This window comes from Methylobacterium sp. 10 (assembly GCF_000519085.1).
In the GTDB taxonomy this organism is placed as follows: Bacteria; Pseudomonadota; Alphaproteobacteria; order Rhizobiales; family Beijerinckiaceae; genus Methylobacterium.
Genome location: NZ_KI912577.1, coordinates 2,770,303 through 2,826,440, shown reverse-complemented (window position 1 = coordinate 2,826,440; position 56,138 = coordinate 2,770,303). Strand labels below are relative to the sequence as shown.

The 56,138-nt window shown below is 66.2% G+C and carries 53 protein-coding genes and 4 tRNA genes (2 of these 57 only partly in view); 20 read left to right on the top strand and 37 right to left on the bottom strand.

Annotated elements, in window-relative coordinates; genetic code table 11:
• The 9 genes from K368_RS0113075 to K368_RS0113035 form a co-directional block, all read right to left on the bottom strand.
• On the bottom strand, positions 1-676 hold the 5' portion of the coding sequence (locus K368_RS0113075; protein ID WP_027172796.1) for an Hsp70 family protein. The gene continues 572 nt to the left of window position 1, outside the view; the window shows 676 of its 1,248 coding nt (coding positions 1-676); its start codon is at positions 674-676; its stop codon lies beyond the left edge, outside the window.
• 78 nt (positions 677-754) lie between these two features.
• Positions 755-1,312, bottom strand: a complete 558-nt coding sequence (locus K368_RS0113070; RefSeq protein WP_027172795.1) for a TerB family tellurite resistance protein — start codon at positions 1,310-1,312, stop codon at positions 755-757.
• A gap of 150 nt (positions 1,313-1,462) precedes the next feature.
• Complete coding sequence (locus K368_RS0113065) at positions 1,463-2,959, bottom strand: carboxypeptidase M32 (protein WP_027172794.1); 1,497 nt, start codon at positions 2,957-2,959, stop codon at positions 1,463-1,465.
• A 71-nt stretch (positions 2,960-3,030) separates the two neighbouring features.
• Positions 3,031-4,347: a replication-associated recombination protein A gene (locus K368_RS0113060; RefSeq protein ID WP_027172793.1), complete on the bottom strand. Its 1,317-nt coding sequence runs from the start codon at positions 4,345-4,347 to the stop codon at positions 3,031-3,033.
• A 108-nt stretch (positions 4,348-4,455) separates the two neighbouring features.
• Positions 4,456-7,581, bottom strand: coding sequence for an acetoacetate--CoA ligase (locus K368_RS24625; RefSeq protein WP_197031015.1), 3,126 nt, complete (start codon positions 7,579-7,581; stop codon positions 4,456-4,458).
• A gap of 328 nt (positions 7,582-7,909) precedes the next feature.
• Entirely contained in the window at positions 7,910-9,361 is a 1,452-nt protein-coding gene (locus tag K368_RS0113050) for a DegQ family serine endoprotease (RefSeq protein WP_027172792.1), read from the bottom strand.
• An 88-nt stretch (positions 9,362-9,449) separates the two neighbouring features.
• A complete protein-coding gene (locus K368_RS25595; RefSeq protein WP_155935128.1) occupies positions 9,450-10,208 on the bottom strand; it encodes a hypothetical protein in 759 nt (252 codons plus the stop codon).
• 93 nt (positions 10,209-10,301) lie between these two features.
• A complete protein-coding gene (locus K368_RS0113040; RefSeq protein WP_027172791.1) occupies positions 10,302-10,661 on the bottom strand; it encodes a phasin in 360 nt (119 codons plus the stop codon).
• A 321-nt stretch (positions 10,662-10,982) separates the two neighbouring features.
• Positions 10,983-12,227 carry a glycosyltransferase gene (locus K368_RS0113035; protein WP_027172790.1) on the bottom strand — a complete coding sequence of 415 codons (1,245 nt, stop codon included), beginning with the start codon at positions 12,225-12,227 and terminating at the stop codon, positions 10,983-10,985.
• A gap of 215 nt (positions 12,228-12,442) precedes the next feature.
• Between K368_RS0113035 and K368_RS0113030 the strand changes: the two genes are divergently transcribed.
• Positions 12,443-12,625: a hypothetical protein gene (locus K368_RS0113030; protein ID WP_027172789.1), complete on the top strand. Its 183-nt coding sequence runs from the start codon at positions 12,443-12,445 to the stop codon at positions 12,623-12,625.
• Positions 12,626-12,709: 84 nt separating this feature from the next.
• On the opposite strand, the gene K368_RS0113025 is transcribed toward K368_RS0113030, so the two are convergent.
• The 19 genes from K368_RS0113025 to K368_RS0112935 form a co-directional block, all read right to left on the bottom strand.
• A complete protein-coding gene (locus tag K368_RS0113025) occupies positions 12,710-13,513 on the bottom strand; it encodes a succinate dehydrogenase iron-sulfur subunit (protein WP_018044517.1) in 804 nt (267 codons plus the stop codon).
• A 62-nt stretch (positions 13,514-13,575) separates the two neighbouring features.
• A complete protein-coding gene (sdhA, locus tag K368_RS0113020; RefSeq protein ID WP_027172788.1) occupies positions 13,576-15,396 on the bottom strand; it encodes a succinate dehydrogenase flavoprotein subunit in 1,821 nt (606 codons plus the stop codon).
• 28 nt (positions 15,397-15,424) lie between these two features.
• On the bottom strand, positions 15,425-15,838 hold the full coding sequence (sdhD, locus tag K368_RS0113015) for a succinate dehydrogenase, hydrophobic membrane anchor protein (protein WP_036266280.1): 414 nt from the start codon (positions 15,836-15,838) through the stop codon (positions 15,425-15,427).
• Positions 15,839-15,850: 12 nt separating this feature from the next.
• Positions 15,851-16,252 carry a succinate dehydrogenase, cytochrome b556 subunit gene (gene sdhC, locus K368_RS0113010; RefSeq protein WP_027172786.1) on the bottom strand — a complete coding sequence of 134 codons (402 nt, stop codon included), beginning with the start codon at positions 16,250-16,252 and terminating at the stop codon, positions 15,851-15,853.
• Positions 16,253-16,408: 156 nt separating this feature from the next.
• Positions 16,409-17,731, bottom strand: coding sequence for an SLC13 family permease (locus K368_RS0113005; protein WP_036266277.1), 1,323 nt, complete (start codon positions 17,729-17,731; stop codon positions 16,409-16,411).
• A 161-nt stretch (positions 17,732-17,892) separates the two neighbouring features.
• Entirely contained in the window at positions 17,893-18,528 is a 636-nt protein-coding gene (locus tag K368_RS0113000) for a response regulator transcription factor (RefSeq protein WP_027172784.1), read from the bottom strand.
• Positions 18,529-18,571: 43 nt separating this feature from the next.
• On the bottom strand, positions 18,572-19,102 hold the full coding sequence (locus K368_RS0112995; protein ID WP_027172783.1) for a hypothetical protein: 531 nt from the start codon (positions 19,100-19,102) through the stop codon (positions 18,572-18,574).
• Positions 19,099-20,052: a YncE family protein gene (locus K368_RS0112990; protein WP_027172782.1), complete on the bottom strand. Its 954-nt coding sequence runs from the start codon at positions 20,050-20,052 to the stop codon at positions 19,099-19,101. The genes K368_RS0112995 and K368_RS0112990 overlap by 4 nt, the downstream gene beginning before the upstream one ends.
• The gene (locus tag K368_RS0112985) at positions 20,049-20,600 is read right to left on the bottom strand and encodes an SRPBCC family protein (RefSeq protein ID WP_027172781.1); all 552 of its coding nucleotides are present in this window, start codon (positions 20,598-20,600) and stop codon (positions 20,049-20,051) included. The genes K368_RS0112990 and K368_RS0112985 overlap by 4 nt, the downstream gene beginning before the upstream one ends.
• 3 nt (positions 20,601-20,603) lie before the next feature.
• Entirely contained in the window at positions 20,604-21,593 is a 990-nt protein-coding gene (locus tag K368_RS0112980) for a VWA domain-containing protein (RefSeq protein WP_027172780.1), read from the bottom strand.
• Entirely contained in the window at positions 21,590-22,207 is a 618-nt protein-coding gene (locus tag K368_RS0112975) for a hypothetical protein (RefSeq protein WP_027172779.1), read from the bottom strand. The genes K368_RS0112980 and K368_RS0112975 overlap by 4 nt, the downstream gene beginning before the upstream one ends.
• Before the next feature lie 56 nt (positions 22,208-22,263).
• A complete protein-coding gene (locus K368_RS0112970; protein ID WP_027172778.1) occupies positions 22,264-23,304 on the bottom strand; it encodes a vWA domain-containing protein in 1,041 nt (346 codons plus the stop codon).
• A gap of 57 nt (positions 23,305-23,361) precedes the next feature.
• Positions 23,362-24,282, bottom strand: coding sequence for a hypothetical protein (locus K368_RS0112965; protein ID WP_027172777.1), 921 nt, complete (start codon positions 24,280-24,282; stop codon positions 23,362-23,364).
• 8 nt (positions 24,283-24,290) lie between these two features.
• Entirely contained in the window at positions 24,291-25,130 is an 840-nt protein-coding gene (locus K368_RS0112960; RefSeq protein ID WP_027172776.1) for a DUF58 domain-containing protein, read from the bottom strand.
• Positions 25,131-25,159: 29 nt separating this feature from the next.
• Positions 25,160-26,191: a MoxR family ATPase gene (locus K368_RS0112955; protein ID WP_027172775.1), complete on the bottom strand. Its 1,032-nt coding sequence runs from the start codon at positions 26,189-26,191 to the stop codon at positions 25,160-25,162.
• A gap of 108 nt (positions 26,192-26,299) precedes the next feature.
• A complete protein-coding gene (locus K368_RS0112950) occupies positions 26,300-26,590 on the bottom strand; it encodes a methanol dehydrogenase [cytochrome c] subunit (RefSeq protein ID WP_027172774.1) in 291 nt (96 codons plus the stop codon).
• Between the two features lie 91 nt (positions 26,591-26,681).
• A complete protein-coding gene (gene moxG, locus K368_RS0112945; RefSeq protein ID WP_027172773.1) occupies positions 26,682-27,272 on the bottom strand; it encodes a cytochrome c(L), periplasmic in 591 nt (196 codons plus the stop codon).
• Between the two features lie 86 nt (positions 27,273-27,358).
• Positions 27,359-28,243: a methanol oxidation system protein MoxJ gene (moxJ, locus tag K368_RS0112940; RefSeq protein ID WP_027172772.1), complete on the bottom strand. Its 885-nt coding sequence runs from the start codon at positions 28,241-28,243 to the stop codon at positions 27,359-27,361.
• 235 nt (positions 28,244-28,478) lie between these two features.
• Positions 28,479-30,359: a methanol/ethanol family PQQ-dependent dehydrogenase gene (locus K368_RS0112935; RefSeq protein WP_027172771.1), complete on the bottom strand. Its 1,881-nt coding sequence runs from the start codon at positions 30,357-30,359 to the stop codon at positions 28,479-28,481.
• Positions 30,360-30,908: 549 nt separating this feature from the next.
• Here K368_RS0112935 and K368_RS0112930 point away from each other — a divergent pair.
• Both K368_RS0112930 and K368_RS0112925 read left to right on the top strand, forming a co-directional pair.
• Positions 30,909-31,211 (top strand): hypothetical protein, encoded by a 303-nt coding sequence (locus K368_RS0112930; RefSeq protein WP_227437372.1) that lies wholly within the window; start codon positions 30,909-30,911, stop codon positions 31,209-31,211.
• Between the two features lie 195 nt (positions 31,212-31,406).
• Positions 31,407-32,183: a serine protease gene (locus tag K368_RS0112925; RefSeq protein ID WP_245259684.1), complete on the top strand. Its 777-nt coding sequence runs from the start codon at positions 31,407-31,409 to the stop codon at positions 32,181-32,183.
• Positions 32,184-32,197: 14 nt separating this feature from the next.
• Here K368_RS0112925 and K368_RS0112920 read toward each other — a convergent pair whose 3' ends face one another.
• Positions 32,198-32,458: a hypothetical protein gene (locus K368_RS0112920; protein WP_027172768.1), complete on the bottom strand. Its 261-nt coding sequence runs from the start codon at positions 32,456-32,458 to the stop codon at positions 32,198-32,200.
• A gap of 110 nt (positions 32,459-32,568) precedes the next feature.
• Positions 32,569-34,005 carry an amino acid permease gene (locus K368_RS0112915; protein WP_027172767.1) on the bottom strand — a complete coding sequence of 479 codons (1,437 nt, stop codon included), beginning with the start codon at positions 34,003-34,005 and terminating at the stop codon, positions 32,569-32,571.
• Between the two features lie 139 nt (positions 34,006-34,144).
• Here K368_RS0112915 and K368_RS0112910 point away from each other — a divergent pair, with 139 nt between their 5' ends.
• Together K368_RS0112910 and rocF are read left to right on the top strand one after the other, a co-directional pair.
• A complete protein-coding gene (locus K368_RS0112910; protein ID WP_027172766.1) occupies positions 34,145-35,212 on the top strand; it encodes an ornithine cyclodeaminase in 1,068 nt (355 codons plus the stop codon).
• 72 nt (positions 35,213-35,284) lie between these two features.
• Complete coding sequence (gene rocF / locus K368_RS0112905; RefSeq protein WP_027172765.1) at positions 35,285-36,214, top strand: arginase; 930 nt, start codon at positions 35,285-35,287, stop codon at positions 36,212-36,214.
• A gap of 472 nt (positions 36,215-36,686) precedes the next feature.
• Here rocF and glnA read toward each other — a convergent pair whose 3' ends face one another.
• Together glnA and K368_RS0112895 are read right to left on the bottom strand one after the other, a co-directional pair.
• On the bottom strand, positions 36,687-38,099 hold the full coding sequence (gene glnA / locus K368_RS0112900; RefSeq protein WP_027172764.1) for a type I glutamate--ammonia ligase: 1,413 nt from the start codon (positions 38,097-38,099) through the stop codon (positions 36,687-36,689).
• 228 nt (positions 38,100-38,327) lie between these two features.
• Entirely contained in the window at positions 38,328-38,666 is a 339-nt protein-coding gene (locus K368_RS0112895; RefSeq protein WP_003600526.1) for a P-II family nitrogen regulator, read from the bottom strand.
• Positions 38,667-38,882: 216 nt separating this feature from the next.
• On the opposite strand from K368_RS0112895, the gene K368_RS0112890 reads away from it, so the two are divergent.
• Together K368_RS0112890 and K368_RS24615 are read left to right on the top strand one after the other, a co-directional pair.
• Complete coding sequence (locus K368_RS0112890; protein ID WP_027172763.1) at positions 38,883-40,373, top strand: NAD(P)H-hydrate dehydratase; 1,491 nt, start codon at positions 38,883-38,885, stop codon at positions 40,371-40,373.
• 312 nt (positions 40,374-40,685) lie between these two features.
• On the top strand, positions 40,686-41,723 hold the full coding sequence (locus tag K368_RS24615) for a calcium-binding protein (RefSeq protein ID WP_245259572.1): 1,038 nt from the start codon (positions 40,686-40,688) through the stop codon (positions 41,721-41,723).
• A 253-nt stretch (positions 41,724-41,976) separates the two neighbouring features.
• Here the strand turns inward: K368_RS24615 and K368_RS0112880 are convergent, their stop codons facing one another.
• Positions 41,977-43,476 carry a multicopper oxidase family protein gene (locus K368_RS0112880; protein ID WP_027172761.1) on the bottom strand — a complete coding sequence of 500 codons (1,500 nt, stop codon included), beginning with the start codon at positions 43,474-43,476 and terminating at the stop codon, positions 41,977-41,979.
• 196 nt (positions 43,477-43,672) lie between these two features.
• Here K368_RS0112880 and K368_RS0112875 point away from each other — a divergent pair.
• The 7 genes from K368_RS0112875 to K368_RS0112845 all read left to right on the top strand — a co-directional run bounded on the left by K368_RS0112875 (position 43,673) and on the right by K368_RS0112845 (position 50,794).
• Positions 43,673-43,757 (top strand) — tRNA-Leu (locus K368_RS0112875).
• A gap of 174 nt (positions 43,758-43,931) precedes the next feature.
• Positions 43,932-45,368, top strand: coding sequence for a trigger factor (gene tig / locus K368_RS0112870; protein ID WP_027172760.1), 1,437 nt, complete (start codon positions 43,932-43,934; stop codon positions 45,366-45,368).
• 131 nt (positions 45,369-45,499) lie between these two features.
• Positions 45,500-46,126, top strand: coding sequence for an ATP-dependent Clp protease proteolytic subunit (locus K368_RS0112865; protein ID WP_026176059.1), 627 nt, complete (start codon positions 45,500-45,502; stop codon positions 46,124-46,126).
• Between the two features lie 223 nt (positions 46,127-46,349).
• The gene (gene clpX, locus K368_RS0112860; RefSeq protein ID WP_027172759.1) at positions 46,350-47,621 is read left to right on the top strand and encodes an ATP-dependent Clp protease ATP-binding subunit ClpX; all 1,272 of its coding nucleotides are present in this window, start codon (positions 46,350-46,352) and stop codon (positions 47,619-47,621) included.
• 251 nt (positions 47,622-47,872) lie between these two features.
• Positions 47,873-50,302 carry an endopeptidase La gene (lon, locus tag K368_RS0112855; RefSeq protein ID WP_027172758.1) on the top strand — a complete coding sequence of 810 codons (2,430 nt, stop codon included), beginning with the start codon at positions 47,873-47,875 and terminating at the stop codon, positions 50,300-50,302.
• Positions 50,303-50,417: 115 nt separating this feature from the next.
• Positions 50,418-50,493 (top strand) — tRNA-Val (locus K368_RS0112850).
• 46 nt (positions 50,494-50,539) lie between these two features.
• Positions 50,540-50,794: a hypothetical protein gene (locus K368_RS0112845; protein WP_027172757.1), complete on the top strand. Its 255-nt coding sequence runs from the start codon at positions 50,540-50,542 to the stop codon at positions 50,792-50,794.
• Between the two features lie 41 nt (positions 50,795-50,835).
• On the opposite strand, the gene K368_RS0112840 is transcribed toward K368_RS0112845, so the two are convergent.
• From K368_RS0112840 to K368_RS0112825, 4 genes are all read right to left on the bottom strand, one after another.
• Positions 50,836-51,351, bottom strand: a complete 516-nt coding sequence (locus K368_RS0112840) for a CAP domain-containing protein (RefSeq protein WP_027172756.1) — start codon at positions 51,349-51,351, stop codon at positions 50,836-50,838.
• Positions 51,352-51,544: 193 nt separating this feature from the next.
• Positions 51,545-51,760 (bottom strand): hypothetical protein, encoded by a 216-nt coding sequence (locus K368_RS0112835; protein WP_027172755.1) that lies wholly within the window; start codon positions 51,758-51,760, stop codon positions 51,545-51,547.
• A 126-nt stretch (positions 51,761-51,886) separates the two neighbouring features.
• Positions 51,887-51,963 (bottom strand) — tRNA-Asp (locus tag K368_RS0112830).
• 57 nt (positions 51,964-52,020) lie between these two features.
• Positions 52,021-52,097: transfer RNA gene (locus tag K368_RS0112825), tRNA-Asp, on the bottom strand.
• 316 nt (positions 52,098-52,413) lie between these two features.
• On the opposite strand from K368_RS0112825, the gene rpmI reads away from it, so the two are divergent.
• The 6 genes from rpmI to pheT all read left to right on the top strand — a co-directional run.
• Complete coding sequence (rpmI, locus tag K368_RS0112820; protein ID WP_018044555.1) at positions 52,414-52,617, top strand: 50S ribosomal protein L35; 204 nt, start codon at positions 52,414-52,416, stop codon at positions 52,615-52,617.
• 46 nt (positions 52,618-52,663) lie between these two features.
• Positions 52,664-53,038, top strand: a complete 375-nt coding sequence (rplT, locus tag K368_RS0112815) for a 50S ribosomal protein L20 (protein WP_018044556.1) — start codon at positions 52,664-52,666, stop codon at positions 53,036-53,038.
• A 217-nt stretch (positions 53,039-53,255) separates the two neighbouring features.
• Positions 53,256-54,338, top strand: coding sequence for a phenylalanine--tRNA ligase subunit alpha (gene pheS / locus K368_RS0112810; RefSeq protein WP_027172754.1), 1,083 nt, complete (start codon positions 53,256-53,258; stop codon positions 54,336-54,338).
• Between the two features lie 17 nt (positions 54,339-54,355).
• Positions 54,356-54,640 (top strand): hypothetical protein, encoded by a 285-nt coding sequence (locus K368_RS0112805; protein ID WP_155935126.1) that lies wholly within the window; start codon positions 54,356-54,358, stop codon positions 54,638-54,640.
• Positions 54,641-54,643: 3 nt separating this feature from the next.
• On the top strand, positions 54,644-55,114 hold the full coding sequence (locus K368_RS25590) for a hypothetical protein (protein WP_155935124.1): 471 nt from the start codon (positions 54,644-54,646) through the stop codon (positions 55,112-55,114).
• Positions 55,111-56,138, top strand: partial view of a phenylalanine--tRNA ligase subunit beta gene (pheT, locus tag K368_RS0112795; RefSeq protein ID WP_027172752.1) — the 5' end (the start) only. 1,396 nt of this gene lie beyond the right edge of the window; the window shows 1,028 of its 2,424 coding nt (coding positions 1-1,028); its start codon is at positions 55,111-55,113; its stop codon lies beyond the right edge, outside the window. The genes K368_RS25590 and pheT overlap by 4 nt, the downstream gene beginning before the upstream one ends.

Sequence of the window (56,138 nt, the reverse complement as noted above, 5' to 3'; positions counted from 1 at the left end):
CGAGGCTGAGGCGCCGGTCGAAATCGGTGCCACCGATCCGCACGCCGTCATTGGCGAGGATGTCACCGGACCGGTCCACCTTGGCATGGCGCTCCGGCGAAAGCCGCACGATGGAGAAGTCTGAGGTGCCGCCGCCGATATCTGCGATGAGCGCGATCTCCTCTCCCCTTACCTGCTGCTCGTAATCGAGCGCCGCGGCGATAGGCTCGTACTGGAACGAGACGTGACGGAAGCCGATGCTCCGGGCGATCTCGCGCAGGGCATCCTCGGCGCGGGCGTCGCCCTCCGGATCGCCATCGACGAAATGGACCGGGCGGCCGTGGACTACGGTGTCGATGTCGGTTCCCGCCTGCGCCTCGGCCCGCGTCTTAACGGCAGAGAGGTAGCGGGCGATGACGTCGCGGAAGCGGATACGCTCACGCCCCACCGGCGTCGTCTCTTCGAGCAGGGAGGAGCCAAGCACCGATTTGAGACTGCGCATCAACCGGCCCGGCGTGCCCTCCACATACTCGGCCATTGCCGCGCGGCCGACGAGGGGTGTCCCGCCCGGTGGGAAAAAGATCGCGCTGGGAATCGTGACGTGGTCGCCCTCAAGCCGTAGCAGGGCGGGCCGCCCCTCGGTCACGAGGCCGAGCGTGGTGTTGGACGTGCCGAAATCGAGGCCGCAGGCCGCCATGTAGGATCTCCGGACAGTCTGTCCGCTGGAAAGGGGGGCAGCCGACCTACAGGCTGCGCTCCGCCGGGTCCACCGGTCTCAACGCCCGAAATCGCCGGCCCGGCTCGCCTTCAGCGCAGGGCTCCCACCGGTGAGCCGGCGCTTGAGCCGCACGATCGCCTCACGCTGCAACTCACTGGCGGTGGAATGGGCACCGGCGACCTGCGAGAGCATGTCGATGAAGTGCAGGCGCTCGGCTTCGGTGAGGTTGTCCCGCAGCAGAGGCAGCAAGTCGTCGGCCACGAGGGAGAACGGCCGCCGCGCCTCGGTGTAGGTCCAGGCGCGCTCGAACGTGGCCGAGATGGAATCGATCTGGAGCGGAGAGTCCATAAATTCCAGGATCTTGGTCTTCTCGGCGGCGGTGACGGGGCTGCCCGTGCGCACCATCTGGATCATCAGGATCACCGCCGCGAGCCTCACGTCCCGCACTCGCTTCAGCGGCGTGCCAATGATGTCCTCCAGGGTCGATTTCGCCCGACGCTGAAGCCCCTTCGTGTCACGGTTGACCTCCCTCAGTGCCGTCGCGGTGCCGTGCGCGCGGATGATCCAGAACAGGACGGCACCCACGATCCCGATCACTGCGACGATGACGACCATGTAAATGAGCCTTTCCCAGAAGCCGGACCGGTCGGACGGTCGGATCGACTGTCAGCATAGCCTCGCAGTTGGGGGCAAAACCCGAAGCGGGCGCGACCCTGCAAGGGATCGCTCCGGCGCCATCGATTCGCAACCGTCTGATATGAGCGTTCAGCCTTCCCCGAGATAGCGGTGGCGCAGGTGGCGCATGTAATCCTCAGCGCAAAGGGGCTTGCCGGTGGCGGCGACGAGCAGCTCGTCGGTCTCCATGAGACTGCCGCGTCCATGCACGTTCTCGCGCAGCCAACCCCGCAAGGCGGTGAAATCGCCCTCTGCCAGATCAGTGGGGATGCCGGGCCGGCTCTCGCGTGCAGCACGGAAGAGCTGCGCTGACGCCATGGCGCCGAGGGTATAGGTCGGAAAATAGCCGAAGCTGCCGCCGGGCCAGTGGATGTCCTGTAGGCAGCCGAGCCGATCGTTCGGCACGCGGAGACCGAGCAAGCCGCGCATGCCCTCGTCGAACGCGCCGGGCAGATCTGCCACCGCGAGGTCCCCGGCGATCATCGCCGTTTCGAGGTCGTAGCGCAGGAGGATGTGCGCCGGATAGGTCACCTCGTCGGCATCGACCCGTATCAGGCCCGGCTCCACCCGCGTGTAGAGGCGGTGCAGGTTGTCGGCATCCCAGGCGCTCCCCTCCCCACCGAAGCTTTCACGCAGGCGAGGCGCAAGGTAGGCGCAGAACTCGGCGGAGCGGCAGGCCTGCATCTCGATCAGCAGGGACTGGCTCTCGTGCAGGCTCATCCCTCGGGCATTTCCCACGGGCTGATAGAGCCATGCGGCCGGGCGACCCTGTTCGTAGAGGGCGTGGCCGGTCTCGTGCAGCACCCCCATCAGGGCGCGGGTGGCGTCGGCCTCGTCGTAGCGCGTGGTGATGCGAACGTCGTCGCTGGCTCCGCCGCAGAACGGGTGCAGGCTGGAATCGAGCCGCCCGCGCTCGAAGTCGAACCCGGCGGCGCGCATCAGCGTCAGCCCAAGGGCTTTCTGCGCTGCCACCGGGAACCGTCCCGGCAGCGGAATCGGCGCCGGCATCGCCGCCTGCCGGTCCCGGATCGCTCCGATCAGCCCCGGCAGGGTTTCACGAAGCGCGGAAAAGAGCGGATCGATCGCAGCCCGGCGCATGCCGGGATCGTAGCCGTCGAGGAGCGCGTCGTAGGGGGCGAGGCCGAGTGCCGCGCCCTTGGCCTCGCCGACCTCTCGTTGCAAGCGCAGGGTCTCGGCGAGAAGAGGCGTCAGCATCGCGAAGTCGGATGTCTCCCGCGCCTCCCGCCAGGCCATCTCGGAACGGGACGAGGCCTTGGAACTCGCGGCGACGAGATCGCCCGGCACGGCCGAGGCGTGACGATAGGCACGGCGCATCTCACGCAGATTGGCCCGTTCCCACGGTCCGAGGGCAGCTTCATCGTCCGAGGCCTGCGCAATCAGGTTCCCGGTCTCGGCGGCGGTGAGGATCTCGTGGGTGATGACCCGCAACTGGGCGAGCTGCTCGGCCCGGCCCTCCGCAGCGCCATTGGGCATCAACGTCTGGGCGTCCCAACCGAGGATGCCCGCGGCATCCTCGACGGCGCCGATGCGGGCAAAGCGGGTGGCGAGGCTACGATAGGCGTGCATGGTCGAGGCTGGCCTTCCTGCATGTCGGAGCGCCGCCCTATCACGGGATTGAGGCGCGGCGGACGAAGAGATCAGCGCTCCTCGTCACGGCGTTGCTTTCGCAAGGCTTCCCAATGGGCGAGACGGTCGCCGTAGCGGGTTTCCATGCCCCGGTCGGTGGGCTCGTAGAAACGCTGACGGCCGAGCGCCTCGGGCCAGTAATCCTGGCCCGAGAACGCATCCGGCTCGTCGTGATCGTAGCGGTAGCCCTCGCCGTAGCCGATCTTGCGCATCAGCTTGGTGGAGCCGTTGAGGATCGTGCGGGGCGGCGGCAGCGAGCCGTGCTCCTTGGCGACCCGCGTCGCCGCCTTATAGGCGTTGTAGACAGCGTTCGATTTCGGCGCGCAGGCGAGATAGACGGTGACCTGCGCCAGAGCGAGTTCACCCTCCGGCGAGCCGAGGAAATCGAACGCCTCCTTGGCGGCGGTGGCGACGACGAGGGCCTGCGGGTCGGCGAGGCCGATATCCTCCACCGCCATGCGCACGAGGCGCCGGGCGATGAACAGCCTGTCCTCCCCGCCGTCGAGCATGCGGCAGAGGTAATAAAGCGCCGCATCGGGGTCTGAACCGCGCACGGTCTTATGTAGCGCGCTGATGAGATTGTAGTGGCCTTCCTGGCTCTTGTCGTAGATTGGTGCGCGGCGCTGAACGATATCCTGCAGGGTAGCGGCATCGAAAATCTCGTCGCGCTTGGCCGAGCGCCACACCTCTTCCGCGAGGGTCAGGCAGGCACGCCCATCGCCATCGGCCATGCGGACCAGGACGCCGCGCGCTTCTTCGTCCAGCGGCAGCGGCCGTTCGGTCAAAGCCTCGGCGCGGACCAGCAACTTGGCGATGGCCATATCGTCGAGGGAGCGAAACAGCAGGACGCGGGCGCGCGAAAGGAGCGCGGCATTGAGCTCGAAGGATGGATTCTCCGTGGTGGCACCCACGAGCGTCACCGTCCCATCCTCCATGACGGGAAGGAACGCGTCGAGCTGCGCACGGTTGAAGCGGTGGATCTCGTCCACGAAAAGCAACGTCCCCTGCCCCATTGTCCGGCGCTGGCGGGCCGACTCGAAGACCTTCTTCAAGTCGGCGATGCCGGAAAAGATCGCCGAGATTTGCTCGAACTTGAGATCGGTCTCGTGGGCCAGGAGGCGCGCCACCGTGGTCTTGCCGGTGCCTGGCGGACCCCAGAATACCAGTGAGCCGAAGGATTTCCCGCTGAGGAGACGGGTCAGCGACCCGTCCGGCCCGGTTAGGTGCTCTTGTCCCACAACCTCGGCGAGGGAACGCGGGCGCAGGCGGTCGGCGAGCGGGCGCGGCGCGTCGTTCTGCAGGCCGGCGGAAGCAAAGAGATCGGACATCGACGCATAGAAGACGTGGCCCGCGTCATCCTGCAATCCGCAAAAGGCCTCGTCCCCGCGTTTCGGTGGGCCTGCCCCGTGCTCGCCGGTCCCGTTGCCCGGTCGCGATCAGATCGGAAGCAACACGAGTTCCGAATAGAGCAGGTCAAGATTGGACGACGCCATGTCGTGAGAGGAACGGTAACGTCCGGACCGGGCTTCTCGAACCGCCGGCACGCCGGCGGGAACGAAGCCCTCATGAGCGGCGAGAATCACGGTGCGTTGCCGTGTGAGGATGCCGAGCTTGATGCGCTCGAAATGCCGCGCCAGGATATCCGGCCGACTGCAATAGAGCAGTTCGGAGGTAGGAATCCTCATCCGCGGGTTCGTGCCGAGGCGGCGCCGCTTCACGATGAGATACGTGCTGCCCGCTCCCTCCCGGACGAGGAGATGCAGGAGATCGAACGGGGCGTGATCGTCGAGGATGCGCCGGTCCTCGTCGCCAAGATGGCTACGGATGATCGCCAGATCGCATTCGATCTGGATCGGCCGGACATTTAAGCTGCCGAGATTCGAGAACGGCAGGAAGAAGCGCCTCTTTTCCATGCGCGGCAAGGCCATGCTAGCCATGATGGCCTGCGTCTCCGGCCCCGGAGTGAGGCTCGTGAAAACGGTATCCTTGGCCCGCATGGCCTCGGCGAGGAGGATCGATCCCCAGCCGCGATACGCGTCCTGCACGTACCAAGACGAGAGATTGCATGCGAGGCTCGCGCCCTCTTCCGGCTGCAAACGGTGCGAATAGACCGTGCCGATGAAGCCGACGATGGTTGTGCCGACGGTGAGCACGTAGCCGAGATCGGGCTTCTCCTCGATCCAGCCGTATTCGAACAGGCGCCGCCATTCCGCGACGGACAGGGTGTCGACGGTAAAGCCCGATTTGAGCAGCAGGCAGATCGCCTCAATGTCCTCCTCCCTGACGGGCCGCACGCGCGGCTGGTCGGACTCGTCCGGCGTCTCCGCTACGGGGCCGTCCCAGACTAACCGGGTGAGGAGACTCACGGTCGGCGCTGCGAGGAGTGCGCCGAAGGAGAGGTCCCGGTCGGCGAAGCGTTGGATCTCCGTCAGGAGCGAGAACATCGCCAGGGAGCTCGCGCCGACCTCGAAGAAGTTGTCGTCGACGCTGATCGGGATTCCGATTTCGCGCGCGACCATGGCTTGGAGGGCCGCCTCCAGCGCCGCCTCACTCGTCACGTCGCCGCGCGATACCGCCCTGGCCACCTCCTCTGCCTGAAGAGCGACAGATGCGGCCAAGGCCTCGCGGAGCTCGTCGAGGCTCTCTGGATTTCGTAGGGCGCTGCGGTTGTGGGCCGCCTGACCGTTCACGATGTCCCGCGCCGCCGCCTCGGAGCGCTTGCCACTGAAAGTCGTGGGTAGGTCGGTCACCTGAAGGCAACGTGCGGGGACCATCGCCATCGAGCCCTGACTGGACAGCCGTCCGTTGATCGTCTTCATGAGGTCGGGCGTGAGGGTGAGCCCCTCGCGCAGGACGACGGCGAGAATCAGGCGGGCACCGCTGGGATCCTGTTGCTCGACCGCGAGAGCGTCCACCACCGCATCGATTGATTGCAAGATCGCGTATATCTCGGCGGGGCCGACACGGATGCCTCTGATGTTGAGGATGCCGTCGGATCGGCCGTGGATACGCGCGCCGCCATCGGGCGTCAGCTCAATGAGATCGCCGTGGGTCCAGAAGGACGGGTTCTGCGCGAAATAGCTCGTATGGAAGCGGCTGCCGTCCTTGTCGCCGTAGAAACCCAGCGGTGTCGATGGGAACGGGTTGGCGCAGACGAGCTCACCGATGGGACTCGTCGCCCCCGGCACGATGAGTGCGCGGACATCAAGGGCAAGGCTGCGGCACTGTGCTTCTCCCCGGCGCACGGGCAAGAGCGGGTTTCCAAGAACAAAGCAGCCAAGGATATCGGTTCCGCCGGATATCGTTTGCAGAGGCACGTCCTTGACCGCCTCGCGTACCCAGTCGAACTGATGATCGTACAGGACTGAGCCAGTGGAGAGGATGCTGCGAAGGTGCAGGAGGGAGTGCCGCGCGCGCGGGGCGTAGGCGGCGGTCTCGCAGAGTTGCAGATAGGCCGGGCTCGTCCCGAAGACCGTCACGCCGCGACGCTCCACCACCTGCCACAGAGTATTCGGACCCTGGACCGGGCTGTCAAACAGCACGATCCCAGCGCCGCTCGCCAGGGCCGAGATCTGCCAGTTCCACATCATCCAGGCACAGCTGGTGTGGAAGAACAGCGTGTCGCCCGGCTTGAGATCGCCGTGCAACCGATGCTCCTTGACGTGTTCGAGGAGCGTTCCGCCCACCCCGTGGATGATGCCTTTGGGCGGTCCCGTGGTTCCCGATGAAAACAGGATGAATAGGGGGTGGTCGAAGGGTAGACGCGGCCACGCGACGTCCCCATCATCGTCCCTCTTTGCCAGGAGTTCGGCGTAGGCCAGGATCGGTACCGTGCCGCGCGGCTCGCTCGCGAGCACGTCCAGGGATACCACATGGGTCAGCGTTGGGAGGCCGGCGGCCACCGCCATCACCCGGTCTGCGACGGGCGCGCCGGTGTCCCAAGGTTCCGGGCTCAGATGAGCCACGAGAAGCTTCGGCCCTAGGGAACCGAAACGCGACAGGATGGCCGGAGCGCCCATGTCGGGGGCGCAACTGGAAAAGACGGCGCCCAGGGCGGCGGTCGCCAGGGCGGCGATCATCGCTTCCGGTCGGTTGCGGGCGACGGCGACGATGCGGTCGCCTGGTGCGATGCCGAGGCGTCGGAAGGCCACTGCCAATCGCGCGACCCGTAGATGCAGCTCCGCGCGGGTGATTGCCTCGTCAGGAGCATCGAAACGACAGCCCGTGACGGCAATCGCAGTCTCGTCCCAGGCGGTGAGAAGGGCCTCGGCGTAGTTCAAAGTGGTGTTGGGGAAAAACCGAGCTGTTTCGCAGTCCAAGCCTTCGCAGGCCGGGGTGATCGACCCAGAGACCGGCAATCCGGACCATCGCAGTAGGAGAGACCAGAAGGTCTCGTAGTCGTCGATCGCGAAGCGCTCGAAAGTGAAGTAATCAGCGAAGGTCTGTTCGGTTTCTGTCTGGCAAAAGCGGATGAAGCCACTCAGTTGGGAGTGTGACCCCAGGTCGGCCTCGTCGCGCCTTGGCACGGCAAGCTCTTCTCCCACATGTGTTGGCGTCCCCATTATCTGCATCCTCACGACCAATGCTACGAAATGGTGAACAAGTTTTGTAAAATTTGATATTTGCTTTAAGTGCGATTTAAATTAAACCGATTTAATGAATACTGATTTTTCTCGTCTCTGCACCGAATGACCCTCGGTAAAACGAACCTACTCGGCCGATCGTTGCACCCTCAGCTTTGTATTTTCACAGGTTTGGAAAAGTTGCTCCGTCTCAGAAACCGCGACGTTCATAATCCTGCCCCTTTTGCTTTCACCCATGCGTGGGTCTGTACAGCGAAGGGTGGTTCCCGCTTCAGGAGGATGCCGGCAGCGCGGGTCGACGAAGACTTTACCCTCCGAACACCGAGGTCAGCACAGCCCCGCCCCGATTGATCGCGATCTCCCACATGCCGGAGCTGGACCGGGTCAGGCGCTCGAGGTCCTTGGTGGTGGTCACCGGGGTGCCATTGATGGCGACGATCACGTCACCAATCTGCAGGCCGGCGCGGGCCGCCATGGACCCGTCGTCGATCGACGAGACCGCGACGCCTTCGCTGGCGAAGTCCTTCTGCAGTTCCTCAGCTACGGCAGGCGAGGTGTTGACCAGGGTAGCCCCGAAGAAGGGCGAGCGCGTACGCACCTTCACCGCGTCGCGCGGCCGCGTCTCGGGGGCCGAGGCGAGCTTGACCGAAACGGTGGAGCGTGTGGTGCCTCGCAGGATGCCGAACTTCGCGGTTCCGCTAATGCCCTTGAGGGCGAAGCGGTAGCCGAAGGCTTCCGGATCATCGACAATCTTGTCGTCTACCGTGAGGATCAAGTCGCCGCGCTTGAGGCCAGCCTCTTCGGCCGGACTCTTCGGCTGCAGGCTCGCCACCAGGACCCCGGTCGGATGGTCGAGGCCCATGCTCTCCGCGATGTCGGGCGTGACGTTCTGCACCCGTGCCCCGAGCCAGGGGCGACGCACGGTGGTGGCGCCGCCCTTGGCCGTTTCGACGACGGCGCGGACCATACTGGTGGGAATGGCAAAGCCGATTCCGTGACTCCCCCCCGATTGCGAATAGATCGCCGTGTTGATGCCCACGAGCCGACCCTTGAGATCGACGAGGGCACCGCCGGAATTGCCCGGATTGATCGCGGCATCGGTCTGGATGAAGAACTGGTAATCGGACGAACCAACCTGGGTGCGCGCCAGGGCCGACACGATGCCCTGCGTCACCGTCTGCCCGACCCCGAACGGGTTGCCGATCGCCATGACGAAGTCACCGACCTCAAGGGCTTCCGAATCGCCCATGGGCATGGGTACGAGACCGCCGACGGGGCTCTTGATCTTGATCACGGCAAGATCAGTGCGGGGATCGCGCAGGACAATGCTCGCCTCGAACTCCCGCCGATCAGAGAGCGAGACACGAACTTCGTTCATGTTGTCGATGACGTGGTTGTTGGTGATGACGAGGCCGGATTCATCGACGATGACGCCGGAGCCGAGCGACTTCTGCGCCCGCTCGCCCGGCATGCCCTGGCCGCGGCCTGAGCCCTGCTCGCCGAAGAACCGGCGCATGAACTCGTCCATGGCGCTGCGCGATGTGCCGCGCTCCTCCACATGCGAGGCGTAGACGTTTACCACCGAGGGCGCCGCCCGCTTCACTACCGGTGCGAAGGAGAGATCGACTTCAACCTTCGAACTCGGCACGGTCTTGGCCGGTGCGTGAGCCTCCGGCGTCTTCATCATCTGCGCCCAGGCGCTTGATGAGACGACGACGGTCGCCGTGACGAGGCAGGCGAGCAGCGGCCGATGGAACATCGCGATCTCCCGGATGGCAGGCGCAAACGGCGGAGCCGCTGCGGGATCCGGGATATCTAGACGCGCCGGGGCGTCAGCGCGAGGGGTGTCAGGGGCGGCGGAGCGTTGCGGCGATGCGTCCTGCCCGGCGCGCGAGACTCGTGATGCAGCTCAGCGAGGCATCGGCCGCCCGCTGCATCTCAGCGACTTGGAGACGCAGCGCATCGGCCGGGCTCTTCGCCGTCGACAGAGCGCGCCAATGCGCGAACGTGGCGATGCCCTCGTTGCGAACATAGGCCGTCAACGTGTCGTTGGCGGCCGTGATCTCGGTCAATGTAGAAGCAGTGACGGCGGTGGTGTGCGCCGGCGGCGAGTCGAGATCCTGCGCCGAGGCGATGGCGCTTTCGATCTCGGCGGGCAGCAGGGTATCCTGAGCCGCCTCGCTATCACCTTGCGTGCTGACGTCGGACGAACCATGACTCGTGGCATCGTCTTCAGCGACGGCCGTCACAACATCGGCGGCGGGCTGGCTGGCCTGAAATGGCGCATCGTCCGAGTGGACGGTTTCCGGGACGACGAAAGCGGCTTCCGGCTCCGCCTGTCCGGTCAACAGCGCATCCGGCGACACACTCTCCATCAAGGTCTCTGCCACGGGAGCCGCGACGTCGAGCCCGGATGCCGCGATCGGCCCACCGTCCACAGGCGGGGTCTGTAAAGCCGCTACCACGTTGAGAGCGGTCTCGGCACTCGCGTCCGCGCCGGGAAGCTGCGCCGATTGCACGGCTTTGCTTCCCCGGCGATCGTTGGAGCGTTGCTGTCGGCGTGTGGCCATGGTTCGCGTCCTCTTTATCCACAGTCGGTCGCGCATGGCCCGGTCCCGACGCGCGCTTGTGTTCCTAGCGATGATACCGCGTCCACGCCCTTCACGCGAACCAAGCCGGTCCGCGCGAAGGAGCCGGGATCAGACGCCTTTGGCCGCGGACTGAGCCAAGGCACCGAGATCCTTGGCCTGGGCCTGGAGCGTCGAAATCTGGCTGCGCATAAACTCGCTCTGCAGCTCGAACGCTTCCTTCAGGTCGCGCGTGCGTACCAGCTTCTGAGCGAAGTCGAAGGTCGTGCTCGCATTGGTCTGAACCTGGTCGAGGCCCTTGGCGATCACGGATTGGATCGTCTCATGCACCGTCGTCGAGGAAGTCTGAAGCTGTTCGGCGGATTTCACCACCGTGCCAAGCAGCTTGGTCACGGCGGTACGAGCCTGATCAACGCTCTTTTCCGCCAAGTCGCGCAACTCGGCGGGAATCTCATAGGTCGGTGCGGTCATGTCGGTCCTCACTGGATCATCTGGAGCGACACGGAATGGCGCGCCGCACCATCGATATGTTGCGATGCAATATGAGAGTCAAGATGCGGGGTGGAGCAAATGCCCGACAGTATATGTGGAAACTAGCTCGTCTAACACAATATATCCGAGAGCGATGGGATGAGCGAACGCAGTCTAAGTAAGCAGATTGAGGGCCGTTGAACGCAAGACGCGCAGTCGTGCCATGCTGGCAGCTGAGTTATGGATGCGGCAAGGCGGGAGGATTCCGCGCTATGGAGTCTGCTTGCGAGGCGCGACCACGCGAGGCTTGTGCGGCGACCGCTATCCGTGTTTTCCGAGGACATAGGTCGGCGTTGGAGATCTGTTTCCCACTATCTGTCGATAGAGGCGGACGAGAGCGTCGGCATGGGCATCGATGGACATGGGCGCCTCCCAGTAATGCGTGTGAGCCGCGCGCCCGAGCGTCTCCGCTTGAGGCGCGTCCAGACTTCGGAACGCGGTCGCGAGCGCTGTCCGCTCGGGCGGGACCACATAGCCGGTGACGCCGTCGATCACTTTCTCCGCGGCTCCGGACCGGTCCGACGCGACCACCGGTAGTCCCATAGCCAGGGCTTCGTAGACAGTCAGAGGACCGGTCTCGAACCACCTCGAAGGCGCGGCCAGCGCCCTCGCCCGTTGTGCAAGGATGGCGGACACCTCGCCCGGCGATCGCCATCCGAGCATATCCACATGTGGCTGCGCCTGCAGTTCCACCTCCAGCGGGCCTGTGCCGATGAAGAGCACCGGCATGCCGGCGTCTCGCGCCGCTTCGGCGACGAGATCCGCGCCCTTCTCGCGGGTCAAGCGGCCCACATAGGCGATGGCTTTCCCTGTCGCTGGATTGGCTCGCGCCCCCCTCTCCACGCGAACGGGATTGTCGATGCGGTGATGGGTAACGGAAAGGGGGTCGAGGAGCTTGCCCATACGGCCGATGCTGGCGTCGCAGACATGGACCACGTCGAGATGGCGGCGACGCAAGGCGTGGTTCTGGGCGATGCTTCGCCCGACACGGATCGCCTTGTGGAGTCGGCTTTTCGGGTCGCAGGGAGCCGCGACGCAGGAGGCGGAGAGCGGCGTCAGCAGGCACGGGCGATCCTGATCGAAGCGGTAATAGACACCGTTAGGGCAGGCCAGGAAGTAATCGTGCAGGGTCACCACCAGCGGGATGCCGCTGTCGAGCAAAACCGGGAACACGCTCGGCGACAGGCTGCGGGTCCATTGATGCAGATGGACGATATCCGCCGGTTGCGGGAGGGCGGTGAGCACAGCGCGCAGACGGGCGGCGGAATCCCGGCTCCAGATGCCGGACAGTGCCGCCTCCAGGGGCGGGCGGTTCCAGATGTCGGTATTGCCGAGGCAGACCCGCCGGATGTTCTGATGATCGAGGAGCGGATCCGCCGGTCCCTCGATCGCCTGGATGAAGGTGACGCTGATCCCCGCTCGGGCAAGGCCGTGCGCGGATTCCACCGCGACCTTCTCGGCGCCGCCGCTCGCCACGGCGAACTCTGCGAGGATCACGATCTGCATGGTCTGCCCGGAGCCTCAGCCGGCTTTCGGGTTCGTCATGCCCATGCCGCGACAGCGACGTTATGGGCTATCGCCTCACGTCCGGTAAACGCTACCGGCCGAGCGGCAAGCCGATATGTCGGCGGCGGCGAAAGGGATCGGGCATCGGTTCCTCGCGTTGGTCACGGTAAATCCGCCGCCCCCGGCGGCGGTCAGGCGAGCCAGAGGAGGCACCCATGTCGGACCCCAAGCCAACATCCACGTCGGACACCGACGAGAAGCGTCGTGTGGATCCGACGCCCAGCAACGACAAGACAAATCCCGAAAATCATCAGGACGAAATGAGCGATCGACTGGACGAGGCGCTGGAAGAGACCTTCCCGTCCAGCGACCCGGTCTCGGTCAAGATCACGAAGTAATCGGCCTTAGGGACCAAAAAACACCAAAGCCGAGCTGCGGGGCAGCTCGGCTTTGGCGTCGATCTTCTGTCATGAGGTCGCGCATCAGACCTCGCGCGACACCATCATTTTCTTGATCTCGGCGATGGCCTTTGCCGGGTTCAGGCTTTTCGGGCAGGCATTGGCGCAGTTCATGATCGTGTGGCAGCGATAGAGCCGGAACGGGTCGTGAAGGGCGTCGAGGCGCTCGCCCGTATTCTCGTCGCGGCTGTCGATGAGCCAGCGATAGGCCTGCAACAGGGCTGCCGGACCAAGGAAGCGGTCGCCGTTCCACCAGTAGCTCGGGCACGACGTGGTGCAGCATGCGCACAGGATGCACTCATAGAGACCGTCGAGTTGGGCGCGATCCTCCGGGGTCTGCTTCCACTCCCCTTCGGGCGCAGGGGTCTCGGTCTGGAGCCAGGGCTCGACCGAGGCGTGCTGGGCGAAGAAGTTGGTGAGGTCGGGGACGAGATCCTTCAGCACCGGCATGTGCGGTAGTGGATAGATCCGAACCGCGCCGGTCTTTTTGCCCTTGGCGTGCTCCTGGCACTCGTCGATCCCCATGGTGCAGGCGAGCGCGTTCTGGCCTTCAATGTTCATGGCGCAGGAGCCGCAGATGCCCTCGCGGCAAGAGCGGCGGAACACCAGGGTCGAATCGACCTTGGCCTTGATCCAGAGCAGCGCGTCGAGGACCATCGGCCCGCAATCGTCGCGGTCGACCTGATAGACGTCGACGCGTGGATTGGCGCCGTCATCCGGATTCCAGCGGTAGATCCGGAATTCCTGGAGGTTGTTGCCCCCGGTCGGCCGGGGCCAGGTCTTGCCCTCGGTGATCTGGGAGTTCTTGGGGAGGTTGAATTGGGCCATGGTTCGGCGTGCCTAAATCCGTCTCGTGAGTACCATCGTCGGAAGCGATTGCAGCCGTTTCCCTAGTAAACGCGAGCCTTCGGCTCGATGTACTGGATCTCGTTCGACATCGTGTAGGTGTGGACCGGGCGGTAATCGATGTTCACCTGCTGCGAGGTCTCGTCGAGCCAGGACAGGGTGTGCTTCATCCACTCCTTGTCGTCGCGGTCTGGGAAGTCCTCGCGGGCATGCGCGCCGCGGCTTTCCTTGCGGTTGGCGGCGGATTCCATGGTGACGACGGCCTGACCGATCAGGTTGTCGAATTCCAGGGTCTCGAGCAGGTCGGTGTTCCAGATCAGCGAGCGGTCGGTGATCTTGATGTCGGCCTCGCCCTGCCAGACCTTGTGGATGAGGGCCTTGCCCTCTTCCAGCACCTCGCCGGTGCGGAAGACGGCGCAGTTGTTCTGCATGGTCTTCTGCATCTCGGCGCGGAGTTCCGCCGTCGGCGTGCCGCCATTCGCGTAGCGGAAGCGGTCGAGGCGAGCGAGCGCCTTGTCGGCGGAATCCTTCGGCAGGTCCATCTGGCGGGCACCGGGCTCGACGATCTCGGCACAGCGCAGGCCTGCCGCGCGGCCGAACACCACGAGGTCGATCAACGAGTTCGACCCGAGGCGGTTGGCGCCGTGGACGGAGACGCAGGCCGCTTCGCCGAGCGCCATCAGGCCCGGCACCACCGTGTCGGGGTTGCCGTTCTTCAAGGTCAGCACCTCGCCGTGGTAGTTCGTCGGGATACCGCCCATGTTGTAATGGACCGTGGGCAGGACCGGGATCGGCTCCTTGGTGACGTCCACTCCCGCGAAGATCTTGGCCGATTCCGAGATGCCCGGCAGGCGCTGGTGCAGGATCGCCGGGTCGAGATGGTCGAGGTGGAGGTAGATGTGGTCGCTGGTCTTGCCGACGCCGCGGCCCGCCCGGATCTCCATGGTCATCGAGCGCGAGACCACATCGCGGGAGGCCAGATCCTTGGCGCTCGGCGCGTAGCGCTCCATGAACCGCTCACCCTCGGAATTCGTCAGGTATCCGCCCTCTCCACGCGCGCCCTCGGTGATAAGACAGCCGGCGCCGTAGATACCGGTGGGGTGGAACTGTACGAATTCCATGTCCTGGAGAGGCAGGCCGGCGCGTAGCACCATGGCGTTGCCGTCGCCGGTACAAGTATGGGCCGAGGTTGCCGAGAAGTAGGAACGGCCGTAGCCGCCGGTGGCCAGGATCGTCATCTGGGCGCGGAAGCGGTGGATCTCGCCAGAGGCCTGGTCGATGGCGATGACGCCGAGGCAGCGGCCCTCCTCGTCCATGATCAGGTCGAGGGCGAAGTACTCGATGAAGAAGTTGGTGTGGTTCTTCACCGCCTGCCCATAGAGCGTATGCAGCATGGCGTGGCCGGTCCGGTCGGCCGCCGCACAGGTGCGCTGGGCGGTGCCCTTGCCGTAATCCGTTGTCATGCCGCCGAACGGGCGCTGGTAGATCTTGCCCTCCTCGGTCCGCGAGAACGGCACGCCCCAGTGCTCCAGCTCGTAGACGGCCGCCGGCGCGTTGCGGACGAGGTATTCGATCGCGTCCTGGTCACCGAGCCAGTCCGACCCCTTGACGGTGTCGTACATGTGCCAGCGCCAATCGTCTGGGCCCATATTGCCCAGGGAAGCTGAGATGCCGCCCTGTGCCGCGACGGTATGCGAGCGGGTGGGGAAGACCTTCGAGATGCAGGCGGTGCGCAGGCCCGCCTGCGAGCAGCCCACGGTGGCGCGCAGACCGGCACCGCCGGCGCCGACGATCACCACGTCGAAAGTATGGTCGATGATGGAGTAGGCGGGCGCGCCGTTGCCGTTGGTTCCGTTGGTGGCCATGGGCAGATCCTTCGGGTTCGGGGGCTGGTCAGACGAGCTTGCCGAGGCTCACGCGCAGGATCGCGTAGAGGCAGGCAACGGCGACGACGACCGCGTAGGCATTGTTGGCAAACAGGCTGACGAGCTTCAGTCCCTTGGAGTGGACGTAATCCTCGATGACCACCTGCATGCCGATCCTCATGTGGAGCGTGACCGAGATCACGGCGAGGATGAGGAGGAGCGCAACGAGCGGGTGCGACATCAGCGCGACTGCCTCCGGGTACGGCCGGTTGGCCATCATCGCGACGATGACGATGAAGCCGAGCATCAGCGGAGCGTTGGCGGCGGCGGTGAGACGCTGCTGCCAGAAGTGGCCGGCCCCGTGGCCGGAGGCGCCGAGGCCCTTCACCCGGGCGCGCGGGGTCCGCATGGTCACGCTGGTGTTCCGACGGTTGTCTGCCATGGCGATTGCTCCTCAGCGCAGGATGAGGGCGAGCGCCCAGATCAGGACGGTCAGGATTACGGAACCGATCAGGGTGGCGCGGGCGAGGCCCATCCGCTGCTCGCGGTCGAAGCCGTAGCCGAAATCCCAGATGAAATGGCGCAGGCCACCCAGCATGTGGTGCATCAGGATCCAGGTGTAGACGAACAGGACAAGCTTCCCGACGATCGAGCCAAAGAACCACGCCACCCAGCCATAGGCTGCCGGTCCGGAGGCAAGCGCCACGAGCCAGATTGCTACCAGGGCGGTGCCGCCATACAGGGCAGTGCCGGTGACGCGGTGGAACACCGACATCGCCATGGTCCAGGTCCAGCGGTAGATCTGGAGGTGGGGCGAGAGCGGCGGGGCGACCGTGGGTCGAACGGTAGGTGCCATTCTGCGAAAGTCCTCGGCGTTGCGGTGCCAATGCCAGCAGTGATGCTGCTTAGATTGGACCGTCTCTAAAGGGGTACGGCCCACGCGCCAATGCGCAAGCCGTGTTGATGTGCATTGCGGTGTGACACACCCACTCATTCGTCATTGGGCCGATCTTCACGGCAAGTGGCCGAGCGTGCGCCACCAGAGATAGTCGAGTGGTGCGATGACGAAGAGCGAAGCGAGCCCCAGGACGACGGTCAGGATCGTGGCCGATCGGAGGGGAACCCGGCCTAGATCCATCGCCATCACGATGGGGGGAGCCTGATAGGGCAGGAACAGGGTCGAGTATCCCACGACTTGGATCATCACCACGCTCGCGAGGTCCAAACCGCTCGCGCGCGACATTTCTCCAGCTAGTGCCGTGTAGAGGGCCGGGGCGCCATTGGCGGTGACGACGATGGCGAAGATCGACGCAATGACCGTCAGCACGCCGAAGTTCTGCGCCGATGCACCCGGCTCCAACGGCGCAAATCCGAGCAGGACGTGTCCGAGTCGGGCGCCCAGTCCGGTCTCGTTGACGACGGCTACCAGACCGAGGAGTGCCGCCACGTAGAAGCAGGTCCGCAGGTTCACCGCACCGAAGGCCTCCGCCGGCAGGACGCCGATCCGCGGTAGGAGACAGATCGCCGCCGCCGTCAGTCCGATCCAGGCCGGGGCGATGTGATGCAGGCTATCCGTCACCCAGAAGGCCAACGTGAGAGCGAGGACGATCGCGAGCCGCCGTTCCTCCGGAGAGAAGGGCGGCATCGCCTCGCCCGCATCCGTCTCGGCCGGATTTAGCCGGTCGGGGAACAGGCGTACGATGGCCGCGACCAGGACGAGGCCTTTCACGCCGGCGAGGACCGGCGCGTGGAGCAGGAGATAAGGCAGGTAGGCGAGATGCAATCCGTACTGTGTCTCGGCCGTGCCGGCCATGACGAGGTTGGGCACGTTGGCCGGCAGGATCGCCGCCGAGAGGAGCGGCGTCGCAAGGCCCACCGCGAGGACGGCCCCGTGCCGGCCGGGCCGGCCCGGTTCGAGGCCGAACGTGTCGCACAGGGCCAGGACCACCGGGATCAGCAGTGCGATGCGCCCGAGATTCGAGGGCATGACGAAGGCGAGGAGGAACGACAGGGTGACGATGGCGGCGATGAAACCGACATAGGAGCCCGACAGCCGGCCGGCGAGGCTGCGTGCGAGGCGGGTGCCCAGCCCGGTCCGGGTGATCGCCAGACCCACAACCATCCCGCTCAGGACGAGCCAGAAGGCTGACGACGAGAAGCCGGAGAACACCGTCGATGCGGGCGCGAGCTTCAGAAGCATCGCCGCAGCGAAGAAAAGCATCGCCGTGACTACCTCGGCTACGATGCCGCTCGCCCACAGACCCATGCAGACGACGAGCAGCATGGCGGTCACGAGGATCGTCCCTTCGTTAACCAGGATGGAAGCCGCCTGCATCCGGGGGAAACGCTCCGCTCGATCCGGGCAAAAGTCCGTGCCCGTTTACTCTCGCGCAGACGTTGAACTCGAATTGGAGTGGTTCGCAATTCGGATGTCGCCGACCGATCCTTCGCGACCGACGAAGGATCTCCGATAATTGGGATTGCTCAGGGCGCCGTTCAGCGGACCCGTTTCTCCTGATCCACAGCAACGCGAATGAGATCGGCCAAGGTTCGTACGCCAAGTTTCTGGCGCATGGCGGAACAGGTATTGAGGACGGTGCGGTACTTGATCGACAGGCTGTCGGCGATACCCTGGTACGAGGTGCCGCGGCTCAGAAGCGAGAGGATCTCACGCTCCCGGTTGCTCAGATCGGCCAGCGGCGAGCGGCGGGCGCCGGCCTGCAGCACGGCGATCTCCACCGCGAGGTCGTGATCGAGGTAGCTTCGGCCGGCGCGGACCGCTTCGAATGCCTTGAGGAAGTCCGCTGTTCGAACATCCTTGAAGACGTAGCCGATGGCACCGCTTTCGAGGGCGCGGGAGACGATCACCGGGTCGTTGTGCATGCTGAAGGCGAGGATGCGTGTCTCCCGCGCGAGGTTGTGGATCCGCCGGATCAGCGACAGGCCGGATAGCCCCTCCCCCTGCAGGCTGAGGTCGGCGACCACCATCTGCGGCCGCAGGCGGTGGAAGATCCGGTAGGCGGACATGATGTCGGTGGCCTCATGGATCGTCTCGACGCCGGCATCCTCCATGAGGCGTCGGAAGCCGCGCAGGACCACGGGATGATCGTCGACTACGAGGACGGCCGTCATCGCCGGTCCTCCCGTTCACGGGGTATTGGTCGGGGGGCGGCGGTCACGGCGATACGCGTCCCTCGCCCTGGAGTGAGTAGCGCTCCTTCAGCCTCGTCAGGGTGGTCGCCCGATCGGCTCCCTGCTGGCGGGTGTTGTAATAGTGCTGACACATCTCGCCGAAGAGCTGCTTGCGATGGGTCGCCGCGGCGACCTCCTCCAACCCGTCGAGAAGGTCGGCATAGGGTTCGGGCTTTCCCGCCTCGGCCAGCATTTCGCCGAGCTGGACGATGCGGTTGGCCATCATGCGCGGATCCTCGATGAAGACCTCCTTGGCGCGGGCGAGGCTGTGACGGAGATGCTCGGCCTGCGAGCCCACCTCCGCGGCGGGCCTGCCGATCTCACGGCTCGCGAGCCACCGGGCCGGCTCCGTCGGGTCCGTATGCGAAAGCCAAGTCGGAACGTCGGCATCGGATTTCGTAGCGACGAGAGCCTGATCCTCGGTGCTCGCAGCCTCGCTTCCGGCGTCTTCGCCTTTGTCGCAGGCTGCCAGGGCGAGGGGCAGGCACAGGATCGCATGCCTGATCCGTTTCATCGCACCGCCCCCGGATTCGAGCCGACGGCGAGGCTGCGCGGCCCCTCCGCCACGGGGATGCGGGCGGTTTCCGTCAGCGAATTCAGATCGATGACCGAGACCGAATCCGAGAACCAGTTCGCCACGTAGGCGAAGCCTCCATCCACCGCGATCCCTTCCGGGTAGCGCCCGACCGAGATCGTCGCCTTGAGGCCGAGGCTGCCCGAGTCGAGCACGGCTACGGTGCCCGCCTGCTGGTTGGTGACGAGGACGAGGCTGCCATCCTCGCTGGTCGCAACGCCGTAGGGCATCCCGCCGATCCTCACCGTGGCCGTCACCGTCAAGCTGCCCGTGTCGACGACGCTGAGGTCGCCGGTGCGCACATTGGCCACGTAGAGCCTGTCTTCGCCCGGGCTCAAGCCAAGAGCGAACGGGCCCTCTCCCACCGGCACCGTGGCCACCCGCTCCATGCGCGCCGTGTCGATGACGCTCACCTGGCGGCTCTCCCGGTCGGCGACGTAGAGCCGTCCCTTTCGATCGAGGACGAGGCCGGCCGGGTCCTTGCCCACCGGGCAGTCGCCCTCGACGGCGCCCGTCGATGCGGAGAGGCGGGTCACCCGTCCCCCGGCCCAATCCCCGACGAAGAGGCTCATCCCGTCCGCCGAGGCGGCGATGCCGAAGGCCTGGCCGGGAAACGGCAGGCGTTGCAGGACGACACGGGTTCGCCCGTCGACCACGTCGATTCCCGCATGATCCGGCTGGCTCAGGTAGAGGCGGCCATTCGGCCCGGCCGCCACCTGTGCGATCCCCTGCCCCACCGCGATGGTGGACGAGACCGTGGTTGCCCCGGCCTCGATGCGGCTCAGCGTCCCCGCTCCCTGGCTCGCCACATAGACGGGCCCGGCCTCCACCCGAGGAAGGGAGATCGTCAGGACGAGACCGGCAAGGAGCATCGGGCGCAAGGAATTCATCGCGCCCCCTTGCCCTCCAGGCGCGCCTTCAGACCCTTGAGCCCGTTGCTGAAATAGAGGTTCATCGCATCCTTGCCGGCGGCGTCGCTAAGCTCGTCCGGCGGCTCGTTGCCGGTGTCGCCGCGATAGAAGCGGCCGAGCCACTCGACCTTGGAGCCGTCGCCATCCGGTGTGACGGCGAGCGTCGCCGAGTAGGACGAGACCGGCAGTGCCTTCAGGTCGGCATCGCCGAGACGGTAGGAATAGCTGCGCTTGGCCGCATCCCACTCGTCGAGGCCCTCATCGAGGGTGCCGCCGTTCTTCAGGGTCAGCGTGCGGCGTCCGCCCGAGGCGTTGCCGCCGGTGCCGACGCTTTTGGCCACGTCCGGATGCCAGTTCGAGATGCCTGCGAAGTCACCGACCACGGCCCAGACGGCATCGGGCTTTGCCGCGACGGTGATGGACTGGTCCACCTTCTGCGGCGTCGGGCCGTGCGCGAGGGCCGTGGTCGCGAGGAAGGCTGTGGCCGCCAGGGGAGCGAGGAACGCGGACGGCAGGGCAAAACGCATCGATCAGACCTTTTTTACCGGGACAAAACGGCCGGCCCCGAACAGAGGGGCGGCGAAGACGGCGAGGATCAGCGCGAGGGCGATCCCGCCGAAGACGGGGCGGAGGTCGAGGCTGCCGGGGAGCGGGCGCGGGGTCGCCGCGCGGACCAGCGCGGGGCCGAGCCCGGCAGGGCCGTCGAGATGGGCGTAGGTCAGGCCCGTCGCCTGAGCGAGGGTCTTGAGGTAGGGCTCGCGCACCGAGGAGAGATGCTCGGTGCCGGAGGCCGCCGCGGCGCCGAAGGGGGCGTTGCGCGGGTTGTAGCCCTCGCGGCTCTCGGCATCGGCGGGGGGCGGCCCGAACCGGTTCTCCTGCTGGACGTCGCCCGACCCGTAGAATCCGGTCTCGCGGCCGCGATCGTTGTAGCGCGGGATCGGCGAAAGGGCGTAGGCCCCCGCGCCGACGATGAGGCCGCGCACGGCGCCCGGCTTGCCGTCGAAGCTGGGGCCGCCGGTGCTGGGCAGGGGCGGCGCTTCCTGGCCATCGGTGATGAAGACGAGATCGGTGCCGAGACTGGCCGCCATCTCCACCGAGCGGAACAGCCCGGCCGAGATGCGGCTGTCGCCCTCCCAGGCCATGCGCCAGTCGACGGCGCTCAGGGCACCGTCGAGGGGGGCGAAATCGGCGCAGACTTCGATGGGGGTGAACAGGAGGAACGGACGGCGCTCGGTGAACAGGCCCAGTGCCACCCGCGACCCGCAGGGCAGCGAGGTCACGAGTTCGCGCAGAGCCGCCTTCGCCGTCTCCAGACGACTCTGCGGTTTGCCGTCCGCCCCGGCGTAATCGCGGACGTTCATGCTGCCGGTGATGTCGAGGATTGCGAGAATCTCGACGCCGTTGCGGGTGAGCGGCACGGGGCGAGCCACGAAGGTCAGGGCTACGAGGCCGAGCGCGCCGGCCAGGAGCTGGAACCGCCGGTCGCGCAGGTTTCGCCGGACGAGGCTGGGGGCACTCACGGTTCGCCCCGCGGCTGGCCGGGGATCTCGGTCCAGATCTTCTTCGGTTCGGCCTTCAACTCGTCGCCGGTCTTGCGGTCGAATTCCGGAAAGTCGCGGAGCAGGCGCGAGGCAACGTCAAGGTTGAACTTCGCGTCCCACAAGTCCGGCCGGCCCTGGAGCGCGCGCCGATAATCCTGACGGGCCAAGGTGATGAGCGGTCCGGCCGGATCGAGGTTGCTTCGTTCCAGATGGTCGAAGGCCTGGCGCAGGCGGGCATTGCCGAGGGCATAGCGGGCGCGCGCGGAGAGGTCGGTCTCGCCCCGGCGGTCGAGGGATTCGATCAGCGGCTCGATCTCCTCTGTCACGCCGCGACGGGCGAGATGCTGCACCCGCGCCAGCAGGAGCGGCGCTCGGGCGCTCAGGGAGACCGGAATGTCCTTTCCGGCCACCAAAGCCGCGATCGCGGCGTTGTCGCGCTCTGCCCGCCAGGCCGCCGCGCCGAAGCCGAGGGCGACGAGGAGCAGCAGGATCGGCAGGGCGAGGAGGAGGTGCGGGCGAGCGCGGCGCAGGGCATCGCCCAGTCTGGCCCGGACTTTTCCTCTCCCCTCTGCGGGAGAGTGAAACTCTCGCATGAGCGAGGGTCGGGAGAGGGGAGCGCGCTGCGGCGATACAGGAGTCAAAAGCGCCTTCATGCGGCGAGCCTCTGCGGCTGAGGCGCCGGCGCGGCGGAGGTGGAGACCACTGGCCGGCGCAGGCTGAGATCCGCTTCGGCGAGCTTGGCCGCGACAAGCAGGATCAGGCCCAACAGGCTGATTCCATAGGCCAATCCGGCGAGATCCCGGCGCGGACGCTGCTCGATATAGGGGATCGGGTCGCGCTCCAGGCGCTCGATCTGGCCGATGGCATCGGCGACCGCCTCGGCGCCCTCGGCCTCGAAGGAGCGGTAGGGCGTGCCGAGGCTCTTGAAGAAGAGATCGAGATGACGTTCGGGCGCCGCCTGAGGTGTGTCCTCCCCCGATGGCCTGTCGGAGATGGAGGGCGAGCCCTTGGTCCGCAGGAACAGCCAGTAGAGGTTCGGCCGGATGCGGGCGAACTCGGCGCGCAAGGTCCCCTGGACGCGGGGGTCGATCACCGCCGCACCGTCCGAGACGATGAGCAGGGCACGCGAAACATTGGCGGTGCCGGCACCGAATTGCGAGAGCGCCATGCCGAGGCCGCGCGCCACGTTGGTGTAGTCGAGGCCCGGCCGGTCGATGGCGGCGATGGCCGCGCGGACCGCTTCGTGCCTGTCGGTCATGGGCACCACCAGCATGGGGGCGGTGGAGAAGGCCGAGACGGCGAACTGGTCATGGGCGCGGCTTCCGACGAACTCGCCGAGCAGCCGGCGCGAGGCCGCCGCCTTCGATTCCTCGGCGCCGGAGGGCTGCAGCCCGGCAAAGGTTTCGTTCATGCTGCCCGAGCGATCGACGAGGATCGAGACCTGGGCGCCGATGCCCGTGCGGGTGATGGTCTCCCCCTGGCGATAGGGGCCGGACAGGGCGACGACGAGGCCGCCGATGGCGAGGATGCCGGCAAGACGCAGGCTCCAGCCGATGAGGCGCGACAGGCCGTCGACGGGGCTGGCCGCGATGCTGGAGAGCGGGGTCACCCGCTGGCTCGACGCGGCCAGCGGCAGCAGCGCCAGCGGCAGCAGCCACAAGACCCAGGGAAAATCCGCCATCAGGCGCATGACACCACCGCCATCAGACCCATGATTCGACCGCCATCGGACGGGTTTTCGGCCCGTTCATGATTCCCGCTCGATGGCGGTGAGTTTCCGGGTCAGGGCGACGATGTCGGCCAGCGGCAGGCGCCGCATGGCGGCCGCCGGACCGGGCCCGAAGAAGCTGTGACGCGAGGCGTCGAGGAACGCGGCGAGGCCGGCCCGTTCCCGCGCATAGGCGGGGTGGCGGGCGAGGAAGGCCGGCAGGTCGTCGGCCAGGACCCGGCGCCCGTCGGTCTCGTCCAGCGCCCGGTGGAGGGCGAGAAGGGCGTCCTCGTAGGCCGCCTCGTCCTCCCCCCGTCCGGCGAGGGCACGCAGGCGGCGCAGGCATCCGGCGAAGGCCCTTCCTCCGCGTTTGGCGAAGGGCCACCATGTCCGGTCCCAGGCCAGGCCGGCGAAGGCCAGCAGGGCCATGGCCGTGAACCCGGCGCCGCCGATGACGAGGGGCTGCGTGTCGAGGGACGCGACCCGCCCGTCCGGACGCAGGTAGCTCCTCGGGTCTTCGCGGGCCGGCGGCTGGACCTCGCGCAGGGGCGAGATGTTGAACGACCAGGGCGGAACCTGGGCCTTGGCCGTGGTGGCGCCCTTGTCCGTATCGCTCACGAAGGAGACGACGAAGCCGGGGATCTCCAGGGCGCGCGCATCGAGGGCGGCGTAGAAGTTCTGATAGGTGAGATCGAGGCGCACGCGGCTGCCGTCGCCCACGGACGCCTGCGTCACGGCGACATTGCGAAGGTCGAGCCAATAGGTGATCGCGCCGGGCTGGGGCAGCGACGCGGCCTGCAGGGCGAAGCCCGGCTCCACCACGATATCGATTTGGGCGCGGATGAGGTCGCCGAGGAAGTAGCCGAACGGGCGCGGCGTGCGCACCTCGACGGAGCGCACCTGCGCCTCGGCGGCGAGGGATGAGCAGAGCAGGAACAGGAGCGGGACGAGGCGACGCATGGGATGCCTCACTGCGCCAGGAGGTGGCGGCTGATCGCGTCCGGGTCGAAGCGGCCCGCAAGACGGAAGGGCGGGCGGCCATAGGTGGAGGCGATCCGGCGCAGGGCCTCGGCCCGCTCGGCTTCGCGCGCGATCCAGCGGCGGCGCAGGCTCGGTCGCATGAAGACCACGCGGCGGCCCGCGCCTTCGAGATCGTCGAGCTCCATCAGGCCCCATTCCGGCAAGCCGTCGTCCTCGGCGGCATCGGCCAGGACCACGGGCACGAGGTCGTGGCGCGACAGGCTCGCGAAGGTCTCGGCGATGAACGTCTCCGGCCAGCGGAAGTCCGAGACCAGGAACACGAACTTCGGACGGCCGACGAGGCGGCGCGCCGCCGCCTCCATCCCGTCCGCGCGGTCCCCGGTACAGGCGGCGTCGGTCAGCCGGGAGACCACGTCGCCGGCCATGCTGCGGCGACGGCTCGCGGGCAGGAACACGTCCTCGCGCAAGGCGGCGTCACAGCCGATCAGGCCGAAGGCATCGCCGATGCGCGTGGCCGAGGCGGCGAGGCAGCCGCAGAAGGACGAGACGAGCCCCATCCTGTCCGCCTCGCCGGAGAAGCGCATGGAGGCGGAGAGATCGACCAGGGCCCAGACTTCGAGGGCCGTGCGGCTCTCGAAGCGGCGGACATAGGTGCCCTCGAACGGATCGCGCAGGGTGGCGCGGACGTCGATGCGGCGGGCATCCGGCATGCGCAGGAACGGCACCTGGTCGCGGAAGGTGCCGAGCCCCCCGGCATCGCGGCCGCGATGGGCGCCCGCCACCGTGCCGGGCACGCGGCCGCGCGGGCGGTAGACGATGTCCGGAATCGGCTCCTGGGGCGTTTTCTCGGGCGCCGTCACGGGGCGGGCACGGTGTCGAACACGGCGCGGCAGAGCTCGGGCACGATGGTGCCGCGGCGCATCTCGTAGATCGGCTCGAGGAAAACGCGATGCGCCATCACCTCGGGAAAGATCGCGCGGATGTCCTCGGGCACGAGCCAGTCGCGACCCTCGAGCCACGCGCGGACGCGGGCGGCCCGAACGAGGAAGGCGACGCCGCGCGGCGAGGCCCCGCCCTGGATCAGCGCCGACATGTCGATGCCGGACAGGCGGATGCCGGCCTCGTGCGGGCGGACCAGGGCCTCCCACAGAGCGACGACATAGGCCTCGATGGCCGGGCTCGCCTGGATGCCGTGCTGGATCGCCGCGCCGATCCCGGCCATGGCCGCGTGATCGAGGACGCCGCCATCGATGCCGGCGATGAGGGCGTCGGTGTCGTGGAAGCGCGGATTGAAAACGAGGGCGCGGCGTGCCTCGGCATCCCGCGGCGCTTCGAGGCCGATCTCCATCAGGAAGCGGTCGCGGGCGGCGGCCGGAAGCTCGAAGGTCTCCTCGCGCTCGACGCGGTTGCGGTCGGCGAAGACCTGGAGATTGGGGAAGCGGTACTCGCGGTTGAACGCGGTCAGGCTGCGCTCGGCCATGAGGCGGAGCAGGAGCGAGTGGACCTGCGGACGGGCGCGGTTGATCTCGTTGAAGAAGAAGATCGACAGGTCTTCGGACTGACGCAGCACCGGGCCGGGCTCGACACGGGGGCGGCCGTCATCGGCGAGGTAGGTGTGATAGATGAGGTCCGACGGCATCATGTCCACCGTGCCCTCGATGCGCTCGTAGGCGCCGCCGAGGGCCCGCGCCACGGCGCGCAGCAGGGTGGTCTTGCCGACGCCGACATCGCCTTCCAGAAGCACATGGCCGCGGGCGAAGAGGGCGATGGTGAGAAGCCGGATGGCACGGTCCTGGCCCACCACGGCGCCGCGGACCGCGCGTTCGAAACGGCCGGCCGCCTCGCGCCAATCGGTGAGCATCGCGTCGCCGGAGCGGATGTCGTTCATGGGGTTTGCCTTTGAGGACAGCGGCCGCGATCCCGGACGGAGCGGTCCAGGCGCCATGGGGATCGCGGTCACCGTGAGGGCCGCCCGGACGAGGGGCGGCCGACGACGTCAGTTGGCGGACAACTTGGTGACGTCGTATTCGAACTTGCCGGTCTTCTTGGCGGCCTCGATGCGCTTGGCGTTACGCTCTTCCATTTGCTTGATGGAGTCGGCCTGCTTGGAGAGTTCCTTCGGGTCGTGCTTCGGGTCGTACTTCGAGCCGGCGATCTTCTCGGGGAAGCCGGGCTTCGGCTCCCAGCAATTGCCGGCGGCCTTGCACTTGGTGCCGTCATAGGCGAGCGCGGGAACGGCGAGCAGCGCGCCCGCACCGATTGCGAGAGCCGTGATGAGTGTCCGCATGGTCGTCTCCTCTGGTTTTGATTGTTACGGCGTTCGCCGCTTCTCGCTCACCGCGCGAGGCATCCTCGCGCGCCGTGACTTCCCAAGACCGCTACTCCAGCGGTGGGCACTGGCCCGGAGCGTCCTTGGGGAAGGTCTCGCCCTGCTTGTAGGGCGTGTATTTCTTCTTCTGCTCGTCGTTGAGCCAGACGGCGTCCTTGACCGGACCGGTATAGAGATGCCGGATCCAGGCGATCGTCTGCAGCATCTCGTCGGGCGTCAGGTTCTCGTTGTGAGGACCCATCATGCCGTTGGCGCCGCCGAAGATGGTGGCGAACAGGCCCGTATCCTCGGTGTTGGACGGATAGGTCCAGTAATTGTCGTTGAGGCCGGGGCCGAGCTTGCCTTCGGCGAGATGCCCGTGACATCCCGAGCACGACGTCGAGAACAGCGACTCGCCGTTGCGCAGGCAGGACTTGTCGTCGATGTAAAGGTTCTTGCCGGTCTGGAAGAATTCCTTGACGGCCGGAGTGTCGCGCCCGCCCTCCTTGCCCTCGGAAGTATTGAGTTCCTCACCGGTGACGGTGTTGCGGAAGGTAATTCCCGTCGACGGGCCGGCATTCGGCTGGGCCAGGGCCGCGACGCCGATGGAGGTGAGTCCAAGGGCGAGGAAGGCGGCGACGGCACGGTTCGTATGACGCATGAATTTGCTCTGTTGATCCCCGGACTTGCGGCCGAGGTGGGCGTACCGGCGCTCAGCGCACCGGCGACGCGGGACGGGGTGGAAGGTCAGTTGGAGACGGGGGTGACGGGCACGCCGTCCTGGCGCAGGATCGCCTCGATCTGCGGTCGAGCCTTGGTGATCGCGGCATCGAGCGCGGTCTTCAGGGCCTGGTCGTCTCGCCGGACGCCCATGGACTGGTCGAAGCTCTGCGGCATCTTCTGGCCGTCGCTGCGCACCGTATCGTCGGGCACGAGGGTCATCCGCAGGGGCTGGCTCGAATCCTTGACGTAGCGGGCGACGTCGGGGGCGAAGGCCACGGCGACGTCGGCCTTGTTGGCGACGACTTCGCTGACCATCCGGGCCGGATCGATCTGGGTGTAGGTGTTGCGGGCCGCGCGGAAGTTCACCAGCGAATAGAGGTAGGCCATGTCCTCCTCGTAGCGGCCGATATCCTTCAGCATCGCCTCACCGGGCGTGCCGAATCCGACGACCATGTGGTCGATCGTCTTAAGCCGCGGGTCCGACCAGGACTTGATGTCGAGGTCCCTGTCGGCGCGGGTGATGAAGACATAGCCGCTGCGGTAATAGGGCTTCGTGGCGAGTACGCGCTGGTCGTCGCTGTCGAGGCCGACCACCACGTCGCACAGCTTCTTGTCGAGGCTGTCGCGCACGAGATAGATCGCCGCCTTGTCGGACCAGACGAACTGCGCCTTGCGGCCCATGGCCTCGGCGACGGCGGAGACGATGCGGTTCTCGAGCCCGGTCCCGTCCTTCATCGAGAGCGGCGGCTGGTTGGCGGCGCAGACCCGGAGGACGGTGTCGTCCGATGGTGCGCTCGCTGCGGGCGTGCCGGTCTGGGCGACGGATACGCCGCCGAGGGCCAGGAGGGCGGCCGCGGAGAGGGCTGCTGCGGAGAGCGCCGACGTGCGGCGTCCGGTGGCGAACGACATGGAGCGTTTCCGTTTCCTGAAATGGGGCGTCGAATTCTTGGATGAATTCTTGTGCGGATTGCCGGTGCCGGACGCGCCTCGCTGCGAGGACGAAGACGTGCGGAGAAGAGTCACGGTCCGGGATCTCTCGACGATCGGGGCATGGCGTGCCCTCTCGCGCGAGGTTCCGTGTCGCGGTGACCCCGCCGGACCCGTAGGCCGGCGGGGCTACCTTGGATGCGAGAAGACTTACGTCTTACTTGGCAGCCGTCTGGTACTCGCCGACGCTCGGATCGTCGTAGGGACCCTTGCCGTTGAGCGAGAACACCATCACGCCGCCGCCCATCTGGGTGTAGTTGGCGAGCTTCTTGAAGGCGCCGACCGCGCCGAGACCGGCCGTCGGATCCTGGAGGTCGAACACGAGGCCGACACCCGGCCAGCCGCCGACGCCGTAGTAGATGGCGACGTACTGGTCACCCTTGTGGGTGTAGGTGATCGGGTAGCCGATGGCGCCGGACGGCATCTTGAACTTCCAGAGCAGGTCTCCGTTGTCCGAGTTGCGCGCCTTGATGTAGCCGTCCAGCGTTCCGTAGAACACGAGACCGCCGGCGGTCGCCGTCGTTCCGCCCCACACGGCGAAGCGCTCCATCTTCTCCCATTTGAACTCGCCGGTGATGGCGTTGTAGCCCTTGATCTGGCCCAGACCTTCGTAGTTCTGGCGATCGCCCTTCGGGCCGGGATACATGTTCAGAGTGGCGCCGACGAAGAACTGACCGGCACGGTAGGGAAGCATGAAGGGCTCCCAATCCATGCAGATGTGGTTGATGCCCATGAAGAAGAGCTTGCGCTCCGGATCGTAGGAATCGTGGCCCTGGTTGTGGTAGCCCATCGCCGAGGGACAGATGTCCTTGGCGAGGTGGTCCATGCGGGTGCCGTATTCGGGATCGCGCACCGGCTGGCCGGTCTTCAGATCGACGGACTTGAACACGTTGACCGTGTCGTCGATCTTGTTGGCCGAGACGAGCGAGCCGTCCGTCCGGTCGAGGGTATAGACGATACCGTTACGGTCCGGATGGGTCAGGAGCTTGCGGTCCTTGCCGTCCTTGTCCTTCTGGTTCGACAGCATCATCACGTTGACGCCGGCGTAATCCCACTCGTCGTGCGGGGTCTTCTGGTAGCCGAACTTGGCTTCACCCGTATCGGCGTCGCGGCCGAAGATGGTCATCGTCCACTTGTTGTCGCCGGGACGCATGGTTTCGTTCCACGGCGCCGGGTTGCCGGTGCCGAAGTAGATCAGGTTGGTGCCGGGATCGTAGGCGTACCAGCCCCAGTTGGTGCCGCCGCCGATCTTCCAGGCATCGCCCTCCCAGGTGGAGGTGCCGAGGTTCTTCTGGCCGTAATGGGGGTTCTTGATGTTGAAGTCGGAGGCCAGCAGCAGGTCCTTGTCCGGACCGGTCGCGTAGGCGCGCCAGACCTGGGAACCGGTCTTCACGTCGTAGGCGGTGAGGTAGCCGCGCACGCCGAGCTCGGCGCCCGAGGAGCCGATGATGACCTTGTCCTTCACCACGTAGGGGGCGATCGTCAGGGTGGAGCCGACCTTGATGTCGGAATTCTCGACCTTCCACACCGTCTCGCCGGTCTCGGCGTTGAGCGCCATGACGTTGCCGTCGAGCAGCGTCTTGAGGATCAGGGACGGGGTCTTTCCGTCGCCGGGCCAGTAGGCCAGACCGCGGTTGACGAGATCGCAGCAGGCGACGGCGCGGGCGGCCGGGTTCTGCTTCGGCTTGTCCTGCCAGAGGATCTTGCCCGGATCGTCGAGACCGAGGGCGAAGGTGTTGTTCGGGAAGGAGGTGTGGATGTACATCTTGTTGTCGACGACGACGGGCGCGCCCTCGTGGCCGTTGAGCAGGCCGGTCGAGAACGTCCACGAGACCTTGAGGTCCTTCACGTTCGTCGTGTTGATCTGCTTGAGCTTGCTGTAGTTGTCCGAGTCGTAGTTCTTGCCCGGCATCACCCAGTTTTCATCGCTGTTCGACAGATCGATGAGCTTGTCGTTGGCTGAGGCGATCCCTGACAGTCCGATCGGTGCCAGGGCCAAGACGGCCAGCACCGAGACTGAATTCAGTAACCTGTTCATTCTGCGTCTCCTGCCCTTCATGCTACGTGCTCGACCCCTGCGGATCGGCCGCGGCCATTGCTTTTGCCGGTTCAGCAAACAGTCAGTCGATCGTTATTATGAACGTATTTATAAGAATAACCTGACGCTGGCCGCTCTTATAAAAGACTTATTACTGATCCATCGGCTAGCTATATAATCATTTGCTTTGCCTGATGTCTTTAGCCACTTCAACCTTTTTTTACAGGACAATCTGGCAACTTGCTCCATGCCTTTATGCAGCTATTCTGGGTCGAGCCGAGCGGGATTTATCGGAATACGACAGAGGTGAACGGCCGATCTTTCCTTGCGGATCGAATGACTTAGTCGGCTCAGTGGACGCGGTCCGCGCGGTGGCGCGATCCCGGGATCGGCGACCGAGACGCGCCGGGCGCGGATGCCGCCCTGGTCACGATGCGCAAGATTTTCGCACCGTGTCGCATCAGGAAAAGCGTCCTGTACCCCCGAACCTGCGCTTTACTCAGTGTGGACCAGCGCTAAACTAAGAGTGGGTAGGAAACAAAACGAGACATGCCGATGATCAGAAGAACAACTGCGCTCGTGATTTGCCTGATTGTCCTGCCATCGATTGCCAATGCGGCACGGCTGACCATGGACGACAAGGTGTCGCGCTGGCCGCGTGCCTCCACGGACGAGAAGATCGATTTCGCCACGCGCATGGGCAAGGCCTTCTCCAGCCTGAACGCTGAGCTCGACAAGAACTACTTCATCCGCTGCCTGGAAGAGACGGCGAATATCGGCAATCCGGGCGAGATCAAGCTGGAATCGGCGGTGAAGATGTGCGTGTCCGTGAAGAAGGACCCGCCGGACTGAGCAGGTTTCGCGGAGGCCCTGCCCTGCGGGCGAGGCCGTCACGTTCCGAACCGCCCTCCTCCCCCGGATCGAGCGGCGATGGCGCAGCATCAGCATCGGTTCACAGCCCAGATGACCCTTGTCGCAGCCGAATGCCCGAGACGCCACGCCTGGTCCCGGACGATGCGAAGACTGGCGCTGGCCGGGCTCGCCGCCATGGCGTCGGCTGCCGCATCGGCGGACGAGCTGCGCATGGCCGCCCTGTATCCGCATGACGGGCGCCGCGATCTCACGGGTGCCGACATCACCCGCTATCCCGGCGCGGGTGTCCTGTTCTGCCATCGCCGGCCGGACGGCATCCCGCAGAAGGCGGCCGCCGCCTGGCTCGTGGGGTCGCCGCGCCTCGTGGTGATGAACGCGCACAATTTCCGCAACCGCCGCATGGAGGTGACGCGGGAGGTGGAGGATTGCTTCTTCCAGATCGGCGGGCGGAACTACGGCTTCGTGCCGGCGAGCCTGCGCCTCGGCGCGGCGCCCGACGCCAAGGCCCTGCACATCACCGACGACTGGGCCTTGATCGACCTCACGGAGGCGGTGGTCGGCCCGCCGCCGCAGCCCGTCCCCGACGCGCCGACGCTGGCCACGGGCATCGCGGAGATCCCCGTGGTGATGGTCTCACCGGGCGGGCATGAGAATTATCGCGGGCCGAGCAGCACCGAGACCTGCGCGATCCATCAGATCGACCCGCCGACGGAGGACGACATCCGCCGTGCCCGGCACAATTGCAACGACGGTTTCGGCGGCTCGGGCTCAGGCCTGTTCGACCTGTCGGGCCGTCTCGTGGCGATGCAGAGCGCCTCGCTCTCCATGAATTCGCGGCGCCCCTTCGACCTCGACTTCCATTACGGCTCCGCCCTGCTGTTCGAAGGCGCCCTGCTGGCGGCGATCAGGCAGGCCGTGGCGGTGGAGGGCGAGGCCCCCAAGACCCGGTGACGCGCCGGGGCGTCTCAATGCACGGTCGGAGCCGGCTCGTCCGGCGCGAGGGTGACGACCTCGGAGAACGGGAATTCGAGGATGGTTTCGCCGGATTCGTCGGTGACCACCAGGATGGCTCCCATCAGGCGCGCCTGGGCCTCCGATTCGGCCATCGTCGCCTGGATCGTGTCGCGGGCGACTTCCCAGGCATGGTCGGCGTCGCGCAATTCCGTGCCGGTGGGATCGGCGATGACCTCCCGGCCGATATGGGTGTGAAAGAAGAATCGGGGCATCGTCGCGTTCGATCCGCTTGAGGAACAGCCGACATCACCTGGAAGCCGCCGAGCGGCGGTGCAAGGCCTGGCGGCCCATCCTATAGAGCGAAACGATCGTCCGTGCCGCTTCAGGCGCGCGCCAGTTGCGAATGACGCCGGGAATAGGCGGTGTAGATCACCAGGGCGACGCCGATCCAGATCGCGAAGAGCAGGTAGGTGTCCCGTGGCAGCGCCGCGATGAGCATGAGGCAGCAGGCGAGGCTCGCGAGTGGGACGAGCGGGTAGAACGGCACGCGAAATCCTCGTGGGAGGTCGGGCCGCGTCCGTCGCAGGATGACGACGCCGAGGGAGACCGCCGTGAAGGCCACGAGGGTACCCATGCTGGTGAGGTTGGCGAGCACGTCGAGGGGGACGAGGGCCGCCAGCGCGGCGACGAAGAGCGCCACCACCAGGGTGTTGGCGTTCGGGCTTCGGCTGCGCCGGTCCACCCGCTGGAACAGTGCCGGCAGCAGCCCGTCGCGGCTCATGGCGAAGAGGATCCGGGTCTGGCCATACATCGTCACCAGGGTCACCGAGAAGATGGAGATGACAGCCCCGATCGACAGGACGAGCGCCGGCCACGCCGTCCCGGTGACGGTCCGCAGGATCACTGCCAGCCCGGCATCCTGCCCGGCAAAGAGCGTCCAGGGCTGAGCGCCGACCCCCGCGACGGCGACGAGGAGGTAGATCGCCGTGACGATGACGAGGGAGAGGAGGATGCCGAGGGGCAGCGTCCGGGCCGGGTCGCGCACCTCCTCGCTCGCCGTGGAGATCGTGTCGAGGCCGATATAGGAGAAGAAGATCGTCGAGGCGGCGGTGCCGATGCCGGCCCAGCCGAACGGTGCGAAGGGCGTGAGGTTCGCCGGCTCGAACGCCGTGAGGGCGATGACGGCGAAGAACACCAGCACCGCGAGCTTCAGGACCACGAGAACCGCGTTGATCGCGGTCGATTCGGCCGCACCGCGCAGGAGCAGCAGGGCGCACAGGCCGATGAGGATGACCGCCGGCAGGTTGACGTAGCCGCCCCGGCCGGGGGGCTGGCTGATCGAATCCGGCATGGTCCAGCCGATGAGCGCTCCGAAGACCTCGTTGAGATACTGGCCCCATCCGACGGCGATGGCCGAGGCGGCGACCGCGTATTCGAGGAGGAGGCAGGCGCCGACGAGGAAGGCCGCGAGTTCGCCGAGCGTCGCATAGGCATAGGAATAGGACGAGCCCGAGAGCGGCAGGGCAGAGGCCAGCTCCGCGTAGCAGAGCGCCGTGAGTCCCGCCGTGACGGCGGCCAGCAGGAACGAGACCAGGATGGCGGGGCCGGCCTCGGGCACCGCCGCGTTCAGGATCACGAAGATGCCGGTGCCCACCGTGGCGCCGACGCCCAACATGACCAAACGGAACAGGCCGATGGAGCGTTCGAGGGGGCGGGCTCCGGCATCGGTATCCTGTGTCGAGGGGGATACGGGTTTCCGCCGCAGCACCGCCCGGCGCCAGTCGCTCCGCCCTTCGTCCGATCCGACCGACGACCCCATCACGACGCGACCCCACGGCGACCGGGACGAGAGGTGCCGATCATGTTGCCCTCATACCGGCAGCAAGCGCCATGCCGCCTCGCGCGGGCACTCCTTGTGCCTATGATCGGCGCGAAACCGTACGGGAGAACGAGGCGTCATGTCGGACAAACTGAATGTCGTTCCCTTCGTCAGCGTCGACAACATGATGCGGCTCGTCCTCGCCATCGGCGTCGAGCGGTTCCTCCGGGAACTGGCCGCCACGATCGAGGCGGATTTCCGGCGCTGGCACCTGTTCGACAAGCAGCCGCGCCTGGCCTCCCACAGTACAGACGGCGTCATCGAACTCATGCCCACCAGCGACGGCACCACCTACGGCTTCAAATACGTCAACGGACACCCGAAGAACGCCCATAGCGGGCGCCAGACCGTGGCGGCCTTCGGCGTGCTCGCCGATGTGGGCAACGGCTACCCGATGCTGCTCACGGAGATGACGATCCTCACGGCTCTGCGCACCGCCGCCATGTCGGCGGTGGCCGCGAAATACCTCGCCCCGAAGGGCGCGCGGACCATGGCGATCATCGGGAACGGTGCCCAGGCCGAGTTCCAGGCCCTGGCCTTCAAGGCGCTGATCGGGATCGATTCCCTGCGGCTCCACGACATCGACCCGGCGGCGAGCGCCAAATGCGAGCGCAATCTCCGTGGGTTCGGCTTCCGGATCCAGGTCTGTGCGAGTACCGCCGAGGCGGTGGAGGGCGCCGACATCGTCACCACGGCGACGGCGGACAAGCAATGCGCCACCATCCTCACCGACAACCTCGTCGGCCCCGGCATCCACATCAACGCCGTCGGCGGGGATTGCCCCGGCAAGACGGAGCTCCACCCCGACATCCTCCGCCGTTCGGAGATCGTCGTGGAATACGCACCCCAGACCCGGCTCGAAGGCGAGATCCAGCAATTGCCCGCCGATCATCCCGTCACCGAACTCTGGCGGGTCATCGCCGGCGAGGTGCCGGGGCGGCGGGACGAGAGGCAGATCACGCTGTTCGATTCCGTCGGCTTCGCGGTCGAGGATTTCTCCGCCCTGCGATACCTCCGCTCGGTGCTGGCCGGCACCGGCTTCTTCGAGGATCTCGATCTGCTGGCGGACCCGGATGATCCGCGCGACCTGTTCGGGATGCTCCTTCGGGCGAAGGGCCGGGCTGGTCCCGATCCTGCGGCGCCGTAAAGATCCGCCGGCCGGTGCCTCACAGGTGTCGTGCGCGGGCCCTATGCTGCCGGCGGATCGGAGAGCGAACCCATGGACGAGAAACGCTGCATCCTCATTGGCGTGCCGGTCCAGGAGGGCACGAGCCGCCTGGGCTGCGACATGGGGCCGAGCGCCTACCGGGCGGCCGGACTCGGCGGCGCCCTCACCGCCCTCGGCCTCGTCGTGGAGGATCGCGGGAACATCGCCCCGCCCCCCGGCGTGGCCGTCGCCCATCCCAATCCGAGCGTGACCAACCTGTCCGATTTCGCGCGCTGGACGGCCGCGCTGGCCGAAGCCGCCTATCGGGCCGGGGGCGAGGGCCTGCCGATCTTCCTCGGCGGCGATCACAGCCTCTCGGCCGGTACGATCTCGGGCATGAGCCGGCGGGCGGCCGAGGAGGGGCGCGAGCTGTACGTGCTCTGGCTCGACGCGCATCCCGATCTCCACACCCTGGAGACCACGACGAGCGGCAACCTCCACGGCGTGCCGATGGCCTATGCCCTCGGCCTCGAGGGGTTCGGCCCCTACCTGCCGCCGCCGGTCGCGCCGGTGAAACCGCAGAATGTCTGCATGATCGGCCTGCGCAGCGTCGATCCGGCGGAACGGCGGACGATCCGCGAGGCGGGGATCACCGTGCACGACATGCGCGCCATCGACGAATTCGGCATCGGCATCCTGCTGAAGGCGTTCCTCGACCGCGTGGCCGCCGCCGGCGGCTGGCTGCATGTGAGCCTCGACGTGGATTTCCTCGATCCGGGCATCGCGCCGGGCGTGGGCACCACGGTTCCGGGCGGCGCCACGTTCCGCGAGGCGCATCTCGCCATGGAGATGCTGCACGACAGCGGCCTCGTCCGCAGCCTCGACCTCGTGGAGCTCAACCCCTTCCTCGACGAGCGCGGCCGCACCGCGATCCTGATGACGGACCTCGCCGCCAGCCTGATGGGACGCAGCGTCCTCGACCGCCCGACGCGGAGTTTTTGACCGACGGGATTCACACCTCTGTTCTTTCAGGCGGAGCGCGTCCCTCTCCCCCTTGTGGGGAGAGGTTAGGAGTGGGGGTGGTTGGGCGACCCTCAAGCTGCGGAGGCTGGCGGGGCCACCCCCACCTCCAACTCCTCCCCACAAGGGGGAGGAGAGCCGCGCATCCCGCGAAATGTGTGACTATCGTAGGCTGCCGAACTTCAGAAATTCCGGGGAGGCCTGCATGTCAACTTCCGTCGTTTCGCGGATATGCAGTGATGATGCCGTATCCTCAAGTGGAAATCGCATCATGAGCAATAACCGCGCCGACACAGTACATTGTTCGTCTGACCGACTTTGTCATACGGGTCCGCTGAGAAATCCGATGAAACAGACTTTCAGCGACTGAAACGCGAAACGCCGGAGCCCCTTTCGAGGCCCCGGCGTCGCGAATCGTTCAAAAGGCCGGGCGAGACCGCCCGGCCGGCTCGTCTCAGAGCGAGTAGTACATCGTGAACTCGACCGGATGCGGGGTCATCTCGTAGCGCATCACTTCCGCCATCTTCAGTTCGATGAAGGAGTCGATCTGGTCGTCCGAGAACACGCCGCCGGCCTTGAGGAAGCCGCGGTCGCGGTCGAGGTTGGTCAGCGCCTCACGCAGGCTGCCGCAGACGGTGGGGATCTTCTTCAACTCGCGCGGGGGCAGGTCGTAGAGATCCTTGTCCATGGCCGGGCCCGGATCGATCTTGTTGATGATGCCGTCGAGGCCGGCCATCAGCAGGGCCGAGAAGGCGAGGTAGGGGTTGGCCATCGGGTCGGGGAAGCGGACCTCGACGCGCTTGGCCTTCGGGTTCGTCGTCCACGGGATACGACAGGAGGCCGAACGGTTGCGGGCCGAATAGGCCAGCAGCACGGGGGCCTCGTAGCCCGGCACCAGGCGCTTGTAGGAGTTGGTGGACGGGTTGGTGAAGGCGTTGAGCGCCTTGGCGTGCTTGATGATGCCGCCGATGTACCAGAGGCATTCCTGGCTGAGATCGGCGTACTTGTCGCCGGCGAAGATCGGCTTGCCGTCCTTCCAGATCGACTGGTGCACGTGCATGCCCGAGCCGTTGTCGCCGTAGACGGGCTTGGGCATGAAGGTCGCGGTCTTGCCGTAGCTCTGGGCCACGTTGTGGATCGCGTATTTGTAGATCTGCATGTGGTCGGCGAGCAGGGTCAGCGTGTCGAACTTCATGCCGAGCTCGTGCTGGGCGGAGGCGACCTCGTGGTGGTGCTTCTCGACCTTGACGCCCATGGACTGCATGGCGGCCAGCATCTCGCCGCGCATGTCCTGCGCCGAATCCTGCGGCGGCACGGGGAAGTAGCCGCCCTTGGTGGCGACGCGGTGGCCGAGGTTGCCGCCCTCGTAATCGGTGAAGCCGTTGGTGGGCAGTTCCACCGAATCGAGCTGGAAGCCGGTATGGTACGGGTCGGAGCCGAACTTCACGTCGTCGAACACGAAGAACTCGGCCTCGGGGCCGACATAGATCGTGTCGCCGATGCCGGTGGACTTGAGGAAGGCCTCGGCGAGCTTGGCGGTGCTGCGCGGATCGCGCGAATACGGCAGGCCCGACGAGGGCTCGAGCACGTCGCAGACGATCGACATGGTGGAGGCCGAGAAGAACGGGTCCATGCAGGCGGTCGCCGGGTCGGGCATCAGCAGCATGTCGGATTCGTTGATCGCCTTCCAGCCGGCGATCGACGAGCCGTCGAACATCGTGCCTTCGGCAAAGATTTCCTCATCGACGAGGGACACGTCGAACGTGACGTGCTGCCACTTTCCCCGGGGATCGGTGAAGCGGAAATCGACGTACTTGACGTCGTTGTCCTTGATGTCCTTGAGGACCTGATCGGCGGTCTTTGCCATCCCTGTGTCTCCTTCGAGGCTCGGCCTGTTTCGGCCGTGGTTTTGCCGCACCACGCGGTGGCGTGCCGCGGATTGGGAAGGGGCGTGCGCGAAGGGACTTAGCTTCTGGTGCGGCGCGAGGCTAGAGCCGTGCGCGGCCGGATCGTGACAGGTCGATGCCTTCGCATCCCGTCGTATCGCTCGACCCTTGTCGCTCGACCCTCGCCGTGGACCGGCCGAGGCCCCGCGTCAGATGGCGTCGGTGCCGGTCTCGCCCGTGCGGATGCGGATGGCTTCCTCGATGGTCGAGACGAAGATCTTGCCGTCGCCGATGCGCCCGGTCTGGGCCGACTTGCGGATAGCTTCGACGGCACCCTCCACCAGGGCGTCGGACAGGACGATCTCGAGCTTCACCTTGGGCAGGAAGTCGACCACGTATTCGGCGCCGCGATAGAGCTCGGTATGGCCCTTCTGCCGGCCGAACCCCTTGGCTTCGATCACGGTGATGCCCTGAAGGCCGACCTCTTGAAGGGCCTCCTTCACCTCGTCCAGCTTGAATGGCTTGATGATCGCTTCGATCTTCTTCATGCCGAACGGGCCTGACCTGAATGCTGCTCCGGGCCCTTTTCCTACCATCGCGGCTCGGCCTTCGCCACGCCGTTTTCCCCGGGACGGGCGTTAAAATGCCTATTCGGTAGGCATTGAATGCAAATCGTTTCAGCCATGACTGCTTTGCGCCTGAAATAGCGGCGCGGCATGAGTGGTGCGCAGGCATGGTCACACGAGACAAGACGAAAGTTCGCAATGCCGTCACACCGTCTGATCACCGTCGACGCGATGCGAAGAATGGATGAAGCCGCGATCGCGGCGGGCGTTCCGGGGATCGAACTGATGCGCCGGGCGGGTGCCGTCGTAGCCGCCAGGGCCGCCGCGATGGTACCTGCGTCCTCGCGGATCCTGGTCCTCTGCGGACCCGGCAACAACGGCGGGGACGGTTTCGTCGCCGCCCGCCTCCTCGAACGGAACGGCTACGCCGTCGACCTCGTCTGCACCGTGCCGGTGGAGAGCCTGACGGGTGATGCCGCCCTGGCGGCGGCGGACTGGCAGGGGCTCGTCCTCACCGAGGCCGATCCGGTTGGCGCCGCCCTCGTCGTCGACGCCCTGTTCGGGGCGGGCCTGTCCCGCGACCTCGACGGCGCCGCGAAGACCCTGGTCGAGCGGGTCGCGGCGAACAGCGTTCCCGTCCTCGCCGTCGACGTTCCGAGCGGGATCGACGGCGATACCGGAGCTTTGCGCGGGGTCGCGCTGAGGGCACACGAGACGGTGACCTTCGTCGCGCTCAAGCCCGGCCATCTGCTGCAGCCGGGCCGCGACCATTGCGGCCATCTCCACGTCGCCGATATCGGCATCGGCGACGCCGCCCTCGAACAGGGGCTGGCCGGCACACCGACGGTCTGGCGCAACGGGCCCGATCTCTGGGGCGGCGCCTTCCCGAGGCTCGACGCGATCAGCCACAAATATACCAGAGGCCATGTCGTGGCCCTGTCCGGCCCGGCCTTCAAGACCGGGGCGATCCGCCTCGCCGCCCGCGCGGCGTTGCGGGTCGGCGCCGGCCTCGTCACCGTGGCCTCCCCCGCCGCCGCGATGGCGGAGAACGCCGCGCATCTCACCGCGATCATGCTGACGCCCTGCGAGACGGCCGACGACCTCGACGATCTCCTGGTGGACGAGCGCCTGAACGTGATCCTCGCCGGGCCAGGCCTCGGGAGCGGCGAGGCGACGCGCGAGCGCGTCGCCGTGGCGGCGGGGGTCGGGCGAAGCCTCGTCCTCGACGCCGACGCGCTCACGAGCTTCAAGGGCGAGGTCGATCAGTTGGCGAGCCTCGTCGCGGATGGCGGCGGGCAGGCAGTGCTGACCCCGCATTCCGGCGAGTTCGCCCGCCTCTTCGCCGGTACCGATGCCGTCGACCCGGAGGCGAGCAAGCTCGAACGGACGCTGAGGGCGGCGTCCATCGTCCGGGCGGTGGTGGTGCTCAAGGGCGCCGATACCGTCGTCGCCGCGCCCGACGGACGCGCCGTCATCAACGACCACGCCACGCCCTATCTCGGAACCGCCGGTTCCGGCGACGTTCTGGCCGGTCTCGTCGCCGGTCTGCTGGCGCAGGGCATGCCGGCCTTCGAGGCCGCCTGCGCGGCGGTGTGGCTCCACGGCGATGCCGGGTTGCGGCACGGGCCGGGCCTCATCGCCGAGGATCTGCCGGAGATGATGCCGAAGGTTCTCTCCGGCCTGCGGTGACGGCCGACCGCCTCGGGAAGGGCGTGGAGAACGATCCGGCGCGTCCGGATCGATGGGCCGCGCCGTCCCGCTGTGGAGGAAACTATCGGAAATTCGAGTGATTTATCAATGGATCTGTACTAAAAATGGCGAGACCAAAACTTCTGTTTTCGGAAATGCGGCATGCCGACCTTTTCATTCACGCATAACGATGATTACGATATCTCAAACACCGTAACAGTGGGTGGTTATGGGTCTGATGATTCGAGCGGACCGACTGATATTCATGCATTTGGCCCCCTGACATACAATAGATTTATCTTCAATAACTATTTGGACCTTAGCCGGGGTGGAGCGTATTTCACCGACGCGAACAGGGACGAGGGCGGGGTTCCCGGATACGCGATCACCGGGACCGAATACTCGGTCTCGGCCGATATGTCGGACAACACGGCCGCGGTCTATCTGGAGGGCGGTGATTTCGGCGATATCCTGCGGTCCGGCTCCAGCTTCGACACCCTGAAGGGGGGAAGCGGAAACGACGTGCTGGAAGGCGGCGAGGGCGGAGATACGATCGAGGGCGGCCTGGGTATCGACACGGCGAGCTACGAGCATGCCACCGGCAGGATCTACGCCAGTCTGGAAGCGCTGGTCGGCTATGAAGGCGATGCCCTCGGAGACCTACTCTCCGGCATCGAAAACCTGATCGGGAGTGCTTTCGACGATTCGCTGGTCGGAGACGATGGCAAGAACACACTTCGCGGCAATGGCGGCGAGGACGACTTCGCCGGGAGAGGCGGTGACGACCGGATCGTCGTGTCTTCGACGCCCCTCTACGTCAGCGGTGGCGACGACAAGGACTTTCTCATCGCGATGGGGGGCGGCACCGTCAGCCTCATCGAGACGAGGCTCTCCGGCATCGAGGCCGTGTATGTCCGCAACGACACCCATCTCGATATGTCCAACGTGCTGGCCGGGAGCAAGATCGTCTCGCAATCGACCTCGGGCCACGCCGTCGAGATCGTCGGCACGTCGGGCAGCGATACGATCAGGGCCGGCAAGGGTGGGGATACGATCGACGGCGGAAGCGGCGGCGATAAGCTCTTCGGCGGCATCGGTGCCGACAGCTTCCACTTCGGGGACGATTTCGGCCGCGACAAGCTCTATGGCCTCGATCTGAACGCCGATCACATCGCCGTCGACATCGCCGGTGTCGATGCAAGCGATATCGTGCTCAGCTCCATGAGCGGCGGCCGCCATACGCTGGTGACGTTCAAGGGCGTGGAGGCCGGGAACAAGATCATCCTGTACGACACGAACGTCGACGATGTCCGTGACGTCCAAAACGAGCTCTTCCTGTTCGGGGCCTGAGGGTCCGCCGGATCGGATGCCTCGGCGGATGGTCATGCCGAAGTCGATCATCCGGTCAGACCTCCTCATCCTGAGGTGCCCTTTATGCCCATGCAAAGGGCTTTGAGGGAGCACTCCAGAACCCACTGCGATCCCTGGAGCCCTCCTTCGAGGCCGCTACGCGGCGCGTCAGGATGAGGTAAAGTCTTGGGGAAACACCTCGAACAGGCTCCAAGCAGCTCGGCGGCGGCCGCGGCGAGCGGCCCCCCTCCCCTCAGGTCACTTCGAAGCTCGTCCACAACCCGGTATCGAACCGCTCCAGCACCGTGGAGCCGATGACCCAGCGGCCCGGATTGTCCGCCTTGAAGGCGATCCGGGCCGTGCGCCCTTCGAGCAGCTGGAACGTGTCGAGCCAATAGGGCTCCCAGCCGTCGTCCAGGGGGTGAAGCAGCCGGAAGGCGTGGCCGTGGAGGTGCAGGGCCTGCGGGAAGGCGGTGTCGTTCCGGATCGCGAGGACCACCACCTGGCCGCGCTTCACCGTGAAGGAGGGAGCGACGCCGGAGGCACCCGTGATGCCGTTGATGGCCCAGACCCGGTTCGGATCGCCCGAATAGGCCGGTTCGGCGCTGGGCTTGTCCTTGTCGAGTTTGGCGCCGCCGGTGATCGCGATGTCGCGGCGCACGGCGTTCTGGAGCTTGACCTCGGCGGGCAGGAGCTTGTTCTCGCCCACCGGCGCGATCGGCGGGCGCTTCTCCGTCACCGGCTGGCCCTTGGCGGTGAGGGTCGCCAGGACGAGGCCGTTGCCGATGAGGGCGTTGACGGTGACGCCGGCGCCGGCCTCCGCCGGCATGTCGAGCATCAGGTCGTAGCGGGTGCCGGGGGGGAAGGGCAGCGTCGCGCGCAGAGGCTCGAACGTGTCGGTGGGCTGGCCGTCCACCGCCACCACGTAGACCTTGGCGCCCTCGAACCGGATGCGGGTCCCCCGCGCGTTGCAGACATTGCCGAGCCGCAGGCGGATGCGCGATCCCGGACGGACCTCGATCGCTTCCGGCACCGGCTTGCCGTTGATGGTGACGAGGTTGCCGAGGCGCCCGGAGGCCGCGGCGAAGGCGGCCTGCCCGAACGGCATCAGCGTGCCGTTCTCCTCCAGCCGCCAATCCTGCATCAGCAGCGCGAGGTCCTGGTCGAGGGACGGCGGCGCGGTCTCCTCGACAACCAGCGCACCGGCGAGGCCGCGCCCCGACGGTTCGCTCGAACCGCCCACGACGAGGGGGCGTATCAGGAACGTGCCCGCATCCGGCGGGACGAAGGCGTAGGTGAAGTCCGTCCCCGGCGCGATCGGCGGCTGGGTCACGCCGCCGACGCCGTCCATGGCGTTCTGGTTGCGCACCCCGTGCCAATGCAGGGAGAGCGGCTTGTCCGTCTTGTTCTCGACGCGCAGGCGGACGGTATCGCCGAGCTTGGCACGGATGACGGGGAGTCTCGCTGTGCCGTCGAAGGTCCAGACCGGCGTCTCGGCCGCCGGCTCAGGTTTCAGGCGGTTCGTTCCCGGCGCGGCGATGAGCGGGCGCGGTTCCGATAAGGATTCTGCCGGCTTGACCGGTGCGGGCGCCGGCTTGGGGACGGCTTTGCCAGAGCCCGTCTGCGCCTCGGCGCGCGGGATGAGAGCCGGTCCGGCAAGACCGAGGGCCGCCGCCCGGCTGATCAGGGACCGGCGGGACAGACTGCCTGTCTCCGAGGGGGGACGGCCATTCTTCGGGTCGGAACTCGGCATATCACCTCGGACGGGAGTCGACGGACGGGCGGGCGCATCCGCCCCGCCGGCCTGCTTGTAGACGGCGGTCCGGCGCGGCGCCAACCACCGCCGCGCCCCCGATGGCCGGCGCCTGATTTTTTTGCTGCGGACTTGCGCGCGCATGCTATAGGACCGCGCTCTGGCGGCTGAAAAGGCGCGCCGGGCGTTGGCGCTTGCGGGCGTGGCGGAACTGGTAGACGCGCTGGATTTAGGTTCCAGTGTCGCAAGACGTGGGGGTTCGAGCCCCTCCGCCCGCACCAGCCTCCGCCGTCGGGAACGGATTGGCTCACAGCGATGGCCGGCCCGCTCTGCCGCTCGGAGTCGGCCTCCGGTCGGGCGCGCTTCGTCAAACGCCGCCTGTGGTGTCACGCCCTGACGGCGGCGCCACGCGAGATTTTTTGACCGATCACACGGACGACAGCGGGAAGACGACGATGCAGGTGACCGAGACACTCTCCCAGGGTCTGAAGCGCGAGTTCCAGGTGCTTCTGGCCGCCAAGGAGCTCGAAGAGCGCCTGACGACCGAGCTGTCCACCCTCAAGGACAAGGCCCAGATCAAGGGCTTCCGCCCCGGCAAGGTGCCGGTGGCCCATCTGCGCAAGCTCTACGGCCGCTCGGTGATGGCCGACGTGCTGCAGAACGCGGTCAACGAGGCCAACCAGAAGATCGTCGCCGACAACAACCTCAAGCTTGCCCTCGAGCCGAAGATCGAATTCCCCGGCGAGGCCTCGATCGTCGACCGGGCGCTGTCCGCCAAGGACGACGTCTCCTTCAACGTCGCCCTCGAAATCCTGCCGAGCTTCGAGCTCGCCGACCTGTCCGACGTCACCCTGACGAAGCAGGTCGCCAAGCCCAGCGACGAGGAGGTCGACGAGGCCATCAACCGCATGGCCTCCTCCAACCGCGCCTTCACCCCGAAGGACGAGGGTGCCGAGGCCGCCACCGGCGACCGCGTCACCATCGACTTCGTCGGCAAGATCGACGGCGTCGAGTTCGACGGCGGCAAGGGCGAGGGTGTCGATCTGGAGCTCGGTTCGGGCTCGTTCATCCCCGGCTTCGAGGACCAGCTGGTCGGCGCCAAGGTCGGCCAGTCGCTGGTGGTGAAGTCGACCTTCCCCGAGGCCTACGGTGCCGAGCACCTGGCCGGCAAGGACGCCGAGTTCGACGTGACCGTCACGGCGATCCAGGCTCCGGGCGAGAGCAAGATCGACGACGAGCTCGCCAAGGGCTTCGGCATGGAATCGCTGGAGAAGCTGAAGGAGGCCGTCGCCGGCGCCCTCGGCGGCGATTTCGAGGCCCAGTCGCGCCGCAAGCTCAAGAAGGAGCTCCTCGACGCCCTCGACGGCAAATACGCCTTCGATCTGCCCCCGAGCCTCGTCCACCAGGAATTCGCCGCCGTGTGGGCCCAGGTCGAGCAGGACCTGAAAACCCGCGGCAAGACCTTCGAGGACGAGGGAACCACCGAGGAAAAGGCCACGGCCGAGTACCGCAAGATCGCCGAGCGCCGCGTCCGTCTCGGCTTGGTGCTTGCGCAGGTGGGCGAGACCGCCGATATCAAGGTCAGCGACGACGAGGTGAACCAGGCCCTGATCGCCCGTGTCCGGCAATATCCCGGACAGGAGCAGCAGGTCTGGGACTTCTACCGGAAGAACGCACAGGCCCTGGCCGAGCTTCGCGCACCCCTGTTCGAGGAGAAGGTCGTCGACCATGTCCTCGCCCAGGTGAAGCTGGTCGAAGAGCCCGTCTCGAAGGATGCTTTGTTCGCCGACGAGGATGCCGATGCGGCCAGCGCCGAATCGACGGAGTCGAAGGCGGACGAATCCCAGGCTCCTTCGGGCGACGATCTGCCGGCCGTCGCCAAGGCCGATTGAGCTCGAGGCTCCCAAAAGGGCGGCGGGCTTGGATGTAAAGGCGGCGTTCACCGCCGCCGTAGTTCGCTGACACGTCCGGCCCGCGCGCGATTCGCGCGGCCGGACCCCTTGAAGCCTGGGGCACGAGAATGATGAGAGATCCGGTCGACTACTATAACAGCGCACTCGTTCCCATGGTGGTCGAGCAGTCGAGCCGCGGCGAGCGCGCGTTCGACATCTATTCCCGCCTGCTGCGTGAGCGGATCATCTTCCTCACCGGCCCGGTCGAGGATTACGGCGCCTCGCTGATCGTGGCGCAGCTGCTGTTCCTCGAAGCCGAGAACCCGAAGAAGGAAATCTCCTTCTACATCAACTCGCCCGGTGGCGTGGTGACCTCGGGCCTGTCGATCTACGACACGATGCAGTTCATCCGCTGCCCGGTGACGACCCTCTGCGTCGGCCAGGCCGCCTCGATGGGATCTCTGCTGCTCACCGCCGGCGAGCCCGGCCACCGTTTCGCCCTTCCGAACGCCCGCATCATGGTCCACCAGCCCTCCGGCGGGTTCCAGGGCCAGGCGACGGACATCCTGATCCATGCCCGCGAGATCGAAGCGCTGAAGAAGCGCCTCAACGAGATCTACGTGAAGCATACCGGGCGCGACTACGACACCATCGTGCAGGCCCTCGAGCGCGACAATTTCATGACCGCCGACGCGGCCAAGGAATTCGGCCTGATCGACGAAGTGATCCAGAAGCGTCCCGAGCCGGCCGCCGCCTGATCTCGACCGCGCCGGGGCCGCCTGGCGGCCCCGGCGCGTCCTTTAGAGGCGGGCCGTATGTGCGGCTTTGCCTTGATCCCGTCGCGGCAGCATGCTTGCATCGCGAGTCTGACCTACCGGCAGAAAGCGCGCAGGTGACTGTTTCTTTAGGCGGGCGCCCTTAGATCTTAAAAGATGCGCGTGCGCCCCGGGGCTGGCGTCGCACCCGCGAACGGAGACCGACATGAGCAAGACTGGCGGCAACGACTCGAAGAGCACGCTGTACTGCTCGTTTTGCGGCAAGAGCCAGCACGAGGTCCGCAAGCTGATCGCGGGCCCGACGGTGTTCATCTGCGACGAGTGTGTCGAACTGTGCATGGACATCATCCGTGAGGAATCGAAGTCCTCCCTGGTGAAATCGCGCGACGGCGTGCCCACGCCGAAGGAGATCCGCCGCGTCCTGGACGATTACGTCATCGGCCAGGATTTCGCGAAGAAGGTCCTCTCCGTCGCGGTCCACAACCATTACAAGCGTCTCGCCCACGCCTCGAAGCACAACGACGTCGAGCTGGCGAAGTCGAACATCATGCTGATCGGGCCGACCGGTTCGGGCAAGACGCTGCTCGCGCAGACCCTGGCCCGCATCCTCGACGTGCCCTTCACCATGGCCGATGCGACGACGCTCACCGAGGCCGGCTATGTCGGCGAGGACGTAGAGAACATCATCCTCAAGCTGCTCCAGGCATCGGATTACAACGTCGAGCGGGCGCAGCGCGGCATCGTCTACATCGACGAGATCGACAAGATCTCGCGGAAATCCGACAACCCGTCGATCACCCGCGACGTGTCGGGCGAAGGCGTGCAGCAGGCCCTCCTCAAGATCATGGAAGGCACCGTCGCCTCCGTGCCTCCCCAGGGCGGCCGCAAGCACCCGCAGCAGGAATTCCTGCAGGTCGACACCACCAACATCCTCTTCATCTGCGGCGGCGCGTTCGCCGGGCTGGAGCGGATCATCTCGGCGCGCGGCAAGGGCACCTCGATCGGTTTCGGCGCCACCGTTCAGGCTCCGGACGACCGCCGCACCGGCGAGATCTTCCGCAATGTCGAGCCCGAGGATCTGCTGAAGTTCGGCCTGATCCCGGAATTCGTCGGCCGCCTGCCCGTGCTGGCGACGCTGGAGGACCTCGACGAGATCGCGCTCAAGCGCATCCTGCAGGAGCCGAAGAACGCGCTCGTCAAGCAGTACCAGCGCTTGTTCGAGATGGAGAATGTCGACCTGACCTTCCAGGACGAGGCGCTCTCCATGGTGGCCCGCAAGGCCATCGAGCGGAAGACCGGCGCCCGTGGCCTGCGCTCGATCCTCGAGACGATCCTGCTCGAGACGATGTACGACCTGCCCGGCCTCGAATCCGTGGAGCAGGTGGTGATCGGTCCGGAAGTGGTGGAGGGCAAGTCGCGCCCCCTCTACATCCATGGCGACCGCAACAAGGACGTTCCGGCGAGCGTCAGCGCCTGAGGGTGCGACTCGGCGGCCGAGGTTAGCCGCCGAAACGGACCGGGGAGAATTCTTGAAAAAGTCCTCCCCGGCTTCCATCTGAATTGTCAGACGCGACGGCCGCACGCTCACCTCCTGAGGTGCGGTGTCCGCCTCCAGCCTCACAGTTCAACGATGTCCCCGACCCCGCGATGCGGCCCGGTCGGCCCGTGGCAGGATGCTTGCTCATTTCGAGGAGCTAGAGCCCGGAGTCCATCAAGAGGAAGTCCGACATGTCCCAATCGAAATCTCGCCAGCCGGTCGTCCCGGGTTCGACGGGCTCCTACGCCGTTCTCCCCTTGCGCGACATCGTCGTCTTCCCGCACATGATCGTGCCGCTCTTCGTCGGCCGCGAGAAGTCTATCCGCGCCCTCGAAGAGGCCGTCCGCACCGATCGCCACATCCTGCTGGCCACCCAGATCAATGCCAGCGACGACGATCCGTCCACCGACGCGATCTACAAGATCGGCACCCTCGCTAGCGTCCTGCAGCTGCTGAAGCTGCCCGACGGCACCGTGAAGGTGCTCGTCGAAGGCGCCGGACGGGCCAAGATCACGAACTTCAACAAGTCGGATTCGTTCTACGAGGCCGAGGTCGAGACCCTCACCGACGAGCTCGGCGACCCCGTCGAGGCCGAGGCGCTCGCCCGCTCGGTCATCTCCGAGTTCGAGAACTACGTGAAGCTCAACAAGAAGATCTCGCCCGAGGTCGTCTCCGCCGTCACCCAGATCGACGAGCCCTCGAAGCTTGCCGATACCGTCGGCTCGCACCTCGCGGTCAAGATCGCCGACAAGCAGGCGATCCTCGAAATTCCCACGGTGGCCGAGCGCCTCGAGCGCGTCCTGTCGCTGATGGAGAGCGAGATCTCCGTGCTCCAGGTGGAAAAGCGCATCCGGACCCGCGTGAAGCGGCAGATGGAGAAGACTCAGCGCGAGTACTACCTCAACGAGCAGATGAAGGCGATCCAGAAGGAGCTGGGCGATTCCGAGGACGGCAAGGACGAGCTCGCCGAAATCGAGGAGAAGATCGAGAAGACCAAGTTCTCGAAGGAGGCCCGCGAGAAGGCGATGGCAGAGCTCAAGAAGCTCCGCCAGATGTCGCCGATGTCGGCGGAAGCCACCGTCGTGCGCAATTATCTCGACTGGATGCTCGGCATCCCGTGGTCGAAGCGGTCGCGGATCAAGAAGGATCTGCTCGGTGCGCAGCTCATGCTCGATCACGACCATTTCGGTCTGGAGAAGGTCAAGGAGCGCATCGTCGAGTATCTCGCCGTGCAGCAGCGCGCCAACAAGCTCACCGGCCCGATCCTCTGCCTCGTCGGCCCTCCCGGCGTCGGCAAGACCTCGCTGGGCAAGTCCATCGCCAAGGCGACCGGACGCGAGTTCGTGCGGATGTCGCTCGGCGGCGTCCGTGACGAGGCCGAGATCCGCGGTCACCGCCGGACCTATATCGGCTCGATGCCCGGCAAGATCGTCCAGTCGATGCGCAAGGCCAAGACCTCGAACCCGCTCATCCTGCTCGACGAGATCGACAAGATGGGCCAGGATTTCCGTGGCGATCCGTCCGCGGCACTCCTCGAGGTGCTGGACCCCGAGCAGAACGGCACGTTCAACGATCACTACCTGGAAGTCGATTACGACCTCTCGGACGTGATGTTCGTGACCACGGCGAACACGCTCAACATCCCTGCGCCCCTGATGGACCGCATGGAGGTGATCCGTATCGCCGGCTACACCGAGGAAGAGAAGCTTCAGATCGCGCGCAAGCACCTCATCCCGGGGGCGGTGAAGAAGCACGGCCTCACGGTCAAGGAATGGGAGATCGACGATTCCGGCATCCTCATGCTCATCCGCCGCTACACGCGGGAAGCGGGCGTGCGTAACCTGGAGCGCGAGATCTCGAACCTGATCCGCAAGGCGGTGAAGGAGATCCTCATCACAAAGGTGAAGGCCGTCGCCGTCACCGAGGAGAACCTGCCGAACTTCCTCGGCGCGCCGAAATTCCGCTACGGCGAGATCGACGAGGAGGATCAGGTCGGCGTGGTGACGGGTCTTGCCTGGACCGAGGTCGGCGGCGAGTTGCTGACGATCGAGGGCGTCATGATGCCCGGCAAGGGCAAGATGACGGTCACGGGCAACCTGCGTGACGTGATGAAGGAGTCGATCTCGGCCGCGGCGAGCTACGTCCGCTCCCGGGCCGTCGACTTCGGCATCGAGCCACCGCTGTTCGAGCGTCGCGACATCCACGTCCACGTTCCGGAAGGGGCGACCCCGAAGGACGGTCCGTCGGCCGGTATCGGCATGGCCACCGCCATCATCTCCACCCTTACCGGGATCCCGGTGAGGAAGGATGTGGCGATGACCGGAGAGGTCACCCTGCGTGGCCGCATCCTGCCCATCGGCGGCCTCAAGGAGAAGCTGCTCGCGGCCCTGCGCGGCGGGATCAAGACCGTCCTCATCCCCGAGGAGAACGCCAAGGACATCGCCGAGGTGCCCGACAGCGTGAAGAACGGGATGGAGATCATCCCGGTGGCGCGCATGGACCAGGTGCTGAAGCACGCCCTCGTGCGGCAGCCGGTGCCGATCGAATGGGAGGAGCCCCTTCCCGTCGCCCGCCGCCCCGTGGTCGGCGAGGACGAGCCGACGACGGTCATCGCCCATTGAGCGAGAGGGTGCTTTGAAAATGGAAAGGCCCCGGAGCACGCTCCGGGGCCTTTTCTTTGTGGCCGCTGAGGGTTGCCATCCCGACGATGCTTGGATTAACGATGCGGCGCGCATCGGGCGGTTAGCTCAGTTGGTAGAGCGTCTCCTTTACACGGAGAGGGTCGGCGGTTCGAGCCCGTCACCGCCCACCACGCCTCTTCCCGTTCCCTTGCCCCTCCCCGGCTACAGAGACCAGCGATGACGGCGCGCGGCTTCCCCACCCCCTGGCTCGTCGTCGAGAAGGTCGAGAGTTTCAGCATCGAGGATGCGGAGGGGGCGGCCGTTGCCTGGACCTACTTTTCCGACGAGGCGGACAAGCGGGAGGCGACGGGCCTCATGACCCGCGAGGAGGCGTTGCGGATCGCCAGGGCCATCGCGATGATCCCCGAGATGCGCACGATCATCCGCAACATCCAGGACGGGCTGACCGAGGCCGACCAGATTACGGATTGAGCGGCGCGGCGAGGTCCCGCGCCCCCTGAACCACTGCGCCGTCAGTTGCCGGCGAGGACCAGGGCCCAGAAGCGCTTGTAGCGCGTGCCCGGCGCATCGACGCGGGCGATGCCGATCCGCTTGAGCTGGGGCATCAGCATGTTCTTGTTGTGCTCGGACGAATTTTTCCAGCGCGCGAGCACCTCGTCGAAGGTATTGGAGCCGGCACTGAGGTTCTCGGCCGCGAAGGAGCGGCCAAATCCCGCCCGCGCCATGCGCGAATCGAAGGTGCCGCCGATTTCGTGGCTGAGCCTTCCGGCCTTGGCATTGGATTCCGCCTGATAGGAGGCCGCCCGGATCAGGCTGGAATCCAGCACCACCGGGCCGAGCCCATGCGACGCCCTGTAGCGGGAGATCGCCGCGGCAGCCGCGCCCTCGTCGAGGATCACCGGGCTCGTGAGGTTGTCGGCCTCGGGCAGGATCGTCGGGCCGCCGCAGCCGCCGAGGGTCAGGAGGCTCCCCATAAGGCCGACGGCGCTCAGGCGCGCCAGGGAGGGGGACAAGTGGAAAGGAATCATCGTTCGGTGCCGGTTCGCTGCGCTGCCGTGTCGTCGGCTTCGCCATCCCGGCCCGATGGGGCGAAATCGCGGCGGCGGCGCGAACCGGGTCGCAGGACGGGCCGATGTGTCCGATGCGCCACGCCACGGGACACGACCCGTATCGTACCCGTGCGGATAGGCTCGTGGAGGGCTCGGCCCCGGCCCGACCCTGTCAGATCCGCGTGCCGAGATCCCGGGGCGGCGAACCGCAGCGCCATGCGGTGATGCGGTAATCGGGATGGGTGTCGATCCACCGCGCCAGCTGCGGCTGGGCCACGCGGATGCACCCCCTCGCATCAGCGACATCGAGCGGCAGCCGCTTCGATTCGCAGGTCTCCGGCGCATGCGCCATGCAGGCGGTGAAATACAGGAAGAAGAAGCCTGCCATGGTTCGGACAGCCCATTTCGCGAGTCGCGCTCGATCAAAGGCTAGGGCGCGAACATCCCGTGTCGAGGGTATCCCTCGGCGCGACGCGCATGGATGCTGCAAGTTCGGCGAATAATGTTTCGAGAATGGCGCGGGCGACGGGACTCGAACCCGCGACCTCCGGCGTGACAGGCCGGCACTCTAACCAACTGAGCTACGCCCGCGTATCTGGGTAGCCGGGCATTCGGGTTGTCCACCACGACGCATGTCGTTGATGGACGTGGCGCGGGCGACGGGACTCGAACCCGCGACCTCCGGCGTGACAGGCCGGCACTCTAACCAACTGAGCTACGCCCGCACGGCGTCCCGCCCCGTTTCCGGCGGTGTCGGGGGTCTAGTTTCCGCATACCGGCCTGTCAAGCAACCGGACGCAGCATTTCCATCGAAAATCCGGTCGCCGTCGTTTTGAGACAGGACCGCACGGGAGGGCTGACGGCTCGGGGAGCGCAGCCGCCATTGAAACCACGTCGCTTTTCTGTCATACGCCCCCTCGCGTTGAACCGCCCGGCCGAAAGGGCTGCCGTGGCGGTTCGTGCTGCTCCATCAGAAGCATCAACCGAGCGCACGTCTTCGACCTCCCGGGGTCAGAGGGCATGCGCGTTCAGGAGAGCCAAATGCCCAAGCTGAAAACCAAGTCGGGCGCGAAGAAGCGCTTCAAGATCACCGGCACCGGCAAGGTCATGTATGCCCAGGCCGGCAAGCGCCACGGAATGATCAAGCGGACGACGAAGCAGATCCGCAACCTGCGCGGCACCACCACCCTGTTCGAGGGCGATGCTGCCAACGTGAAGAAGTATTTCCTGCCCAACAGCCGGTAATCCTTCGCCGCAGCCGATACTGTTTTCGTAATCCAGGAGAGAACCCATGGCCCGCGTCAAGCGCGGCGTGACCAGTCACGCAAAGCACAAGAAAGTCCTCAAGGCCGCCCGTGGCTATTACGGCCGGCGCAAGAACACGATCCGGATCGCCAAGCAGGCGGTCGAGAAGGGCATGCAGTATGCCTACCGCGATCGTAAGAACAAGAAGCGCACGTTCCGCGCTCTCTGGATCCAGCGTCTCAACGCCGCTGTCCGCGAGCACGGCCTGACCTATTCGCGCTTCATCAACGGTCTCGCGAAGTCCGGCATCGAGGTGGATCGCAAGGCTCTGTCCGAGCTCGCCATTCACGAGCCGGCCAGCTTCGCGGTGGTGGTGGAGAAGGCCAAGGCCGCTCTTCCGGACCTCGCCAAGGCTGCCTGACTCGCCAAGGCTGCCTGACTCGTGAAGGCTGCCTGAGGCGCGTTCACACGCCCTCTCATTCGTCGATGCGAAAGGCGCGGACCGAGAGGTACCGCGCCTTCGTCTTTTGCAAAGGATCGTCGGCAGGCGCGCTTGCATTGGCAGCGCTTACCCGCAAAACCGCTCGCGGGGGCCGCACACGATCCGAAGGCCAGATGCCAACCGGTGGTTTGAACCGATGACCGATCTCGAAACCCTCGAAGGCGATCTGCTCGGGCAGGTCGGCAGCGCGTCCGACGAGGCCACCCTCGATGCCGTACGCGTCGCGGCTCTGGGCAAGAAGGGCTCGGTCTCCGACCTGCTCAAGACCCTCGGCAGCATGACACCGGACGAGCGCAAGGAGCGCGGTCCGCTCATCAACGGGCTGCGCGACAGGGTTCAGGGCGCCATCGCCACGCGGCGTGAGGCGCTCACGGAGGCCGCCCTCGAAGCCCGCCTCGCGGCGGAGCGGATCGACGTCACCCTGCCGGTGCGCGATGCGCCGGAAGCGCGCGGGCGCATCCATCCGATCAGTCAGGTCATGGACGAGATCACCGCGATCTTCGCCGATATGGGCTTCTCGGTGGCGGAAGGTCCGGACATCGAGACCGACGATTACAACTTCACCGCCCTCAACTTCCCGCCCGGCCATCCGGCGCGCGAGATGCACGACACCTTCTTCCTGGCCCCAGACCGCAACGGCCAGCGCAAGGTGCTCCGCACCCATACGTCTCCGGTCCAGATCCGCACCATGCGGTCGCAGGAGCCGCCGATCCGCGTGATCTGCCCCGGCCGCACCTATCGCCACGATTCCGACCAGACCCACACGCCGATGTTCCATCAGGTGGAGGGGCTGGTGATCGACAAGAGCGCCACCATCGCCAACCTGAAATGGGTGCTGGAGGAGTTCTGCCGCACGTTCTTCGAGGTCGATGCGGTGAAGATGCGGTTCCGGCCGTCGTTCTTCCCCTTCACCGAGCCGTCGGCGGAGGTCGATATCCAGTGCTCGCGAAAGGGCGGCGAGATCCGCTTCGGCGAGGGCACCGACTGGCTCGAGATCCTCGGCTGCGGCATGGTCCATCCGAACGTGCTCAGGAACTGCGGCTACGACCCCGACTTCGTCCAGGGCTTCGCCTTCGGCATGGGCATCGACCGGATCGCGATGCTGAAATACGGCACGCCCGATCTGCGCCCGTTCTTCGAGGCGGATGTGCGCTGGCTGGAGCATTATGGCTTCCGCCCGCTGGACATCCCGAGCTTGGTGGCCGGGCTGACGAGTTGATGGGCATGGAGCGATCGATGACCGATCAGGAGATTACCAGCCTGGTGTCCGAGGTTCTGCGCGAGCAGATTCCCGAGGCGGGGTTCTTAGGGGCCGAAGCCGTTTCCAGCTCGGATTTCGACGGAGATCCGGTCATCAAGATCGTCGCTCGTTATCAACGTCGGCCAGAGACGAAGCCCGATCCGCTGCTGAATGCCAGCCACATCTTGCGGTCTGCACTCATCAGCCGAGGAGAAGACCGCTTCATTTTGCTGAAGAACGATGTCGTCAGCGAAAAGCAGACTGAAAGCGATATAGACTGATCCATGGCTTCTATGGTCGATCTCATGTTGGATCAGGCGGAAGTTCTGGTCCAACAGAACCCCCGTAGCGGCGCAGCGAAGCGGCGGGCAGTCAGCTCGGCATATTATGCGGCGTTCCATGCCCTCATGTGGCTCTGTGCTTCCGAGATGCTGCCCGGTGGCGATACCAATTCCGCTGATTTCGAACGCGTCTATCGCGGTATCGATCATGGCCCGATGAAGAATGCATTCCAGACGAATGGCCCGTTGAAGCAAACGATCGTTCTACGGGACATCGGAACCGACCTGATCCAGCTTCAGGAGGCACGCATGATTGCGGATTATTCGCCTCCCCGGAGCAACTTGTTCGATCTGGCCGCGGTCAAGGAACATCTTGACCGGGCAAGAAGTGTCGTCTCGCGCTTAGAGGGTTTGACCGGCCTGGACCGTCAAACCCTAGCCGTTCACCTCCTCTTCCAGGCGAGAAGAAAATGAAATTCACCCTCTCCTGGCTCAAGGAGCACCTCGACACCGACTCGTCTCTGGAGACCATCTCCGAGACGCTGACTCGGATCGGCCTCGAGGTCGAAGGCATCGAGGACAAGGCGGCGGCTCTCGCGCCTTATGTCGTCGCCCATGTGCTCACGGCCGAACAGCACCCCAATGCCGACCGCCTGCGCGTCTGCACCGTGGATGCCGGCGACGGACAACCCCTGCAGGTCGTCTGCGGAGCGCCGAATGCGCGGGCGGGGATGAAATCGGTCTTCGCGCCGCCGGGCACCTACGTGCCGGGCAAGAACATCACCCTGTCGGTGGGGAGCATTCGCGGGGTCGAGAGCCGGGGCATGCTCTGCTCCGGGGCCGAACTCGGCCTCGGCGACGACCATGACGGCATCCTGGACCTGCCGGCGGACGCCCCGACGGGCCAAGCCTACGCCCTCTATGCCGGCCTCGACGATCCGGTCATCGAGATCAACCTCACCCCGAACCGCCCGGATTGTACCTCGATCCACGGCATCGCCCGCGATCTCTCGGCCGCCGGCATCGGCGTGTTGAAGCGCGAGCCGATGCGGCCCGTGCGCGGCGAGGGTGAGTGCCACGTGCCGGTGTCGCTCGATTTCGAGCGCGCGGACAAGGGATTGTGCCCGTATTTCACCCTGCGCCTCGTGCGCGGCGTGAAGAACGGCCCCTCCCCCGACTGGATGCAGGCCCGCCTGCGCGCCATCGGCCTCCGCCCGATCAACGCGCTTGTCGACATCACCAACTACCTCACCTTCGATCGCGGCCGCCCGCTTCACGTCTTCGACGCGGCCAAGGTGAAGGGCGCTCTCACGGTCCGTCGCGCCCGCGACGGCGAGAGCCTGAAGGCCCTCGACGGCAAGACCTATGCGCTCGACGACGGAATCGTCGTCATCGCCGACGAGAACGGCCCCGAATCCATCGGCGGCATCATCGGGGGCGAGGCCTCCGGCTGCGACGAGGGCACCGTGGACGTCATCATCGAATCCGCCCTGTGGGA

What these genes read in the sequence shown, in the direction of transcription:
- K368_RS0112930 (WP_227437372.1), top strand. Translation starts at nt 30,909, where the DNA reads ATGCCGATGATCAGAAGAACAACTGCGCTCGTGATTTGCCTGATTGTC.
- rpmI (WP_018044555.1), top strand. Translation starts at nt 52,414, where the DNA reads ATGCCCAAGCTGAAAACCAAGTCGGGCGCGAAGAAGCGCTTCAAGATC.
- K368_RS0113030 (WP_027172789.1), top strand. Translation starts at nt 12,443, where the DNA reads ATGTCGGACCCCAAGCCAACATCCACGTCGGACACCGACGAGAAGCGT.
- K368_RS0112990 (WP_027172782.1), bottom strand. Translation starts at nt 20,052, where the DNA reads ATGAATTCCTTGCGCCCGATGCTCCTTGCCGGTCTCGTCCTGACGATC.
- sdhA (WP_027172788.1), bottom strand. Translation starts at nt 15,396, where the DNA reads ATGGCCACCAACGGAACCAACGGCAACGGCGCGCCCGCCTACTCCATC.
- K368_RS0112910 (WP_027172766.1), top strand. Translation starts at nt 34,145, where the DNA reads ATGTCGGACAAACTGAATGTCGTTCCCTTCGTCAGCGTCGACAACATG.
- K368_RS0112895 (WP_003600526.1), bottom strand. Translation starts at nt 38,666, where the DNA reads ATGAAGAAGATCGAAGCGATCATCAAGCCATTCAAGCTGGACGAGGTG.
- tig (WP_027172760.1), top strand. Translation starts at nt 43,932, where the DNA reads ATGCAGGTGACCGAGACACTCTCCCAGGGTCTGAAGCGCGAGTTCCAG.
- rplT (WP_018044556.1), top strand. Translation starts at nt 52,664, where the DNA reads ATGGCCCGCGTCAAGCGCGGCGTGACCAGTCACGCAAAGCACAAGAAA.
- K368_RS0112975 (WP_027172779.1), bottom strand. Translation starts at nt 22,207, where the DNA reads ATGCGAGAGTTTCACTCTCCCGCAGAGGGGAGAGGAAAAGTCCGGGCC.
- K368_RS0113070 (WP_027172795.1), bottom strand. Translation starts at nt 1,312, where the DNA reads ATGGTCGTCATCGTCGCAGTGATCGGGATCGTGGGTGCCGTCCTGTTC.
- K368_RS0112995 (WP_027172783.1), bottom strand. Translation starts at nt 19,102, where the DNA reads ATGAAACGGATCAGGCATGCGATCCTGTGCCTGCCCCTCGCCCTGGCA.
- K368_RS0112890 (WP_027172763.1), top strand. Translation starts at nt 38,883, where the DNA reads ATGCCGTCACACCGTCTGATCACCGTCGACGCGATGCGAAGAATGGAT.
- K368_RS0113000 (WP_027172784.1), bottom strand. Translation starts at nt 18,528, where the DNA reads ATGACGGCCGTCCTCGTAGTCGACGATCATCCCGTGGTCCTGCGCGGC.
- pheS (WP_027172754.1), top strand. Translation starts at nt 53,256, where the DNA reads ATGACCGATCTCGAAACCCTCGAAGGCGATCTGCTCGGGCAGGTCGGC.
- K368_RS0113040 (WP_027172791.1), bottom strand. Translation starts at nt 10,661, where the DNA reads ATGACCGCACCGACCTATGAGATTCCCGCCGAGTTGCGCGACTTGGCG.
- moxG (WP_027172773.1), bottom strand. Translation starts at nt 27,272, where the DNA reads ATGCGTCATACGAACCGTGCCGTCGCCGCCTTCCTCGCCCTTGGACTC.
- K368_RS0113065 (WP_027172794.1), bottom strand. Translation starts at nt 2,959, where the DNA reads ATGCACGCCTATCGTAGCCTCGCCACCCGCTTTGCCCGCATCGGCGCC.
- K368_RS25595 (WP_155935128.1), bottom strand. Translation starts at nt 10,208, where the DNA reads ATGCGCGACCGACTGTGGATAAAGAGGACGCGAACCATGGCCACACGC.
- K368_RS0112955 (WP_027172775.1), bottom strand. Translation starts at nt 26,191, where the DNA reads ATGAACGACATCCGCTCCGGCGACGCGATGCTCACCGATTGGCGCGAG.
- K368_RS0112865 (WP_026176059.1), top strand. Translation starts at nt 45,500, where the DNA reads ATGAGAGATCCGGTCGACTACTATAACAGCGCACTCGTTCCCATGGTG.
- K368_RS0112915 (WP_027172767.1), bottom strand. Translation starts at nt 34,005, where the DNA reads ATGGGGTCGTCGGTCGGATCGGACGAAGGGCGGAGCGACTGGCGCCGG.
- glnA (WP_027172764.1), bottom strand. Translation starts at nt 38,099, where the DNA reads ATGGCAAAGACCGCCGATCAGGTCCTCAAGGACATCAAGGACAACGAC.
- K368_RS0112840 (WP_027172756.1), bottom strand. Translation starts at nt 51,351, where the DNA reads ATGATTCCTTTCCACTTGTCCCCCTCCCTGGCGCGCCTGAGCGCCGTC.
- K368_RS0113035 (WP_027172790.1), bottom strand. Translation starts at nt 12,227, where the DNA reads ATGCAGATCGTGATCCTCGCAGAGTTCGCCGTGGCGAGCGGCGGCGCC.
- K368_RS0112925 (WP_245259684.1), top strand. Translation starts at nt 31,407, where the DNA reads ATGGCGTCGGCTGCCGCATCGGCGGACGAGCTGCGCATGGCCGCCCTG.
- K368_RS0112845 (WP_027172757.1), top strand. Translation starts at nt 50,540, where the DNA reads ATGACGGCGCGCGGCTTCCCCACCCCCTGGCTCGTCGTCGAGAAGGTC.
- K368_RS0113050 (WP_027172792.1), bottom strand. Translation starts at nt 9,361, where the DNA reads ATGTTCCATCGGCCGCTGCTCGCCTGCCTCGTCACGGCGACCGTCGTC.
- K368_RS0113025 (WP_018044517.1), bottom strand. Translation starts at nt 13,513, where the DNA reads ATGGCCCAATTCAACCTCCCCAAGAACTCCCAGATCACCGAGGGCAAG.
- K368_RS0113005 (WP_036266277.1), bottom strand. Translation starts at nt 17,731, where the DNA reads ATGCAGGCGGCTTCCATCCTGGTTAACGAAGGGACGATCCTCGTGACC.
- clpX (WP_027172759.1), top strand. Translation starts at nt 46,350, where the DNA reads ATGAGCAAGACTGGCGGCAACGACTCGAAGAGCACGCTGTACTGCTCG.
- K368_RS0113060 (WP_027172793.1), bottom strand. Translation starts at nt 4,347, where the DNA reads ATGTCCGATCTCTTTGCTTCCGCCGGCCTGCAGAACGACGCGCCGCGC.
- K368_RS0112985 (WP_027172781.1), bottom strand. Translation starts at nt 20,600, where the DNA reads ATGCGTTTTGCCCTGCCGTCCGCGTTCCTCGCTCCCCTGGCGGCCACA.
- K368_RS0112835 (WP_027172755.1), bottom strand. Translation starts at nt 51,760, where the DNA reads ATGGCAGGCTTCTTCTTCCTGTATTTCACCGCCTGCATGGCGCATGCG.
- sdhD (WP_036266280.1), bottom strand. Translation starts at nt 15,838, where the DNA reads ATGGCAGACAACCGTCGGAACACCAGCGTGACCATGCGGACCCCGCGC.
- sdhC (WP_027172786.1), bottom strand. Translation starts at nt 16,252, where the DNA reads ATGGCACCTACCGTTCGACCCACGGTCGCCCCGCCGCTCTCGCCCCAC.
- K368_RS0112935 (WP_027172771.1), bottom strand. Translation starts at nt 30,359, where the DNA reads ATGAACAGGTTACTGAATTCAGTCTCGGTGCTGGCCGTCTTGGCCCTG.
- K368_RS0112950 (WP_027172774.1), bottom strand. Translation starts at nt 26,590, where the DNA reads ATGCGGACACTCATCACGGCTCTCGCAATCGGTGCGGGCGCGCTGCTC.
- K368_RS0112920 (WP_027172768.1), bottom strand. Translation starts at nt 32,458, where the DNA reads ATGCCCCGATTCTTCTTTCACACCCATATCGGCCGGGAGGTCATCGCC.
- K368_RS0112805 (WP_155935126.1), top strand. Translation starts at nt 54,356, where the DNA reads ATGACCGATCAGGAGATTACCAGCCTGGTGTCCGAGGTTCTGCGCGAG.
- K368_RS0112965 (WP_027172777.1), bottom strand. Translation starts at nt 24,282, where the DNA reads ATGCGTCGCCTCGTCCCGCTCCTGTTCCTGCTCTGCTCATCCCTCGCC.
- rocF (WP_027172765.1), top strand. Translation starts at nt 35,285, where the DNA reads ATGGACGAGAAACGCTGCATCCTCATTGGCGTGCCGGTCCAGGAGGGC.
- K368_RS0112970 (WP_027172778.1), bottom strand. Translation starts at nt 23,304, where the DNA reads ATGCGCCTGATGGCGGATTTTCCCTGGGTCTTGTGGCTGCTGCCGCTG.
- K368_RS0112880 (WP_027172761.1), bottom strand. Translation starts at nt 43,476, where the DNA reads ATGCCGAGTTCCGACCCGAAGAATGGCCGTCCCCCCTCGGAGACAGGC.
- K368_RS25590 (WP_155935124.1), top strand. Translation starts at nt 54,644, where the DNA reads ATGGCTTCTATGGTCGATCTCATGTTGGATCAGGCGGAAGTTCTGGTC.
- K368_RS24625 (WP_197031015.1), bottom strand. Translation starts at nt 7,581, where the DNA reads ATGGGGACGCCAACACATGTGGGAGAAGAGCTTGCCGTGCCAAGGCGC.
- moxJ (WP_027172772.1), bottom strand. Translation starts at nt 28,243, where the DNA reads ATGTCGTTCGCCACCGGACGCCGCACGTCGGCGCTCTCCGCAGCAGCC.
- lon (WP_027172758.1), top strand. Translation starts at nt 47,873, where the DNA reads ATGTCCCAATCGAAATCTCGCCAGCCGGTCGTCCCGGGTTCGACGGGC.